Raw genomic sequence first — 45,194 nt, 5'->3', positions numbered from 1 at the left:
GGCATAAACTCCCAGCCGCCTATCAGCAGACTCGGTTTAACCGAGGACAACCTCCTGAGGCTCCACAGTTAGCCACCGTCGCCCTCAGGGATCATCATCCCCCAAGAGCTTGGCGCCAGCATCGGGGCGCCAGGACCACGCGATTTCACGTCCGCAACCTGCCGTTCGTCGGCGCGCTTCCGCACGCTGCGGCACGATCGCGGCCACCGCATCCCGCACTCGACGTTCGTGACGACCGCGAAGCGCCCCTCTTGTGAGGCGGGACGGGGCTATACAATCACGATTTCTGGAAAAAAGAAAGAAGAATCTTACGGCTCGACGACCTGGATCGGGTGATGTCCTCGAGCTGGCTTGCAAGACAAACTTTCCCCGCAAGTCGATCGCTCCAGCACTGACAAATGCGGGTGGTCGGACCGCAGAATGTCGTCTCCGTTTCAAACGTTCGCCGCGACCCCGACTTGATGACTTCGTCATTCCGGGGCAGTCGCGCGCAAAATGGCGCAGCCGTTTTGAAGCAGCGCGAGTGAGCCCTGAATCCATAGCCACGAGCCGATGTAGGAGGCGAGGTGCCAACGACGAGCGTGCCTCACGGAATCCTGTGGTTATGGGTTCCGGGCTCGCGCTTTGCGCGCCCCGGAACGACACGAGCGAAATGGCTTGGCCATATCAACACAGATCGTCCTCGCGAGCGTTGCTATTCTTCGGTTCAGTCGCCGACCACACAGGGCACCCTCGCAAACCCCCGAAACCGCACCCGTCCGCCGCGCACCGGGGCGCCGTCGAGCTGATAGTTCGGAAACCGCGCCAGGAACCGCGAGATCGCCACCGCGCCCTCCAGCCGCGCCAGCGCCATTCCGGCGCATTGATGCGCGCCGGTGCCGAAGGCGAGGTGGCGGTTGGCGAGGCGGGTGATGTCGAAGCGTTCGGGATCGTCGAACTGGGCGGGATCGCGGTTGGCAGCGCCGATGCACAGCGTAACGGAGGTGCCGGGCTCGAGCGTGATGTCGCCGAGCGTGACCGGCTCGGTGGTCATGCGGTTGCCGAGCTGGTTCGAGCTCTCATAGCGCAGGATCTCCTCGACGGCGGTGCGGATCAGGCCGGGGGCCTCGATCAGCCTCTCGCGCTCGGCCGGATGCTGGCACAGCAGGACGAGGCCGTTGCCGATCAAATTGGTGGTGGTCTCGTGTCCGGCATTGAGCAGGAAGATGCAATTGTGCAGGAGCTCCTTCTCGCTGAGCCGCTCGCCGTCGGCCTCGCCCTGGATCAGGCGCGTCAGCACGTCGCGCTCCGGATTGCCGGGTGCCGCGCGGCGGCGTGCGACCAGCGTTTCCAGATAGGCGAGGAAATCGCCGACCGCCTGGTTGCCGCGGGCAAGCTGCTCGCGCGTCAGCACCGGCTCCAGCGCGCCGAGGATGGCAAGCGACCAGTCGCGCAAGGGGCCGCGCTCCTCGTGCGGCACGCCGAGCAGATTGCCGATGACCTCGATCGGGATCGCCGCGGCGAAATCCTCGATCAGCTCGAATCTGTCCTTCGCTGCAATCCGGTCCAGGAGCCCATCGACGAGCGCAATCAGAGCGGGCTCCATCTCGGCGATCGCCCGCGGCGACAGCGCGCCCATGATCAGGCGGCGCACCCGCGTGTGCGCCGGGGGATCGTTGAACACGAGGCTCGTCGTGTGATGCTCGTAGAGCAGCGTGTCGCCATATTTCGGCGCGAACTCGCGCTTCTTGTCGGACGAGAACGTCTTCGTGGCCTTGTAGGCGGTGACGAGATCGTCGTAGCGGGTGAGGAAATAGGAGCCGCTGCGGAGGCGCTTGACCGGCGCATGCTGGCGCAGCGCGCGGTAGGTCGGGTAGGGATCGGCGTAGAACTCAGGCGTCAGGCGCTCGAGATCGAACTGGCTGGCGAGCGCTGCGTCGTCGGTCATCGATGGTCCTCCCGTCCGAGTCTCGTTTGTTGCTGCGACCGTCGCACGGCCGGCAGCAGAAGAAAATGTGCCACCCGGCAGCGCCGGGCACCGCGGGCAGGATCGGACCGCCCGCCCTGCCGCAGATCCGCCGCTTTCAGAGGTATAGAATTGCCTTTGGCAACGGTGAAATCCCGCCAGCGATTTCAGGGACTTGGCCGCCAAACCCTGCTGCGCCGCGGCATCTTTCTTGACATAGATCAAGTGAGTATTTACTCACGGCCGATGTCCACTTTGCGCATGACAAGCGATCTCCGCAGGCAGCTGATCCTCGGTGCAGCCAAGCGCTGCTTCGCGCGTCATGGCTATGCCGGCACCACGACCAAGAGCGTGGCTGCCGCAGCGGCGATCTCGGAAGCGCTGCTGTTCAAGCATTTCCCCTCCAAGGCGGCGCTGTATGCGGAGATCCTCACCGAGGAGTGCGAGACCGATCCGGATTTCGAGGTGCTGCTCAGCCAGGAACCTTCGACCGCGACGCTGGTCATGCTGATGGCCGGGATGGTCCGGCATTTCCTCGGCATTGCCGACGGCCCCAATGAGGAAGAAGAGCAGCGGCTGCGGCTGATGGCGTCGAGCCATCTCGATGATGGCGAATTCGCAAGGCTGCTGTATGCGAAGATCGATGATCTGATCGGCGCCAAGTTCGTTGACTCGCTGGTGACAGCCGTTGCCTCCGGTGACGCCGTGCGCTTAGTCGCCGCGCCCCGCGACCTGTTCTGGTTCGCGCATCACACCGTGTTGATGGCGGCACTGACGCGGCTTCCATCCGTTCCATGTGTGCCGTATGGAACTGCGGCGAGCCTGGAGCGCCAGCTCAGCGAATTCATCCTGCGCGGCATCGGACTGACCGACGCCGCCATTGCGTGCTACCTCGATCACGAATTGTCGCAACCTCCGGCCCGGCCGGCGACGGCAGAAAGTGCATGACATGAACATTGCGACCGAACCCAAGCTCTCCGGAAAGCCGGTCGACGACAAGCCGCGCAAGCGCACCCGCCCGGTGCTGTGGTTCATTGTGATCGGCGGCCTGCTCGCGGCGCTGGTCGGCGGCCTCGTGTGGTTCAACATGTTCCGCGACAAGATGATCGCGCAGTTCTTCGCCAACATGAAGCCGCCGCCGATCAGCGTCACCGTCGCGACCGCGAGCCCGGAGACCGTGCCGAACCTGCTGACGGCCGTCGGCGATCTCGCCGCCGTGCACCAGGTCAATGTGACCTCGGACGTCAGCGGCCGCATCACCGACATCATGTTCACCCCGGGCTCCACGGTGAAGCAGGGCGCGCCGCTGGTGCAGCTCTATGACGCGCCGGATCAGGGCGATCTCGCCAACTACAAGGCCCAGGTGACCGTGGCGCAATTGTCGCTCGATCGCGCCAAGCAACTGGCGTCGCGCCAGTTCGGGCCGCAGGCGACCGTCGACCAGGCCCAGGCCGCCTACGACCAGGCCCAGGCCGGCATCGCCAAGACCGAGGCGCTGATCGCGCAGAAGCTGGTGCGCGCGCCGTTCGACGGCGATCTCGGCGTCCGCAAGGTCGAGGTCGGCCAGTATCTCAGCGCCGGCACGCAGATCGTGTCGCTGACCGATCTGTCGGAGCTTTGGGTGAACTTCACCGTGACGGAGAAGGACAGCGGCCAGCTCAAGGTCGGCCAGACCGTCCGCATCGGCGTCGATGCCTATCCGGGCCGGACCTTCGAAGGCAAGATCACCACGATCGAGCCGCAGATCGCGACCGACACCCGCAACATCCGCGTGCAGGCGACGATCGCCAATCCGGAGCGCATCCTGAAGCCGGGCATGTTCGCCACCGCCACCGTGGTGCTGCCGGAGAAGCCGCCGGTGCTGACGGTGCCGGAGACCGCGGTCGACTACACGCTCTATGGCGACTCGGTGTTCGTGATCAACGAGAAGAAGACCGATGACGGCAAGACCGCGCTGACGGCCGACCGGATCTATGTGCAGACCGGAGATCGCATCAATGGCCGCGCGGTGATCCTGAAGGGCCTGAAGGAGGGCGATCGCGTCGTCGCCGTCGGCCAGCTCAAGATCCAGTCCGGCGCTGCCGTCGCGATCTCGACCGATCCGCCGCCGCCGGTGCCGGCGAAGCCGCCGCGCTACTGAGCGAGCCTCTGAGCCAATGCCGGGCCGCCGCCATGAGGCGGCCCGTTCCGACCTCACCCGCCTCCTGCTGACGAGATTGCCGCGATGCGTTTCACCGATATCTTCATCAAGCGCCCGGTGCTGTCGGTCGTCGTCAGCCTGCTCATCCTGCTGCTCGGCCTGCGCGCGGCGTTCGAGCTGCCGATCCGGCAATATCCGAAGCTGTCCAACACGGTCGTCAACGTCACGACCGTCTATCCCGGCGCATCCGCCGACCTCATCCAGGGCTTCATCACCACGCCGCTGGAGCAGGCGGTCGCGTCCGCCGAGGGCGTCGACTACATCACCTCGTCCTCGGTGCAGGGCACCAGCACGATCCAGGTCTTCATCAAGCTCAACTTCGATCCGAACCAGGCGCTCACCGAGGTGCTCGCCAAGGTCAACTCGGTCCGCTACCTCATCCCGAAGGAATCCAACGACCCGATCGTGACCAAGACCACGGGGCAGACGACGTCGGTGATGTATCTCGGCTTCTCCAGCGAGGAGCTGTCGGGATCGGCGATCTCGGACTATCTGACGCGCGTGGTGCAGCCGGTGCTGTCGACGGTCGACGGCGTCGCTGCGGCCAACATTCTCGGCGGCCAGACCTTCGCGATGCGGATCTGGCTGAACCCCGAGAAGATGGCCGGCCGCAACGTGTCGCCGACGGATGTCGCGGCGGCGATCGCGGCCAACAACTTCCAGTCCGCGGCCGGCCAGGCCAAGGGCTACTTCATCGTCTCCAACATCACGACGAATACCGGCCTGACCGACGTCAACCAGTTCAAGCGGATGATCGTCAAGGCCAAGGACGGCGGCTTCGTCCGCATGGAGGACATCGCCACCGTCGAGCTCGCGGCGCAGAGCACCGATGCCAGTGTCGCCTTCAGCGGCGAGCGCGCGATCTTCATCGGCGTCGACGCGACGCCGCAGGGCAACCCGCTCAACATCGTCAAGGGTGTGCGCGCGCTGTTCCCCGACCTCGAGCGCAACCTGCCGCCATCGATGAAGATGAAGGTGGCCTATGATTCCACCAAATTCATCCAGTCCTCGATCGACGAGGTCGAGCATACGCTCGGCGAAGCCGTGCTGATCGTCATCGTCGTGATCTTTTTGTTCCTGGCGTCGCTGCGCTCGGTCATCATCCCCGTGGTGACCATCCCGCTGTCGCTGATCGGCGTCTGCACGATGATGCTGGCGTTCGGCTTCAGCATCAATCTGCTGACGCTGCTGGCGATGGTGCTGGCGATCGGCCTCGTCGTCGACGACGCCATCGTCGTGGTGGAGAACATCCACCGCCATCTGGAGGAGGGCAAGGCGCCGGTGCAGGCTGCATTGCAGGGCGCGCGCGAGATCGTCGGTCCGGTCATCTCGATGACCATCACGCTGGCGGCGGTGTATGCGCCGATCGGCTTCCTCGGCGGTCTGACCGGCTCGCTATTCCGTGAGTTCGCCTTCACGCTCGCCGGCTCCGTCATCGTGTCGGGAGTCATTGCTTTGACGCTGTCGCCGATGATGTGCTCGGTGCTGCTGAAGAGCGCCGATGAGGGCCGCTTCGCGCGCCTCGTCAACCGGGTGTTCGGCGCGATGACGCGCTGGTACGGCCGCCGGCTCGACCGCTCGCTCGACTACCGGCCGGTGACCGCGCTGTTCGCGCTGACGATCCTCGGCCTGGTCGGCTTCCTCTACATGCACACCTCGAAGGAGCTGGCGCCGGAGGAGGATCAGGGCATCGTGTTCTCGATCACCAAGGCGCCGAAATACGCCAACATCGACTACATCAACTTCTACACCGACAAGGTCGACAAGGCGTTCGCGAAGTTCCCCGAGACCGACCTTCGCTTCGTTCTGAACGGCATCCTCGGCCCGCAGGGCGGCTTTGCCGGCATGCTGCTCAAGCCCTGGGACGAGCGCACGCGCTCCTCGATCAAGCTGAAGCCGCTGGTGCAGGCGGAGCTGTCGAAGATCGAGGGCATCAACGCCTTCGCCTTCAACCTGCCGGCGCTGCCGGGCGGCCCCGGCGGTCTGCCGGTGCAGATGGTGATCAGCTCGACCAGCGGCTTCCAGGCGGTCTATGAGCAGATGGCCAAGCTGAAGGACGCCGCGCGCAAGAGCGGAATGTTCATCGTCTCCGACAGCGACCTCGAGTTCAACCAGCCGGTGGTCAAGGTCTGGATCAATCGAAGCAAGGCGAGCGATCTCGGCATCACCATGCAGTCGATCGGCAACACGCTCGCGGTGCTGCTCGGCGGCAACTACATCAACCGCTTCAACCTCGAAGGCCGCTCCTATCAGGTGATCCCGCAGGTGCCGCGCGACAAGCGGCTGTCGCCGGAATCGCTGTCGGGCTACTATGTCGCGACCGCCGCCGGCCAGCAGGTGCCGCTGTCGACGGTGGTCAACATCGAGACCGCGACCGACCCGAACTCGCTGACGCATTTCAACCAGCTCAACTCGGCGACCTTCTCCGCCGTGCCGATGCCGGGCGTCACGGTCGGGCAGGCCGTCGACTTCCTGGAGAAGCAGGCCAAGAACCTGCCGTCCGGCTTCAGCCACGATTATCTCGCCGACGCCCGTCAATACGTCCAGGAAGGCAACCAGCTCGCCATCACCTTCGGCTTCGCGCTGATCATCATCTTCCTGGTGCTGGCGGCGCAGTTCGAGAGCCTGCGCGATCCGTTCGTCATCATGATCAGCGTGCCCATGGCGATCGTCGGTGCCTTGATCCCGCTGTTCTTTGGCCTCGCGACCATGAACATCTACACCCAGGTCGGCCTGCTGACGCTGGTCGGCCTGATCACCAAGCACGGCATCCTGATGGTGGAGTTCGCCAACGAGCTGCAGCTCAACGAGGGGATGGACCGCCGCACCGCCATCGAGACGTCCGCGCGCATCCGCCTGCGGCCGATCCTGATGACGACGGCGGCGATGGTCACCGGCTTGATCCCGCTCTTGACCGCGACCGGTGCCGGCGCCGCCAGCCGCTTCTCGATCGGCCTCGTCGTCGTCGCCGGCATGTCGATCGGCACGCTGTTCACGCTGTTCGTGCTGCCGGCCGTCTACACCGTCATCGCCACCGACCACCAGGCCGCCGCCAAGTCGCAGCGCGCCCGGCAGATCGCCCAGTTCGACGCCGAGCCGGAGCACGCGCTGAAGGCGAGCTGAGCGGTTGCTGTGACACCCTGAGATCAACGGCGGCTGCATTGGCAGCCGCCGTTTTGTTTGGGGCGGTCTCTCGACGCCCCCCGCTGTCGTCCCGGCTCAAGGCCGGGACGACAGCGGAGGATGAAGCGCCGGCGATGGCCTACGGCTTGCTCCTAAGCGAGATGGCTCACTGCTCCTGCTGCGGATCGAGCGCGTCGCGCAGGCCGTCGCCGAGGAGGTTGAGCGACAGCACGACGAGGAAGATCGCAAGCCCCGGCCAGATCGCCATCCATGGCGCGTTGGTGAGGAAGCGCTGGGCGGCGTTGAGCATGCTGCCCCAGGACGGCGCCGGCGGCTGCTGGCCCAACCCCAGGAACGAGAGCGCGGCCTCGGCGATGATGGCGGCGGCGACCGACAGCGTCGCCTGCACCAGCAGCGCCGGCATGATGTTCGGCAGGATGTGCCTGACCGCGATCTGCAGGTCGGTGTCGCCGACGCTGCGCGCGGCTTCGACATATTCCTCGACCTTGACGCTCATCACCTCGCCGCGGGTCAGCCGGACGAAGATCGGTGTTGCCGAGATGCCGATCGCGATCATGGCATTGCCGAGGCTCGGCCCCAGGAACGCTGCCAGTGCGATCGCCAGGATCAGGAACGGGCAGGCCAGCATCGCGTCGGTGATGCGGCTGATCAGGGCATCGATGAAGCCGCCGCGGTAGCCTGCGAGCATGCCGATGGGGACGCCGATCGCCAGCGCGATGGCGACGGAGATCGCTCCGGCCAGCAGCGAGGCCCGCGCGCCGTAGATGACGCGGGCCAGCACGTCGCGGCCGAGATCGTCGGTGCCGAACCAATGCGCCGCCGACGGCGCCTTGCGCACCAGCGCCCAGCTCGTCTTGATGGGATCGGCGGGCGCCACCAGCGGCGCAAGCACGGCGAGCAGGATGAAGACCGTGATCAGGCCGAGCCCGACCATGGCACCCTTGCGCTTGACGAGGCGGCGCAGGGTGCGCTGCATCGGCCGTTCGAGCGGGGCGAGGGCGCGGGCTCCGTGCGGAGCTGACAGCGTCGTCTCGACCATGTCAGCTCCTCAGCCGCGGGTTGACGAGGACATAGGCGAGATCGGCGATCAGGTTCAGCATGATGTAGACGGTGGCGGTGACCAGCACGACACCCTGCACCACCGCGTAGTCGCGATTGAACACGGCATCGACGATCAGCTTGCCGAAGCCGGGGATCGAGAAGATCTGCTCGGTCAGCACCGCGCCGGACAACAGCGTGCCGAGTTCGAGCGCGCCCAGCGTGATGACCGGCGTCAAGGCGTTGCGCAGCGCATGGCCGAGGATGACTTGGCGTTCGGAGATGCCCTTGGCGCGCGCGGTGCGGATGTAGTCGCTGCTCAGAACCTGCAGCATCGCGCTGCGGGTGTGGCGCATCAGGATCGCGGCGATGGCATTGCCGAGCACGAAGGCCGGCATGATGGTGGCGGCGAGGCTGGCCCGCCAGTCCTCGGCGGGCGAGACGTAACCGGAGGCGGGGAGCCAGCCGAGCTGGATCGAGAACAGGAAGATCAGCATGATGCCGAGCCAGAAGTTCGGCGTCGAGATGCCCCACAGCGCAAACAGGTTTGCGGCATAGTCCCAGGCCGTCCCGCGCTTCACGGCGGAAATGATGCCGGCTGGAATGCCGATCAGGAACGCGATCACGATCGCCATCGACGCGAGCTGCAGGGTCACCGGCAGCTTCTGCAGGATGAGATCGCGCACCGGCATCTTGATGCGCAGCGACTCGCCGAAATCGCCCGAGAGCACGCCCTTGATCCAGTAGCCGTACTGAACCGGAAGCGGCTGGTCGAGGCGATACTGCTTGCGGATCTGCTCGATCACCGCGGGATCGCGCTCCTCGCCGGCCATCACCAGCGCGGGATCGCCGGGCAGGAGTTGCTGCAGCGAGAAGATGAGGATCGAGACGAAGATCAGCGTCGGGATAATCTGGGCGAGGCGGCGGGCGAGGAAGGTCAGCATGATGAGGATCCCGCGCGCCAACCAGCATGCTCGCGATCTAGAGCCGGTCGCGCCTCCAGCGTTCCCTCCCCCCTTGTGGGGGAGGGATAGGGAGGGGGGTGCCCCAAGCGGGATCGGAGTGCGTGGCACTCCCCACCCCAGCCCTCCCCCACAAGGGGGGAGGGAGTAGAGGGAGTTCGCCGCGTCGGCTGCGCGTCCCGGCGAACAGAGGCCACCTGACCGCTCATTTCAGCTTCAGCCCGACCACGCGCACCAGGCCGTCCGGCATCTGCTTGTAGCCTTCGAGCTTCTTTGTGTGGGCGATCAGGATACGGCGGTGATAGAGGTAGAGGATCGGCTCATCCTCGATCTCGAGCTTCGTCAGCTTCTCGTAGAGCGCCTTGCGCTGGGCCATGTCGGTCACGAGCCGCGCGTCGCTGAGCGCCTTGTCGGCCTCGGCGTTGGCCCAGACGCTGTAGTTCTGCGGCGCGTTGCCGTGCAGGAACACGTAACTGTTGCCGTCGGGATCGATGCGGCCGCTCCATGACAGCATGAAGGCCTGATAGTCGCCGGCCTCGGCCTGCTTCAGCGAGGTCGCCAACTCGGTGACCCGGATCTTCAGGTCAAAGCCGGCCTCGGCAGCCATCGACTGCACGACCTGGGCGGCGGCCTCGGTCTCGGCGCCCTTCGGCACCATGAAATCGACCGCGACAGGCGGCGTGACGCCGGCCTCCTTCAGCAGCGCCTTTGCCTTCTCGACATCGCGAGCACGGACCGGGAAGGCCTTCTGATAGTAGGGATGCGAGGGATTGACCCACTGGTTACCCGGCATGAACTCGCCGTTGAAGACGACTTGGTTGAGCGCCTCGCGATCGATCGAGAGGTCGAGCGCCTGCCGCACCTTGGCGGACTGGCTGAGCGGACCCTTGGCCTTGTCCTTGCCGATGTTGAGTGTGATGCCCTGATAGCCGAGCTCGATCGCGGTCGACAGCGCGAGCCTGGAATCGGCGCGCACGTCCTTGATGTCGGTGGCGAGCACGCGCTCGATCAGGTCGAGCGCGCCGGATTTCAGGTTCGCCAGCCGCACCGTGGCGTCGACGATCGGCTGGTAGACGATCCTGTCGATGAAGACGTTGTCCTTGTTCCAGTAGTCGGTGAACTTCTCGAATACGATCTTGTCCTGCTGGACACGTTCGACGAACTTGTACGGACCGGCGCACACCGGATGCAGGCCGAACTTGTCGCCGGCCTCTTTCGCGGCCTTCGGCGACACCATCATGCCGGCGCGGTCGGTGAGCTGGGCGATCAGCGGCGAGAATGGCGCCTTCAGGACGAGCTTGATCGTCAAGGGATCGACGACGTCGACATGATCGAGCGACGCCAGCTCGGGCTTGCGGAACGAGCCGGGCAGGGTGAGGTGGCGGTCGAGTGAGAATTTGGCGGCCTCAGCGTCGAACGGCTCGCCGTCGTGGAATTTCACGCCGGGCCGCAGCTTGATGATGACCTCCTTGCCGTCGGCCGAGGTCTCCTGCGACAGCGCGAGCTGCGGCACGATGTTCAGCTTCTCGTCGATGTCGAACAGCTTGTCGCAGGTCGCGGCGAAGACGATGCGGCCGACATAGGTGCGAGCCATGGTCGGATCGAGAACGTCGGGGTCCTCGGCAAGGCCGATGCGCAAGGTGGTCTGCGCCTGCGCGACCGGCCCCCAAGAGGCCACGACAACGGCCGCGACCGCGGCCAAGCACCAGTTCCTCATCATCCGATTTCCCTCACGCGAATGCAGCCTGCGTTGTTGCACTATCAATACCAACCCCGATCACGTGCCATCCTTCCGGCTTGGTCATGTCTGGTTCGCGAGCGCGGCGGCGATGCCGGCATCAATCGTGGCGCGATCCGTGATCCCTGCCGGATTGTCGCGCGTCGGCATGAACTGCCGGAACACGGCCCAATGCTTGCGGCTGACGCTCTCCAATCGTTCGAGCTCTGCCAGCGGATCGGGGTGATCATCGACACGCAGATCGAGCTCGGACCATTCCTCCTTGCCGTGGACCAGAAGGGCGGCCGACTGCTTGCCGCGCTTGTCACCGCCGGCGGCCTCGCCGGCCTTCATGGCCGCGATCAGGCGCAGGGCGAGGGGCAGGGCGCTGTTGGCGAGAAACGCGTTCGCGGTCTCGTTCAGCACCTGCGGGCCGGCCAGCATGTTGCCGGCAATTGAAAAGCCCCGGCCTTCGAGATGGCCGCACCAGTCGATGCAGTCGCGGCCGGTGTGGGCGGCAATCTGGCCGTTGCGATCGAGGATGTGGAGCTGGCGGCTCTCGCGGCCGGGATCGGCAGATGTCAGTAGTTGCACGATCTCGCGCGGATGCCGGCCGTCGCGCAGCAGCGTGACGCCGTCGATGCCGTAATAGGGGTTGACCAGCGCCTGTGTGGCGATGCCGCCGTGGCCGGCGACGATGAAGGGCACGCGCGCGCCGACGGCGAAGAAGCGGGTGGCGACGGCGATGCCGATCTGGCCGGTGAGATCGTCCTTGGCAATGATCGACCAGGTCATCGTCGCGTCGCTCTCTTATCGTCCGGCCGCGTAACCCTGCATGCCCCGCGGATTGGCCGCGGCGCGGCGGCGGCGGCCCACGCGGGAGGCCGCGGTGAGGCGGCCCTCCGACCAGTCGGGGCCGACTTCGACCACATGGCCGCGGCGGCGCAGCTCCTCGACGGTCGCCTTGGGCACGCGGCCCTCGACCACGAGCACGCCGGGGCGCGCGGTGCGCGGCCAGAACGAGATCGGGAAGTGCTCGGAGTGCCACGCCGGCGCGTCGATCGACTCTTGCAGGTTCATGCCGGCATGGACGTGGCGCAGGAAGAACTGCGTGTTCCACTGATCCTGCTGGTCGCCGCCGGGCGAGCCCCAGGCGACGTAGGGTTCGCCGTCGCGCAGCGCCATGGTCGGCGACAGCGTGGTGCGCGGACGCTTGCCCGGCACCAGCGCGGCCGGATGATCCTCCTCCAGCCAGAACATCTGCGCGCGCGTCCCCAGGCAGAAGCCGAGCTCGGGGATGACCGGCGATGATTGCAGCCAGCCGCCGGAGGGCGTCGCCGAGATCATGTTGCCTTGGGAATCGATGATGTCGAAATGCACGGTGTCGCCGCGCACCTCGCCGAAGCGGCCGACGGTCGGCTCGCCCGAGCCCATTGCGCCGACGGCCTCGCGGTGGCCTTGGGCCTCGCGCAGCTTCACCTTGGCGCCGTAGCCGTCGAGCGTGCCGGGACGCAGCTCGAGCGAGGCCTTGTCGGTGATCAGCTTGCGCCGCTCGTCGTTGTAGGCATCGGACAGCAGCGTGCCGATCGGGATGTCGGCAAACTTCGGATCGCCGTAGAACGCCTCGCGGTCGGCAAACGCAAGCTTCGCCGCTTCGATCTGCCAATGGATGAAGTCGGGTCCGGTCGGATCGAGGCCGTCGAGCGCAAAGCCCTTGAGCAGTGCGAGCTGCTGCAGCAGCACCGGGCCCTGGCTCCAGACGCCGGCCTTGCACACGGTGTAGCGGCCGTACTCGTAGGTGAGCGGCGCCTCGATGGTCGGCTGCCAGCGCGCCATGTCGTCGGCGGTCAGCACGCCCTTGTGGCGCGAACCCGAGACGTCCATCACTTCCTGCGTCCGGCAGAAGCGGTCGATCGCCTCGGCGACGAAGCCCTGCGACCAGGCCTTGCGCGCGCGCTCGATCTGCGCGTCGCGATCACCACCCGCGCTTTCGCCTTCACTCAGGATGCGCGCGTAGGTTTCCGCGAGCTGTGGATTGGTGAACAGCGTGCCTGGCCTCGGTACCTCGCCATTGGGCAGATAGAGCGCGGCCGAGGTCGGCCAATGGGTCTTGAACAGCTGCTCGACGGTCTGGATCGTCGCGGAGACGCGCTCGACCAGCGGATAGCCGTCGCGCGCGTACGAAATTGCCGACTCCAGCACGTCGCGCAGCCGCATCGTGCCATAGTCGCGCAGCAGCAGCATCCAGGACTCGAAGGTGCCGGGGACGCAGGCCGCGAGCAGGCCGGTGCCGGGCACCATGTCGAGGCCTTCGCGCTTGTAGTGCGCAATGGTGGCGCCTGATGGCGCCGGGCCCTGGCCGCAGATGACCTCGGTGCGTCCGCGTCTGACGTCGTGCAGGATGATCGGCACGTCGCCGCCGGGACCGTTCAGATGCGGCTCCACCACCTGCAGGGTGAAGGCCGCCGCGACGCCGGCATCGAAGGCGTTGCCGCCGCGCTCCAGCATCGCCATGCCGACGGCGGTGGCCAGCCAGTGCGTCGAGGTGACGACGCCGAAGGTGCCGTCGATCTCGGGGCGGGTCGTGAAGGGATCGGGGTTGATGAAGCTCATTGCCGGCTTTGCCTATCCTATCGAGTCGCCGTCATTGCGAGCGAAAGCGAAGCAATCCAGGACCGTGGACGACGCCCTGGATTGCTTCGTCGCTTCGCTCCTCGCAATGACGACCCATTCAAATTTCGCCTCATCGCTCATCACAACTCAGGCCGGCACAGCGGCCGCAGCCGGCTGGTTCACCGCATGGCAGGCAACGCCGCCGATCAGCTCGGGCGCCTGCTGCCGGCACAGATCGAACGCGAGGGGACAGCGTGGGTTGAAGGTGCAGCCCGGAGGCGGGTTGATCGGGTTCGGGATCTCGCCTTTGACCGGAATGCGCTGGCGGCCGGACATCGACAGGTCCGGCACTGCGCCGAGCAGCATCTTGGTGTAGGGCATACGCGGATCGCTGAACAGCGTGCGGCCGTCCGCGATCTCGACGATGCGGCCGAGATACATCACGCCGATGCGGCTCGCCATGTGGCGCACGACCGCGAGATTGTGGCTGATGAACAGATAGGTCAGGCCGAACTTGTCCTGCAGGTCGCGCATCAGATTGAGGATCTGCGCCTGCACGGAGACGTCGAGCGCCGAGGTCGGCTCGTCGCAAACGATGAACTCGGCCTCCGAGGCGAGCGCGCGCGCGATGGCGATGCGCTGGCGCTGGCCGCCGGAGAATTCGTGCGGAAACTTCTGGCCGTCGTCGGGATGCAGGCCGACCAGCGTCAGCAGCTCGCCGACGCGGTCCTTGATCTGGCGCTCACCCTCGATGATGTCAAAGGCGCGGATCGGCTCGGCGATGATGCTGTCGACGCGGAAGCGCGGATTGAGGCTCGCGTAAGGATCCTGAAACACCATCTGGATGCGGCGGCGCAGCGTGCGCCGCACCTGGGCCTGGCGCGCATCGCTCATCGACACGCCGTCGATGATGACCTCTCCCGACGTCGGCGCCAGCAGCCCGACCACCATGCGCGCGACCGTGGTCTTGCCCGAGCCGGATTCGCCGACCAGCGCGAAGGTCTCGCCCTTCCTGATCCCGAAGCTGACGCCGTCGACCGCCTTCAGGAACTCCTGCGGCTGACGCTCGATCACGCGGTTGAGCCAGGGCTTCGAGACGTCGAACACCCGGCGCAGATTCCTGACCTCGACGAAATCGGTCATGCCGCGGTCTCCGTCGCGCGATCATAGAGGTGACAGGCGACCGCCTGCGTGCCTTGGCGCAGCGGCTCGGGCCGATCGACGCGGCAGCGGTCGAAGGCGAAGCTGCAGCGCGGATTGAACGAGCAGCCGGGCGGGATCGCGGACAGCTGCGGCATCGAGCCTGGGATCTGCACCAGCCGTTTCTCCTCGCCCGCGAGCGTCGGGATCGCACCCATCAGGCCCTTGGCGTAGGGGTGCAGCGGGTTCTGGATCACCTCCTGCACCGGGCCGATCTCGGCGACGCGGCCGGCATACATCACCGCGACGCGGTCGCAGGTCTCGGCGATCACGCCCATGTCGTGGGTCACCAGCATCACGGCGGTGCCGTGGTCGCGGCCGAGCCGCTTGATCAGCGAGATGATCTGCGCCTGCACCGAGACGTCGAGCGCGGTGGTCGGCTCGTCGGCGATGATCAGCTCCGGCTCGGCGCACAGCGCGAGCGCGATCACGACGCGCTGGCGCATGCCGCCGGAGAATTCGTGCGGATAGCCGTCGATGCGCTTCTCGGGCGCCGATATGCCGACCTCGGCGAGCAGGTCGATGGCGCGCTTGCGCGCCTGCTGGTCAGTGAGGTTGGTGTGGGTCTTGATGGTCTCGATGATCTGGTCGCCGACGCGATAGAGTGGATTGAGCGAGGTCAGCGGATCCTGGAAGATCATGCCGATGCGCTTGCCGCGCACCTTGCGCATCTCCTCCGGTGGCAGGTTGTCGACACGCAATCCTGAGAGCAGGATCTCGCCGCCGGAGATGCGGCCGGGAGGATCGATCAGCCCGATCACGGCAAGGCCGGTGACGGACTTTCCGGCGCCGGATTCGCCGACGACGCCGAGCACCTCGCCCTTGGCGATGTCGTAGGAGACGCCGTCGATCGCGCGCAGGGTGCCGCGCCGGGTCGCGAACTCGACCTGCAGGTTACGCACGGACAGAACGGGGGCGGTCATGAGCTCAAGCCTCGGAAGGACGCAATCACGCGGGTCATCGCAGTTTCGGGTTGAGGGCGTCGCGCAGCCAGTCGCCGAGCAGGTTGATGGCGAGGATCAGTCCGGCCAAAGCGATGCCGGGGAAGGCGACGATCCACCATTCGCCAGCGAACAGATAGTTGTTGCCGATCCGGATCAGGGTCCCGAGCGAGGGCATCGTTTCGGGCATGCCCGAGCCGAGGAACGACAAGGTCGCCTCGGTGATAATCGCCAGCGCCAGGTTGATGGTGGCGATGACCAGCACGGGACCGGTGGTGTTGGGCAGCACGTGGCGCAGCATGATGACGGGCGCGGGCAGGCCGATCAGCTGAGCTGCGGCGACGTAGTCCTTGTTCTTCTCGACCAGCACTGAGCTCCGCACCGTGCGCGCATATTGCACCCAGAAGGAGAGGCCGATCGCCAGCACGAGCACGACCAGCATGCTGAGCCAGTCCAGCCGGTTGCCGGACACCGACTTGGCGATGCCGTTGACCAGCAGAGCGATCAGGATCGGCGGAAAGGTGAGCTGGACGTCGGCGATGCGCATGATCACGGTGTCGACCCGGCCGCCGAAATAGCCGGCGATCAGGCCGAGGCCGATGCCAAGCGCGCCGGAAAAGGCGACGCCGAGAATGCCGACCAGGAGCGAGATCCGCAGGCCGTAGAGGATGGCCGAGAGCACGTCGCGACCCTGCTCGTCGGTGCCGAGCAAAAACGGGCTCTGTCCGTCGGCGGTCCATAGCGGCGAAATCCGCGAGTTCAACAGCTGCAATTGGGCCGGGTCGAACGGGTTCTGCGGCGACAGCAGCGGCGCGAAGATCGCCAGCAGGAAGAACAACAGCGTGATCACGGCCGCGGCGATCGTCAGCTTGGAGCGGCGGAAGGAATAGAACAGGTCGCTCGCAAGCGCACGCTTCAGCCGTCCGTCGGTGGCGCGCGGCGTCTCGACGGGAGTGGGATGAGGAAGGGCTGCGTCGCTCATGATCAGGCCGGCCGGCTGATGGTCGCGCGCAGGCGCGGATCGACCACGGTGTAGAGGATATCAACCACGAGATTGATGGTGACGAAGATCAGCGACACCATCATCAGGTAGGCCGCCATGATCGGGATGTCGACGTTCTGCACGGCCTGCACAAACAACAGGCCCATTCCCGGCCACTGGAACACCTGCTCGGTGATGATCGAGAACGCGATCACCGAGCCGAACTGCAGGCCGACCACGGTGATCACCGGCACCAGCGTGTTGCGCAGCGCGTGGCCGAAATGAATCGCGCGCGTGGTCAGCCCACGGGCGCGGGCGAAGCGGATGTAGTCGGTGCGCAGCACCTCGAGCATCTCGGCGCGGACCAGCCGCATGATCAAGGTCATCTGGAACAGGCCGAGCGTGATCGAGGGCATGATCAGCGCCTTCCAGCCTGAGACGGTGAACAGGCCTGATGTCCACCAGCCGAGCCTGACGGTGTCGCCGCGGCCGAACGACGGCAGCCAGCCCAGCGTGACCGAGAACAGATAGATCAGGAGGATGCCGATCAGGAAGGTCGGCAAGGAGATGCCGATCAGCGACACCATCTGGAACAGCTTGGCGAGCAGGGAGTCGCGGTGCAGCGCCGAGAACACGCCCATCAGGATGCCGAAGAACAGCGCCAGGATCGTCGCGCAGATCGCAAGCTCCAGCGTCGCCGGCATGCGCTCCTTGAGCAGATCGGAAACCGGCTGCCGGAACTGATAGGAGACGCCGAACTTGAACTGCGCTGCGTCGAACAGATAACGGCCGAATTGGACGATGAAGGGATCGTCGAGGCCGAGCGACTGGCGGATGCTGGCCCGTTCCGCGGCCGACGCGTCGATCGGCACGATCTGGCTCACCGGATCTCCGGCGAAACGGAACATGGCGAACGCGATGATTCCGACGGCGATCATGACGCCGATGGCCTGAATTGCTCGGCGAAGCGCGAAGGCGAGCATCTGATCCTTTCAGATCCTTCGAGATGCGGCGGCGCGTAGCACTTGCCGCAGGAAATGAAAAGTCCCGAAAAGCAGTTCTGCTTTCCGGGACTAGTCGTTGCGTGTGGACTACTCGGTCTTGGTGGCGAGGAACAGCAGCACGGCGTTGTCGGCGCGCAGCGGGATCTTCACCTTCTTCGAGACGCCCCAGGCCACCGCCTGCTGATGCAGCGGGATGTAGCCGTAATCCTTGATGCCGATCTCGAACGCCTGCTTGATCAACTGATCGCGCTTGGCGGTATCGGTCTCGACCAGGACCTTGTCGGTCAGGGCGTCGAACTCCTTGTTGCAGTAATTGCCGAGATTGGCTTCGCCGCGGGTGGCGTCCTTGGCGTCGTCACGGCAGCCCATGATGTCGTGCATCACGTTGTGGGCGTCCATCGACGACGGCGTCCAGCCGAGCAGGAAGAACGACGTGTTGTAGCCGCCGGGCTTCAGTACCTTGGCGAAGTACTGCGCCTTGGGCTGCGCATTGAGGTTCACCTTGACGCCAATGCGCGCGAGCATGCCGACGACGGCCTGGCAGATCGCGGCATCGTTGACGTAGCGATCGTTGGGGCAGTCCATCGTGACCTCGAAACCGTCGGGATAGCCGGCCTCGGTCAGCAGCTTCTTGGCGGCGTCGGGATCATATTTCGGCCGGGTGAAGTCCTTCGACAGCGCATAGAGCTGCGGCGCGATCATCAGCGCCGACGGCGTCGACAGGCCGCGCATGACGCGGGTCTTGATCAGCTCGATGTCGATGGCCTTGTAGAAGGCCTCGCGGACGCGGATGTCCTTGAACGGGTTCTTGCCCTTGACGTTGGAGTACAAGAGCTCGTCGCGCGTCTCGTCCATGCCAAGGAAGATCGTGCGCAGCTCCGGTCCCTTCAGGACTTGGGCGTTCGGGCTGGAATCGACGCGGCCGATGTCCTGCACCGGGACCGGCTCGATGATGTCGACCTCGCCGGACAGCAGCGCGGCGACGCGCGTGGCGTCGGAGGCGATGGTGGTGAACACGATCTCCTTCAGATTGTGCTCGGGCTTGCCCCACCAGTTCGGATTGACCTTGAACACGGTCTTCACACCGGGCTGATGGCTCTCGATGATGAAGGGGCCGGTGCCGTTCTCATGCAGCGCGGCGTAGCTCGGCGTGGTTGCCGACACCGGCGTCGGCGCGACCGAGTTGTTGTCCTCGCACCACTTCTTGCTCATGATGTACCACGTATCCCATTGCGAGATCAGGATGGGATTGGGGGCATCGAGCTTCACGTCGACGGTGTAGTCGTCGACCTTGATGAATTTTGCGTCCGGCGGAACGTTGGAGAGGAAGTTGGAGCCGGTGGCGCGGACGCGATCGGCGGAGAAGATCACGTCGTCGGCGGTGAAGGGTTCGCCATTGTGGAACTTGACGCCCTTGCGCAGATGGAAGCGCCAGCGGGTCGGCTCGGGCGTTTCCCAGCTCTCGGCCAGCGCGGGGATGATCTTCAGATCCTTGTCGCGCGCGGTCAGCCCCTCATAGACGTGAGCATGGTGCGCAATCGTGGTCGATTCCTTGAAGGTGTAGGGATCGAGCGATTTCAGGGTGCCCTGGTTGGCATAGCGCAGGGTCTGAGCCGAAGCCGGCATGACGGCGAGGCCGAATGCGACCGCTGCCGCGATGAGCAGGGATTTGCGTCCCGACATATGTCCAAATTCTCCGCGTTTGACGCTTGGTTTTTCGGCAGGCGCGATTGTGTCCGGCCTGTTTTGCTTCGAAGTTCGTGTTGTCTGCAGCGCCTCTTGCACGAACTTCAAGAAGCAACAAGACGCCGGGCGATATGCTTGCAAGTCTGATGCCGCGCCGGAATGAACTGATCCCGTTGGCTCTGGCCTGGCGGTGCGCCGTACGACCCGCGGCAGATCGATCCGAATATGTTGCCAGAGTTCAGCGGCGGCACACAAGTGCAGTTTGTTTAAGCCTAAACGATATGGTTATCCCCCCGCCGCCGCTGTGCAGCGCACGCGAGCGGCGGCTTCCGGGATGGGGCTGAGGGCTCGCCGGATTGACCATGTCCCGGGAATTGCGCACCTGCAGCAACGCGCCGCTTGCTAGAGGGGGGCCGGCGCGGTGATACTGGACAGCCCCTGCCGCGAGTCCGGGATGGTCTTCCTGGTGAAGGGAGCCCGGCCCGGGGCTGGCGTCGGGATGGTTCGAACAGCGGAGCGGACATGAAAGTCAATATCGAGATCGATTGCACACCGCTCGAAGCGCGGCAGTTTTTCGGACTTCCCGATGTCGGTCCGATGCAGGCCGCGGTCATGGACCGGCTGCAGAGCCAGATGACGAGCAACATCGACAAGCTGACGCCCGAAGCCATCATGCAGAGCTGGTTCACGTTCGATCCCCGCTTGGCCGAACGGTTTCAGGACCTGATGCTGACCATGACGGGCCTCGGCGGCAGCCGCTCGAACGACAAGAAGTCGGCCTGACGCGGCCGACGGCTGCACGGATTTCGCTTGCGCGGAACTCCGAAGAGAAGCGGCGTGACGTCACGGCATGGAGCAGGCTCCACGCCGACGCCGAAGACCGGTCGAAAAAGGCCGGCTGAACAGCTTCAGGGGAGGACGCATGACCGATCCGTCTTGGATGCCGGCGCTGCAGTTCGCGACGACCAACGGCATTCGCATGGGCTATTACGAGGCGGGCCCCGTCAGCGACCGGCCGCCGATGATCCTCTGTCACGGCTGGCCGGAACTGGCCTTTTCCTGGCGGCATCAGATCAAGGCGCTGGCCGAGGCCGGCATCCGCGTCATCGCACCCGATCAGCGCGGCTATGGCGCGACAGACCGGCCGGAGCCGGTCGAGGCCTATGATCTCGAGCATCTCACCGCCGACCTCGTCGGTCTGCTCGATCACCTGAAGATCGACAAGGCGATCTTCGTCGGTCACGACTGGGGCGGCTTCGTCGTCTGGCAGATGCCGCTGCGCTATCCGCAGCGTGTCGCCGGCGTCGTCGGCGTCAACACGCCGCATCTGCCACGCGCGCCCGCTGATCCCATTGCCATCATGCGCAAGCGGTTCGGCGACATGATGTACATCGTGCAGTTCCAGGATCCCGCACGCGAGCCGGACCGCATCTTCGGCAGCCGCGTCGGGGAGACCTTCGATGCCTTCATGCGCAAGCCGCTGCCGCGCAGCGATGCGCCGCCGACGGAGCCGCCGGCCGGCGGGATCGCAGCCTCGCCATCGCTCAACCTGGCGTTCCCGCAGATGATTGCGGCCTATGACGCCGCCAAGGACACGCGGCAGCCGATCCTGTCGGAGGCGGAGAAGCAGGTGTTCGTCGACACCTTCACACGCACCGGCTTCACCGGCGGCATCAACTGGTATCGCAACATGACGCGGAACTGGCGGCGCTCGGAAGGGCTCGATCATACGGTGCGGGTGCCGGCACTGATGATCATGGCGGAGAACGACGCCGTGCTGCCGCCCTCGGCCGCCGACGGCATGGAGAAGCTGGTGCCGGACCTGGAGAAACATCTCGTCCGCGACAGCGGCCATTGGACGCAGCAGGAGCAGCCCGCAGAGGTCAGCGCCAAGCTGATCGAATGGCGGCGGCGACGGTTCGGTTGAAGAACGGCCGAGGCAGATTGCACGTCCGAGTGAGAGGCTGCGGCCGAGCCAAACAACAACAAACAACAACAGGTGTCGTCAAGCCTGCCGACGCAGCGCGTCGGCTCTCCTAAGCCGCCTGCGCATTCGCGCCGTGCGCGTGCTCGGCGATTGCGTCGATGATCTGCGGCCACATCGGCCGCGGAGTGGCGTGACCCATGCCGTCGATCATCAGGAGCTTGGCATTCGGAATCGACTCCGCCGTGTCCTTGCCCGCGGTGGGATGGACCAGCGGGTCGACCTTGCCGTGGATCACGAGTGTCGGCGCCGTCACCAGATGCAGCCGCGGCTTGCGGCTGCCGGAGGCCAGAATCGCGCGCAACTGACGTCCGACGCCGGCGGGATTGATGCCGCGCGCGAAGCAGCGTTCGGCGAGCGCCACGTCACTTGCCTCGTCCTCGGGAAATGAGCCGACGCGCAGCGCCTTCCAGGTCTTCTGGAAGCGCTTGATGTACTCGTCCTTGGTCTTCGGCGGCGGCGCCATCAGCAGCATCGCGACCTCGCGCGTCGGCGGCGGGATGCGCGGATTGCCGGTCGTCGACATGATCGACGTCAGCGAGCGCACGCGATGCGGAAAGGAGATCGCGATCTCCTGTGCGATCATGCCGCCCATCGAGGCGCCGACCAGATGCGCCGACTTGATGTCGAGCGCGTCCATCAGGCCGACCGTGTCCTTGGCCATGTCGAGCAGCTTGTAGGGCGCGGAGACGGGAATGTTGAAGAAGCGCAGCTTGATCAGCTCGAACGGCGTCAACCGGCGACCGCCATGCAGCTTGCTCGATTGGCCGATGTCGCGGTTGTCGAAGCGGATCACGCGGAAGCCGCGGCTTGCGAGCTGTTCGCAGAACTCATCATACCAGATGATCATCTGCCCGCCGAGGCCCATGATCAACACGAGGGGAGGGGCAGCCGGGTCGCCGAAGATCTCATAGCAGATGTCGATACCGTTGGCGCGCACAGTCTGCGGCAGCTGATGAGCAGTTGCAGTCACTTGATCCCTCGTTCAAAGCCTTGGAACCCTCTATGGCATGGGTCTGTTGCTTGAGAGAAGCAAGCTACAAGTTCTCCCGCACCGCAACGAAGGCATGCTATGATAGGTTGTGTTTGAGTCTTGTGTTGGTCTGAAGGAGCGTGCCGATGGCGAACAAATCCGGCGACCCGATCGCATTCTGGCAGCAGATGGTCGGTGAGATGCAGAGGAGCTTCAGCGCCTTCACGCGGCTGCGCCCGATGGGCGTGACGCCCCGTCCATCCTCCAATGATCCCGCAACTGGTTCAGGAAACGGACAGAAGCCCATGGTCGATCTGATGGAAAACTACTTCGCCGGCATGAACGTGCCGAGCCGTGGTCAGCTCACCGCCTTGAATGAGCGGCTCGCCTCCATCGAGGGTGAGCTGGCGGAGACACGGGCGCTGTTGAAGGAGCTGCTGGCTTCCACACAGGTGCCTGCGAAGGCGCCCGCCGATCCCGCTCCGCAGTTGAACGAGATCAAGAGCATGCTCGATTCGCTTCTCTCCGCGTCCAAGGCGGCCGCGCCAGTCGTGGCGCCGCCGCGCGACGTCACGCCGGACTTGAAGGGGATCAAGGACTTGCTCAACGAGCTTCTTGCCGCAACCAAGGCTCCGCAACCGGCGGCGAAACCCGCCGTCGACGTCACGCCTCAGTTGAGCGAGATCAAAGCATTGCTCGACCAGACGCTGAACGCTGCCAAAACACCCGATCCGTCACCGACAGTCGCGATCGAGGCAGAGTTGCGCGAGATCCGGGCCATGCTCGACACGATGAAGCCGTCGCAGCCGGTCGACGCCGCGCCCAAGGCTGATGAGGCGGCTCCAAAGCCGGCCGAGGCGGCCCGGCCGGGGAAGAACCGCAACAAAAAGCACGGCGGCGCCCCTGCCGAGCACTGAGGTTCGGTCCGAACGTTCCGACGTGCGGCGGGTCGCTCTGAGGTGGCGAGTCCTTTTGTCCCAGCCCAGAATGGTGCATTGCAACATTTATGTTGCGGCGCACCATTCGGAATGATATAGCTGAGTCACTCCGGTTTCATAAGGGACGGAGTGAGCCCATAGCTCAGAACCATTGAGGATGGAGACAGCCATGACCACCGAGACCAATACCGTGTTCGACACCGTCAAGGATGCCTTTGCACCGGTGACCGACGCGTTCAAGAACCTGCAGACGATGGAAGTGCCGGAGTCCGCGCGGGAGTTCGTCAAGAAGACCGCGTCGACCGCCAAGGAGCGCGCTGCGGAGGCCCTCGCTGGCTCCGAGAAGGTGACGTCGGCGATCGAGACCGCTGTGTTCGACGGCGTGACCGAGGCCGGCAAGATCAGCCGCAACATTCAGCAGGCGCTGTATCAGGACACCGAGGCCTTCTTCGACGGCATCGACCGGCTGGCGTCCGCCAAGTCGATCAGCGAGGCTGTCCAGATCCAGGGTGAGCTGGCCCGTGCCCGTGGCGAGGCGCTGGTCGCCCGAGCCAAGTCGACCAGCGAGTATGTCGGCAAGCTCGTCACCGAGGGTGCCAAGCTCGCCCAGGAGAACATGGCCAAGGCCTACAACAAGACCGCCTGAGCGCGTCTCGCGCGTCAGACGATCAACCTGCAAGGCCCGCATCGTGCGGGCCTTTTCTTTTGCGATCGGGTGAAACCGGCTAAAGCCTTCGCCATGCCGCAGACGCTGTCCCGGATCGTCCATCAGCTCAAGAGCGAGCCGTCGCGTACGGGGTCGCTGATCATCACCGTGTTCGGCGACGCCATCGTACCGCGGGGCGGCAGCGTTTGGCTCGGCACCTTGCTCGCCTTCTTCGAAGGGCTGGCCATCGACGGCAGCGTGGTGCGCACGGCGATGTCGCGGCTGACGGCGGAAGGCTGGTTCGAGCGCACCAGAATAGGCCGCAACAGCTTCTATCGCCTGACCCGGCGCGGCGAGCAGACCTTCGCCGGTGCCACCCGCCACATCTACGATTCGCCGCCGGCGGAATGGAACGGCAGCTTCGAACTGCTGCTCATCGGCAGCGCCGATGATCGCGAGCAGGCGCGCGCCGCCCTGCGCGAGGCCGGTTTCGGCAGCCCGCTGCCCGGCGTGTTCGTGGCCCCCGCGAGCATCGCCGTCCCTGACGCTGTGGAGGGGGCCATCCGCCTGCAGGCGTCGGCCGGCTCCGACATGGCACGGCGGCTGGTGGCCGAGAGTTGGGCGCTGGAGCGGACGGCGGAGGCGTACCGCAAGTTCACCGCCTCCTTTGCGCCGCTCAAGGACAGCATCGCGCGCGGCGAGGCGCTCTCCGCCGGCCAGGCCTTCACCGCGCGGATTCTGCTGATCCACCACTACCGGCGCATCGTGCTGCGCGATCCGCTGCTGCCGGCCGAGTTGCTGCCGGGGAATTGGCCGGGACGGCAGGCCCGGGCGCTGTGTGGCGAGATCTATCGGTTGCTGCTGCCGGGTTCCGAGCGCTGGCTCGACGCCCATGCAACCAACGATCAGGGCCCGCTGCCGGAGGCCGGCGCGGCGCTGCAGCGGCGTTTCGCCGACGTGCATGAGGCACCCTGATATATTACAGAATTCGATTGCACGGATAAAATATCGTTATATATTGGCAGCAACCAAGTCCTGGGAGGACGCCGCCGCATGTACACGCAGGCGCTCAATTCGCCCGAGGAGGGCAGCTTCGCCGAGGACGCTGGACGCGCCTCGCGCTTTCAGGCCCGCATCGATGCCGAGGAGCGCATCGAGCCCAATGACTGGATGCCGTCGGCCTATCGCAAGACGCTGATCCGGCAGATCTCCCAACACGCCCATTCCGAAATCGTCGGCATGCTGCCCGAGGGCAACTGGATCACGCGCGCGCCGAGCCTGCGCCGCAAGGCGGCGTTGCTCGCCAAGGTCCAGGACGAATGCGGCCATGGGCTGTATCTCTACGCCGCCGCCGAAACGCTCGGCGCCTCGCGCGAAGAGCTGGTCGATGCGATGCTGGCCGGCAAGGCGAAGTACTCCTCGATCTTCAACTATCCCACCCTGACCTGGGCGGATATCGGCGTGATCGGCTGGCTGGTCGACGGCGCCGCGATCATGAACCAGATTCCGTTGTGCCGCTGCTCCTATGGTCCCTATGCGCGCGCGATGATCCGCGTCTGCAAGGAGGAATCGTTCCATCAGCGGCAGGGCTACGAGATCATGCTGACGCTCTGCCGCGGCACCGCCGAGCAGAAGGCGATGGCGCAGGATGCGCTGAACAGGTGGTGGTGGCCGGTGCTGATGATGTTCGGCCCGCCCGACCAGGCCAGCCAGCACAGCGACACCTCGACGAAGTGGAAGATCAAGCGCTTCTCGAATGACGAGCTGCGCCAGAAGTTCATCGATGCCACCGTGCCGCAGGCGCAGTATCTCGGCCTGACGATTCCTGATCCTGTCATGAAGCAGGACGAGCAGGGCCATTGGCGGCACGGCCCGATCGACTGGAACGAGTTCAAGCAGGTGCTGGCCGGCAACGGCCCGTGCAACCGCGATCGGCTGGCGGCGCGCCGCAAGGCGCATGCCGACGGCGTCTGGGTGCGTGAGGCCGCCGCGGCCTATGCAGAGAAGCGCGCGCGGCGCCAGATGGCGCAAGCGGCCGAATAGCAGGGAGGTCAGTCATGGCGACGCCGAACACGCCGTTGTGGGAGGTCTTCATCCGCAGCCGCAACGGGCTCGCGCACAAGCATTGCGGCTCGCTGCATGCGCCGGATGCGACCATGGCGCTGCAGGCCGCGCGCGACATCTACACCCGCCGCGGCGAGGGCCTGTCGATCTGGGTGGTGCCGTCGAGCGCGATCACCGCGTCCGATCCCGCCGACAAGGGCATGATGTTCGAGCCGGCGGAGTCGAAGATCTATCGGCATCCGACGTTCTACGAGGTGCCCGAGGAAGTCGGGCATATGTGATCGGCTGAGGATCTCAGCCGTCGTCATTGCGAGCGCAGCGAAGCAATCCAGACTGCGTGCTCGGATGAATCCCTGGATTGCTTCGCTGCGCCCGCAATGACGGAGTTCGTGGCGGGCTTATCGGATCACAACCATGACCGCACCCTCGATCACCGTCTCCGAAACGCCGCTGGTGCTCTACACCTTGCGCCGCGCCGACGATGCGCTGATCCTCGGCCATCGCCTCTCCGAATGGTGCGGCCATGCGCCGATGCTGGAAGAGGACATGGCGCTGTCCAACATGGCGCTCGACCTGATCGGCCAGGCGCGCGAGCTGTATGGCTACGCCGCCAAGGTGGAGGGTCGCGACAATGACGAGGACAAGCTCGCCTATCTTCGTGATATCAGGCAGTACCGCAACCTGCTGCTGGTCGAGCGTCCCAATGGCGATTTCGCGCATACGATGGTGCGCCAGCTCTTCTACGCGGCGTTCGCCGATCTGTATTGGCGGGGCATGATGGGCTCCACCGATGCGACCCTGGCGGCGATCGCGGCCAAGTCTGAGAAGGAATGCGCCTATCATCTGCGCCATGCCAGCGAATGGGTGATCCGGCTCGGTGACGGCACCGACGAAAGCCACCGCCGCGGGCAGGCTGCGATCGACGATCTCTGGGCCTATACGGGAGAGATGTTCAGTGTCGACGATGCGGAGCGCGGCCTGATCGATGCCGGCATCGCGATCGATCCGACGATGCTGCTGCCGGAATGGCTGTCGATCGTCTCGCATGTCGCGCGTGAGGCGACATTGGTGCTGCCGGAGAACGACTGGATGCAGCAGGGCGGCCGCGACGGGCGTCACAGCGAGCATCTCGGCCATCTCCTCAGCGAGCTGCAATACATGCAGCGCAGCTTCCCCGGTGCGTCGTGGTAGTCGCCGAATTGAGCCCGGCTGAGCTGCGCCAGCGTGCCTGGGAGGCGGCGGCGTCGGTGGTCGATCCGGAAATCCCGGTGCTGACGATCGACGATCTCGGCGTGCTGCGCGAGGTCGAGGTGGCCGGGGAACGGGTCGACGTCGCGATCACGCCGACCTATTCCGGTTGCCCGGCGATGAACATGATCGCGCTCGAGATCGAGCTGGCGCTGGAGCGCGCCGGCTTCCGCGAGGCCAGCGTGCGTACTGTGCTGTCGCCGGCCTGGACCACGGACTGGATGAGCGAGGAGGGGCGCCGCAAGTTGCGGGAGTACGGCATCGCGCCGCCGCAGCCGTCGAGCGGCCGGCGCGCGCTGTTCGGCGTGGCCGAGGTTGCGTGTCCGCAATGCGGATCCGTCGACACCGAGCAACTCGCCGAGTTCGGCTCGACCTCGTGCAAGGCGCTGTGGCGCTGCAGATCGTGCCGCGAGCCGTTCGATTATTTCAAGTGCCACTGATGCCGCCACATCCGTCATTGCGAGTGAAGCGGAGCAATCCAGAGTCGAGTGCGCAGCCCTGCTTCCGCCTACGCCCTTCGGGCTTCGGCGGACAAGTCGCTTCGCTCGCAATGACGTGGAGATAGGTTCGATGTCGACAACGCCACGCTTCCATCGTCTCGCCGTCCGTGACCTGCGCCGGGAGGCGCCCGATGCAGTGTCGCTGACCTTTGCGATTCCGAACGAGCTTGCCGATGACTATCGCTTCGCGCCCGGGCAATACCTCACGCTCAAGACCACGCTCGGCGGCGAGGAGGTCCGGCGCTCCTATTCGATCTGCTCCGGTCCCGATGACGACGAGATCCGGATCGCCGTGAAGCGTGTCGATGGCGGCGCATTCTCCAGCTTCGTCACCGACGAAATGAAGCGCGGCGACGAGATCGACGTCATGACGCCGACCGGCCGTTTTGGCGTGGCACTGCAGCCTGAGGCCGCGCGTACTCATGTCGGCCTTGCCGCCGGCTCCGGAATCACGCCGATCCTCTCGATCGTGAAGGCCGTGCTGGCGCGGGAGCCGCGCAGCCGCTTCTTCCTGTTCTACGGCAACCGCACCACCGCAGGCATGCTGTTCCGCGAACAGCTCGAGGAGCTGAAGGATCGCTTCCTCGACCGCTTCTCGCTGTTCCACGTCATCTCCGGCGAGGAGCAGGATCTGCCGATCCTGCACGGCCGGCTCGACGGCGAGAAGGTGCGCGTGCTGCTGCGCTCGCTGGTGCCGGCCGAGAGCATCGATCACGTCTTCATCTGCGGTCCCACCGGGATGAGCGAGGATATCGAGGCCGCCTGCCGCGCGCTCGGGATCTCCGACGACCGCGTCCATGTCGAGCGCTTCGTCTCCGGCGCCGGCGGCAAGCCGCGGCCCAAGATGGTCGTGCCTGATACGGCGCCCCCCAAGGCGATCGCCGCGCTGATCATCGACGGCAAGCGCCGCGAGGTCCCGGTCGCCGACGGCGAGGCCATTCTCGACGCCGCGCTTCGCGCCGGTGTGGACTTGCCCTTCGCCTGCAAGGGCGGCATGTGCTCGACCTGCCGCGCCAAGCTGGTGGAGGGGAGAGCGGAGATGGAGCTGAACTACTCGCTGGAGCCATGGGAGCTGCAGGCTGGCTTTGTGCTCACGTGTCAGGCCAGGCCGGTGACGGAGCGCGTGGTGGTGGACTACGATCATGTGTGAGGTAGTGGCCGCGAAATTTCGACTGCTGATCGAGGCTGATGTGAGCATGCTCGCTCGGCTCGCTCGCTGCACCTCGCCCCGCTTGCGGGGCGAGGTCGGATTGCATCGTTAGATGCAATCCGGGTGAGGGGGACTCTCCGCGAGTTCGGTGCGTGGAGAGTCCCCCTCACCCCAACCCTCGCCCCGCAGGCGGGGCGAGGGAGCTCACTGTCATCGGCGCTCAATCTCGATTCATCTCTGAACGGCTACCCCACCGGCCGCTTGTCCTTGATCCGTTTCGCCTTGCCGGCCGAGCGCTCCAGCGTGTCGGGCGGGACGACTTTCACCTTTGCCGTGAGGCCGATGGTGTTCTTGATGTGGATGGAGATGCGCTCGGCGTGCGCGCCGAGGCCGGTCTCGTCCCAATGCTCCGGTCGCGACTCCGCGTAGATCGTCAGCTCGTCCATGCGGCCCTCGCGCGTCAGCTCCAGCATGAAATGGCCGCCGCACCATTCGGTCGACAGCAGGATCTCCTCGATCTGTGACGGGAACAGGTTGACGCCGCGCAGGATGATCATGTCGTCGGAGCGGCCCGTGACCTTCTCCATCCGCCGCATGCCCGGCCGCGCGGTGCCCGGCAGCAGGCGCGTCAGATCGCGGGTGCGATAGCGGATGACGGGAAAGGCCTCCTTGGTCAACGAGGTGAACACCAGTTCGCCCATCTCGCCGTCGGGGAGCACCTTGCCGGTGTCGGGATCGACGATCTCCGGATAGAAATGATCCTCCCAGATGTGCAGCCCGTCCTTGGTCTCCAGGCATTCCTGCGCCACACCAGGGCCGATCACCTCGGACAGGCCGTAGATGTCGGTGGCGTCCATCGCGAACGCATCCTCGATCTCGGCGCGCATCGCATTGGTCCACGGCTCGGCGCCGAAGATGCCGATCCTGAGCGAGCTCTGCCGCGGATCGAGGCCCTGACGCTTGAACTCGTCGAGGATTGCCAGCATGTAGCTTGGCGTCACGGTGATGATGTCAGGGCGGAAATCATTGATCAGCTGCACCTGCCGCTCGGTCATGCCGCCGGAGATGGGCACCACCGTGCAGCCGAGCTGCTCGGCGCCGTAATGGACGCCGAGGCCGCCGGTGAACAGGCCATAGCCGTAGGCGTTGTGGATGATCATGCCGCTCCGGCCGCCGGCGGCGCGGATCGAGCGGGCCATCACGGCCGACCAAGTCGCGATGTCGTTCCTGGTATAGCCGACCACGATCGGCTTGCCGGTCGTGCCCGAGGAGGCGTGTACCCTTACCAGTTGCTCGCGCGGCACGGCGAACATGTTGAACGGGTAATTGTCGCGCAGGTCGGTCTTCACCGTGAACGGAAACTTGGCGAGGTCGGCGAGCTCGCGGAAGTCGGAGGGATGCACCCCCGCCTTGTCGAAGGCGCGGCGGTAATGGGCGACGTTGTCATAGGCGTGCTTCAGCGACCAGGCGAGCCGGCTCGTCTGCAGCGCCATGATCTCGTCGCGCGAGGCTCGCTCGGCTGCGTCCATCTCGGGAACGTAGCTGCCGGTCGATTGAAGCTTGGTCGATGTCATGGTCAGGTCCTCCGGCAGGGGCGCGGGGCGATAGGGAAGCGGATCAGCTCGCGGCGGCCGGGACCAGCGTGCCGCCGATGCTGCGGGAATGGCCGCGGAATTCGGCGATCACCGTGTCGCCTGCCGTAACGCGGACATCATAGATGCCGGAGCGCCCGCTGCGCGACACCTCGTGCGCGCGGGCAAGCAGAACGTCGCCGAGCTTGCCGGGGCGGATGAAGCTGATGCTGCCCTGTGCGGCCACGGTGCGGTCGTTGTGCGAGTTGCAGGCGAATGCGAAGGCGGAATCGGCCAGCGTGAAGATGAAGCCGCCATGGGCGATGCCATGGCCGTTGACCATGTGAGGCTGCACTTGCATCTGCAGGGTGGCGCGTCCGGGGCCGATCTCGACGATGTGCATGCCGAGCCCCTGGCTGGCGCGATCATCCTGCCACATCGCGTCGGCGCAGGCGCGGGCGAGGGCGTCGGGGGAAAGTGTCGCCACGCCGCTCACCGTGCGGCCTCCATGCATGCGCAATGCGTCGGCCACCCCTGAGGATGCGTTTCTGAAATCACGGCGTTCTCTCCCGTCGATGCTTGTTGGAACAAGCATTCTCATCTAGTTAGGTGCGACATCGTGGCAAATATTCTGCGCGCGTCAAGCGAAAGCGCTGCCTGCGCAACGCGCGTGTTGTCCGCAACCGGAAGGATTCCTGAACGTGCCCGAAGCCGCCAATCTGGCCGTGATGGCCGGTCTCATGATCGGCCTGATCTATGGCGTGGTCGGGCTGCTCAGCGGCTTCTGCATGATGAGCAGCCTGCGCGGCTGGTGGGCCGACGGCGACGGCCGTCTGGTGCGGACCTATGCGCTGGCGATGGGCGTCGCGGTCGTCGCGACGCAGGTGTTCGCCGCCAACGCCGTCGTCGATCTCGGCAAATCGATCTATCTGCAGCCGACCTTCTCGGTGCCGCTGATGTTTGCCGGCGGTGTCCTGTTCGGCTACGGCATGGTGCTCGCCAACGGTTGCGGCTCGCGCGCGCTGGTGCTGCTCGGTCGCGGCAATCTGCGCTCCTTCGTCGTGGTGACGGTGCTGGCGATCGCAGCGGAGATGACGTTGAAGGGCCTGATCGCGCCGTTGCGCATCGCGCTGATGCAGGCCTCGCAGACCACGGCCGCGGCGACATCGCTTCCTGCGCTGCTGTCGGCCGGCGGCCTGCACGGTGCGCCAGCGCGCCTCTTGCCGGCGCTCGCGCTCGGCGGCGTCTTGATCGCGTTCGCCTTCGCGCATGCGCCGTTCCGGCGCGCGCCCGGGCAGATGTTCGCCGGTCTCGTCGTCGGCCTGCTGATCGCGGCCGGATGGTTTGCGACCGGCTATCTCGGCGCCGATGAGTTCAATCCGGTGCCGGTGGGCTCGCTCACTTTCGTCGCGCCGATCGCCGACGGCCTGCAATATGTGATGCTGTCGACCGGCTCGACGGTGAACTTCGGCATCGCAACGGTCGCCGGCGTGCTGGCGGGGAGTCTCGTGGCGGCACTGGTCACGCGCCGCTTCAAGCTCGAAGGTTTTCACTCGCCGAATCACATGCTGCGCTCGGTTGGCGGCGCCGCGCTGATGGGCATCGGCGGCGTGATGGCGCTGGGCTGCTCGGTCGGGCAGGGTCTGACGGGACTGTCGACCCTGGCGCTGCCGTCCTTCGTCGCCATCGCGGGAATCTTCATCGGCACGGCGGCCGGCCTGCGCGGAGCGTTGCGCGTCAGGCCGCTGAAGATCGAGCCGCAGGCGGCGCGTTAGTCTCATTGTGTCACGACCACCGTCATTCCGGGGCAATCTTCGATGCGCGCGTCGGCGATTGAACCCGGAATCTCGACATTGCCGGAAATGGACGCAAGACAATCTCGGGACTCCGGGTTCAAGGCCTGCGGCCTTGCCCCGGAATGACGGTGGTTGTGACTCAGTCGAATGAGCTCACTCCGTCGCGCGCGTGACGATGCGGATCTCCGACGTCAGCGTCCGGTGCACCGGGCACTTGTCGGCGATCTCCATCAGCTTCCTGCGCTGCTCCTCATCGAGCGCGCCGTCCATGTGGATCTCGCGCTCGAGCTGATCGATCAGCCCGACCTTGGTCTCGCACGCCGCGCAGTCCTCCGCATGGATCTTGTTGTGACGCAGGGTCACGGTGATCAGGTCGAGCGGCAGCAATTTGCGATCGGCATAGAGCCGCATCGTCATCGAGGTGCAGGCGCCGAGCGCCGCGAGCAGAAGGTCGTAGGGGCCCGGGCCGGTGTCCTGGCCGCCGACGGAGAGCGGCTCGTCTGCGGTGAGATGGTGGGGCCCGAGCGCGATGCTCTGCTGCAGCTTGCTCGCCCGCGTCTCGCGCACGACGACGTCGCGCGGGCCATCGGTGGCCGCCGGCTCGACCGGCGCCGGTGCGACGTAGCGGCCGGCCCAGCTCGCGATCACCTCGGCGATGTAGGCGGCGTCGGCTTTGCTGCTGATGAGATGATCGGCGTGATCGAGCGAGATGAAGCTCTTCGGATGCTTGGCAGCGACGAAGATGTGGGTCGCGTTGTCGATGCCGACGGTCTCGTCGACAGGCGAGTGCATCACCAGCAGTGCCTTGTGCAGATGCTTGACCTTGTCGAGCAGACGCTGCTCGGCGATGTCGTCGAGGAAGGAGCTGCTGATCCGGAACGGGCGCCCCGCGAGCGAGACCTCGGCCGAGCCGTCGCGGCGGATCGCCTCGAGGCCGTCCTTGAACATGTTGGTGACATGGCCCGGATCCGAAGGCGCGGCGATCGTCACGACGGCTTTCGCATCGGGAATGTCGCCGGCGGCCGCCAGCACGGCGGCGCCGCCGAGGCTGTGGCCGATCAGGATCGCCGGCGCCTGTCGGGTCTCGCGCAGATGATTGGCGGCGCGGACAAGATCGGCGACGTTGGAGGAGAACGTCGTGTTGGCGAAGTCGCCTTCGCTGGAGCCGAGGCCGGTGAAGTCGAACCGCAGCACGGCGATGCCATGCGCCGTCAGCGCCATGGCGATGCGCCGCGCCGCATGCGTGTCCTTGCCGCAGGAGAAGCAATGCGCGAACAGCGCGTAAGCGCGCGGCGAACCGTTGGGCAGGTCGAGCGCAGCGGCAAGCTGCTCGCCGCTTGCGCCTTCAAACTGGAAACGTTCGGTCGGCATATTGTGCCCCATTCGTTGCGTCTTCATTACCGCTCGAGGCGATGACACCGCATCGTCTCACATCGTCATACAACAGATAAGGCCATTCCAGCAGACATGATGGCGCATTCTCGCGGCCCTGCAACGGCCCGAGCTTTGCGGATCTTTGCCCCTCTGCAATCGAGAGGGCGCAGGGAAGGTCGGGAGCCTGCCGCCCCCATGGCCCGCCTGCGGAAAAGAATGCAGGCGGCAGAACCACAGGTTCGGCTGAGGACATCCCGGCCTTCCCTGCGCAATGGTTGGAACGGCTTATACGTGCTCTCTCCGGGGAACGGCTGTCTTGCCCCCGTCATCGCGATGCGCGTCATCCGCACCACGACTTGACGCCAGCACCGCGGCGCCGAGACCACACGATTTCGCCGTGCGCACCGGATCGTTCGTCCGCATGGAAGACCACGCTGCAACCCGTTGCGCCCACCGCATCCCGCGCTCCACGTCCGTGACGATCGCGATACGCCCCTCTGCAACGAGGCGGGATGGCGGTGAATAAATCACGATTTTCAGAAATATGCAAGGAGGATATTTCTGGGCCGGGGGGCCGGGCAAGCATCGATCGCGCACGCGACGCAGCAATGATCAGTCCCGCGGAGGCAGAAGCTCGATCTCCTGTTCGCCGTGCCGGATCGCTGTCGGCAGGTCTTGCGCGACGAGGTCGGAAATCCATTGGACGAGCGCGGGCAGGGCTTCGTCCTTCGCGCGTCGACGAAGTTCAGGCAAGTCCCGCTCGTGCGCGGTGCCGACTTTGATGTTGAGACGCTCATAAGGAATGCCGCCGTCCGGCGGCCGATATCGCGCATCGAACAGACGCCTGCCGTGGCTGCGAACGAGGTGGATGCGAATGCCGCCGAGATCTCTTGCGGTCAGTGCGGCGAGGATGACGCTCGGCTTGAGAAGATACCCGTAGCCCTTGGGGATCTTGCCGGTTTCTGAGGTGAACTCCATGCGATATCTCTGGCACGTTCGGAAACTGAGCCCGTAGGGTGGGCAAAGCGTAGCGTGCCCACCATTCTTTTCTTTTCAGCTTCAATTCAGCTTCATTTCAGCGGCGACCGCGGCGGGCACGACGCTTCGCGTCTTTGCCCACCCTACGGTCCTGTCAGCCCGTCAGTCCGAATAGCGCTGCTCGGCCCAGGGATCGCCGCGGTTGTGATAGCCGCGCACCTCCCAATAGCCGGGCGCATCCTTGTCCAGGAATTCGATCGCCTTCAGCCATTTCGCGCTCTTCCAGAAATACAGATGCGGCACCACGACGCGGACCGGGCCGCCATGCTCCTGGCTGAGCGGCGCGCCGGACCAACTGTGTGCGAGCAGTGCATCCTCGGCGGCGAAATCTTCCAGCGTCAAGTTGGTGGTGTAGCCGTCATTGGAATGCAGCACGACGAAATCGGCTGTGTCGCGCGGCCGGCAGGCGGCAAGCAGGTCGCGCGTCGCAAGCCCTTCCCATTGATTGTCGTAGCGCGACCAGGTCGTCACGCAATGAATGTCGGATGTGAACTGGCGCTGCTCCTGGGCGAGGAAGGCGGAGAAATCCCAGAACAGAGGATTTTCCACCGCGCCATAGACGTCGAGCCGCCAGCGCTCTGATGTGACCGAGGGCGTCAGGCCGAGATCGAGCACCGGCCAGTCGCGGGTCAGATGCTGGCCCGGCGGCAGGCGCTGGTCCTCGGGCCGCACGATCCGGCCGGTCAGGAATTTGCCCTCGTGAGCCCAGCGCTCCTTGCTGCGGGTCAGCTTGCTCTCGGGCGGCAGCCCGGACTCGTCAGCCATGACGGCACCTCGTCGGTTGGTTCTGCTCACGCCTGCCGGTGCATCGTCGACGTATGCTTGGTATCGCGCATGGCATGATCGGCACGACCGAGATCATAGGAGAGCGAGGCTCCGGCCCAATGCTTTTCAAGCATCATGTGGCCGCTGGGGAACTCAGCCTGGCCCAGCAAGCTGGACCAGGCTGTCGATACTTAGCCCTTCGGCGCGCGCGGATCGATCGGGGTCGAGCCGGCAACGCCGAGGACGTCCTCCAGCGCCTTGGCGCCTGCGAGCAGCTGGGCGTCGGCGTGCGGTGCCGCGACCATTTGCAGTCCGACCGGAAGACCCGACGCCGTGAAGCCGCAGGGCAGCGACAGGGCTGGGCAGCAGGCCAGCGTGATCGCGTAGACGATGCCGAGCCATTGCACGTAGTTGTCGAACTTATGCCCGGCGCATTCGGCGACGTAGCGGTTCTCGACCGGGAAGGGCGGTACGATGGTGGCCGGCGCCAGCAGCAGATCATAGGTCTCGAAGAACTTGACGGCGCGCGCGGTGATCGCCACGCGCTGGGCTTCGGCGCGCGCGATCTGCGCGACCGTCAGCTTCAGCCCTTCCTCGATGTTCCAGATCACTTCCGGCTTCAACAGGTCGCGCTTGGTGCGCAACAGCTCGGCCTTGCTCATCGCGAAGTCGAGCGCGCGCAGCACGTGGAAGCATTCGTGCGCTTCGCTGAAATCGGGATGCGCCTCCTCGACGATCACGCCCAACTCGGCGAAGCGCTGTGCCGCCTTGCGCGTGACCGCCGCGACTTCCGGATCGACGGGCGTGATGCCAAGATCCGGAGAGTAGGCAACGCGAACCGGCCTCTTGCCGGAGCGTGCCGCGGCCAAGAACGACGTCGCAGGCGAGGGCAGCGAGATCGGATCGGCGGCGTGCTCGCCGCTCATCGCGTCGAGCAGCAGCGCGAGATCCTCGACGTTGCGGGCCATCGGGCCCTGGACACCGAGATTGCGGTCGACGGCCACGGCCGGTGTATGCGCGACGCGGCCGAAGCTCGGGCGCAGGCCGACGATGCCACAGAAGCTCGCGGGATTGCGCAGCGAGCCGCCCATGTCGGAGCCATGCGCGAGCCAGGCCATGCCGGTCGCGAGCGCGACTGCAGCGCCGCCCGAGGAGCCTGCCGCCGAGCGGGACGTGTCCCAGGGATTGAGCGTCGCGCCGAACACCTCGTTGAACGTGTTGGCGCCGGCGCCGAACTCCGGCGTGTTCGACTTGGCATAGATCACGCCGCCATTGGCTTCGAGATGATCGACCAAGAGATCGGAGCGTTCCGGAATCCGGTCCTTGAAGATCGGCGACCCTTGCGTGGTGAGCACGCCGGCGACATCCGTGAGGTCCTTGATCGGGACGGGCAGCCCGGCGAGCACCCCGCGCTCGGCAACCGGCTTCTGCATCAGCGCCTTGGCGTGCTTGCGGGCGCGGTCGAAGCACAGGGTCGGCAGCGCGTTGACCTTGTCGTCGACGGCTTTGATGCGCGCTTCCAGTGCGTCGAGGCAATCGAGCGGCGTGACCTCGCCGGCCTTCAACCTGTCGACGACGGCGCAGGCGGTCTCACGGATCAGTCCCTGGTCGGCCAAAGTGCAGTTCTCCTGATGGCAAGCGTCCCGGCGCTTCGCTGTAGATCACGTTTCGCCTGGGCTGGAAAGGTTGCAGCCGTAAGCCCCACTGCTTCACAAGAGCCGAACGGTTGCGGTTTCCACCGTCATTCCGCGGGGCAATCGTCAAGGCGAAGGCGCGAAGCGGCTGCGCGTTGACGATTGAACCCGGAATCCCGAGATTGCTTAGGAACGGACGCAAGACAATCTCGAGATTCCGGGTTCAAGGCCTCCGGCCTCGCCCCGGAATGGCGGTGGTTGTGACGCAGTAGGATTAACCCCACCCTGCGCTGATGCCGCCATCGACGGTATAGATCACGCCGGAGGTGTAGCCCGCACGGTCCGAGGCGAGGAACACCATGAGGTCGGCGATCTCCCTGACATGCGCGGGGCGGCCGAGCGGCAGGCTCTTCTGGAATTCGGTGTAGCGGCTCTCGTCGCCGAACTGATGCTTGGCGCGGGTCTTGAGCAGAGTGATGTGGCGATCGGTGCCGACCGGCCCGGGATTGAGGCCGACGACGCGGATGTTGTCGGCGAGGCTCTTGGAGCCGAGCGCGCGGGTGAAGGCCATCAGCGCCGCATTGCCGGCGCTGCCGCAGATGTAGTTGGCGTCGAACTTCTCGCCGGCCGCGCCGATGTCGTTGATGATGACGCCGGCCCCGCGCGCCTTCATCTGCGCATAGACCAGGCGCGTCAGATTGATGAAGCCGAACACCTTCAGGTCCCAGGCATGCCGCCAGGCCGCCTCGTCGATCTTGTCGATCGCGCCGCCCGGGATGTCGCCGGCATTGTTGACGAGGATGTCGATATCGGAAGCGGCTTCGGCCAGCCGCGCGACGTCCTCGCTCTTGCGCAGGTCCACGACATGCGCGGCCGCATCGATCTGATGCTTCGATCGCAGCTGCTCGACCAGCGCCGCGAGCCGGTCGCCACTGCGCGCTGCAAGCCTGACGTGACAGCCTTCCTCGGCGAAGGCTTCGGCGGCTGCGGCACCGATCCCCTTGGACGCGCCGGTGATGAGAACGCGCTTGCCGCGCAGATGAAGGTCCATGGACGTGCTCGCTGGGATGGGTGAGGAGATAGGATTGTCTGGCGCGTCAGCCATGCGGTCAATCTTGCACCGCAGCGTTGCGCTTGGGCGTGGTTTGGTTCATTCAGGCATTCGCCATTTCAGCCGGGCGTACCGGCGTAAACGACCAAGGATCCGCTCGATGAGCAAGAAGCCCTATCGCATCGCAGTCATTCCCGGCGACGGCATCGGCAAGGAGGTCATGCCCGAGGGCATTCGCGTGATCGAGGCGGCGGCCAAGAAGCACGGCGTCGCGGTGCAGTTCGATCATTTCGACTTCTCGAGCTACGACTATTACGAGAAGCACGGCCAGATGATGCCGGACGATTGGAAGGCGCAGATCGGCGGCCATGACGCGATCTATTTCGGCGCCGTCGGCTGGCCCGCCAAGATCGCAGACCATGTGTCGCTGTGGGGCTCGCTCATCAAGTTCCGCCGCGAGTTCGATCAGTACGTCAATCTGCGTCCCGTGCGGCTGATGCCCGGCGTGCCGTCGCCGCTGGCGGGTCGCAAGCCCGGCGACATCGATTTCTGGGTGGTGCGCGAGAATACCGAAGGCGAGTATTCCTCCGTCGGCGGCCGCATGTTTCCGGACACCGACCGCGAGTTCGTCACCCAGCAGACGGTGATGACGCGCACCGGCGTCGATCGCATCCTGAAGTTCGCCTTCGAACTGGCGCAGTCGCGGCCGAAGAAGCACCTGACCTCGGCGACGAAGTCCAACGGCATCTCGATCACGATGCCTTACTGGGACGAGCGCGTCGAGGCGATGGCGAAGAACTATCCGGGCGTGAAGTGGGACAAGTACCACATCGACATCCTCACCGCGAACTTTGTGCTGCACCCGGACTGGTTCGACGTTGTCGTCGGCTCCAACCTGTTCGGCGACATCCTGTCGGATCTCGGCCCGGCCTGCACCGGCACCATCGGCATCGCGCCGTCGGGCAACATCAATCCCGAGCGCAATTTCCCGTCGGTGTTCGAGCCCGTGCACGGCTCGGCGCCCGACATCGCGGGGCAGGGCATCGCCAACCCGATCGGCATGATCTGGTCGGGCGCGATGATGCTGGAGCATCTCGGCGAGAAGACCGCGGCGCAGTCGATCGTCGGCGCGATCGAGCGGACGCTGGCCGAACGCACGCTGCGCACGCGGGATCTCGGCGGCAATGCGGATACGACCGCGTGCGGCAAGGCCGTCGCGGACATGGTGGACTAGTCGGTAAAAGTCGTCCCGACCAACGGTCGAAGCTTGTCGCCAGCGTCATGGCCATAGAAGCGAGACACGTCGAGATCGGGACGACTGGGCAATGACGACGTGGACGGCCGCGATCCTGGTCTGGGGCTCATTTTTCCTGTTCTGCGCAGCCCTGCTGGGCTTCTGGGGATACGCCTTCTACATCGAATGGCAGCACTCCATAGGGCCGCAGGGGTTGAAGACCCTGGCGGACATGCGAAGGGCATTCCGCAGAGGCAGCAAGACCAGCCTCTTCGATCGGCGGAGGTCGTCGGCGATTTATGCAATGCAACAGTTCGCGGAGCAGGAGGCCGATGCTACCCAGCGCGATGCCATCGCCATCCTCATGCGCGATGAGATCGCGACAGCGCTGCACAAGACGGACAACGGCACCGCCAACGACGTCCGGCGCATGCTCGACACGCTGAAGGCGGCGGCTCCGTCCTGGGAAGCCGATTTCCTCGAGCGTGTCGCGCGCTCGAAACTGGAAGGATGGGTCCGTGGCCACGCTCTCGATCGTCTCGTTGGCCTGCGTGGGCCGGGAGCGCTGGGAGTCCTGCTCGAACTGATCGACGATACGTCCGTTACCCACGCCGTCGCTTTGGCCATTGCCCGGCTCGGTCGGCGCGCTGCGACGCCCGAGGTGCTTGCCGCACTGGAGCGCACGCTGACCGACAGTCAGAACGGCTGGGCTCCATCCGCAGCGGCGCAAGCTCTGATCTCGCTTGGTCAGGCGACGACCCCGATCCTCGCAAGGCACCTCGATCGGTTCGATCCATGGACTGCCTTCACCGTCCGGGTCACGATCGCCGCGTTGGACGCGGGCGCCCTCATCGAAAGGCTGATCACCAGCGGCGTCGTGGCCGAGGACCGCCGCAAGCTGATCAAGCCGGCTGTCATCAACAAGATGCAAAAGGCTTTGAACCGTGGCGACGGATTCAAGGCCGTCACGACATTGCTGCAGCGCTTGCGTGCGATCTACATCTTTGACACCGAGTGGGGCCCCGTGCCCGATTACGAGGCGTTATTGCAGGAGCTGGCACGTATCGGCGGGCCGCGCGTGACGATCACGGACATCGCGCTGCAGATGGACGGCGAGGCGTGCCGTGAGGTGAGTTGCCTGGTTGCCGGGCAGCCCGCGCGCTTCTCTCCGGAATTCATGGGTGATTGGACAGACCTGTCAGCAGTGCTGAACGGCCTCAATGCCGCGCTGGCCGCGGCGGATCGGCCGGAGCGGTTCGCCAACCTTTTCAGCGGTGACCAGAACGCTTGTGTCATTGTCGGGCACCGCGACGGCCTCGTTGACCTTGAAAACGGGCTCGGCCTCCCGATCGATCCCGGCGCGAAAGCGGCGATTTCCATCGGTGTGGCCGCTGAAGATCATGTCGCTGCTCAGCTCGCGGCTTCCGGTCTCAAGGTCATCCGCGGCTGATCGCAGCGGCCATGACGACACCGAGGCGTGCGGTGAGATCGTGGCAGACGCGGCGATCGCGTTCGCTGCGATGACAGTGGTGCCAGGTCGGGCAACAACGTCGTTGCGACGAACGCAGCGATGAAGCGATCCGGGGGCGTCGCGGGACTCTGGATTGCTTCACTGCGCTCGCAATGACGCAGGAGAGAGCCGTAGGGTGGGCAAAGGCGCGGCCTTGCTGCATCCTGCTACGAGATCGTTGTGGCGCCGTGCCCACCGTCTCGCTTCAGACTGTGCTGATCGATGGTGGGCACGCTGCCGCCTAGCGGCGGCCGCTTTGCCCACCCTACGCGTCAACAACTACTTCTTCGCCACCCTGCGGCAGTGCTCCCACGCCGCGTGAATCAGGTTCTCGCTGGCTTCCGGGGTGCGGAACGCCGAATGCGCCGACAGCGTCACGTTCGGGATCGTGGTCAGCACGTGGCCGGCCGGCAGCGGCTCGGTGTTGAAGACGTCGAGGCCGGCGTGGCGGATGTGGCCGGAGCGCAGGGCGTCGATCATCGCTGCTTCGTCGACGATGGCCGCGCGGGCGGTGTTCACGAAGATCACGCCCGGCCGCATCTGCGCGATGCGGTCGCGGGACAGGAAGCCGCGGGTCTCGTCGTTGAGCAGGAGATGCAGCGAGACGACGTGGCTCTCCTTGAGCAGCGTGTCGAGATCGACGAACTCCACGCCCGGATGGCTCTTCGGCGAGCGGTTCCAGGCGATCACCTTCATGCCGCTGCCGGACGCGATGCGCGCGACCTCCGCGGCGATGCCGCCGAAGCCGATCAGGCCGAGGGTCTTGCCGGTCAACTGCATGCCGTCATCGCGCAGCCAGTTGCCGGCGCGCATCTCGCGGTCCATCTGCGCGATGCCGCGGGCCGAGGCCCACATCAGTGCGATCGCTGCTTCTGCCACCGCCGTATCGCCATAGCCCTTGATCAGGTGCACGGTGATGCCGAGATCGGCCAGCTCCTCCGGATTCATGTAGCTGCGCGCGCCGGTGCCGAGGAACACGACGTGCTTGAGCCCCTTGCACTGCTTCGCGACCTCGGTGGGCAGGGCGGTGTGATCGACCACGCCGATCTCGGCGCCATCGAGAATGGCGGGCCAGTCGTCCGGCTTGATGTCCGGATCGAGATGCACGCGCATCTCGGGATCGCCCGATTTGCGCTGCCGCTCGAAGATCTCGGCAAGCGACTCGTTGGCGTCGATGAAAACTCCGCGCACGTGAGGATCTCCTCTAGGAAGTAGGCAAAATGGTCGCGCAGGACGAGGTCTGCTCCCTCCCCCCTTGTGGGGGAGGGCTGGGGAGGGGGGCCCCCGGGCGACACCGCCGCTGTGGACCCCCACCCCCCTACCCCTCCCCGCAAGGGGGAGGGGTTCCTAGCGTGCCTGCGCGATGAAGATCTGGAATCGATTGCTGATAGTCGCTGACGTCGCAACTACGACGCCACGCCCGCCAGCGACAGCACGGTGTGCAGCAGCACGTTGGCGCCGGCGGCGCAGTCGGATTGCGTGGCATCCTCGAGCTCGTTGTGGCTGATGCCATCCTTGCAGGGCACGAACACCATCGCGGCCGGCATGATCGTGTTGAGATTGCAGGCATCGTGGCCCGCTCCCGACGTGATGCGCCGGTGCGAATAGCCGAGCGTGCCGGCAGCGCGCTCGACGGCATCGACCAGCTTGGGATCGAAGTGCGTCGGCGGCTTGCGCCAGACCTGGTCGATCGCGATCTCGACTTTGCGCTTCTTGGAAATCTCGCTCGCCGCCGCACGCAGGCTGGCATCGAGCGCGTCCAGCGTATCGGCGTTGGCGCTGCGGCAGTCGATGGTGAAGGCGATCTCGCCGGGGATCACGTTGCGCGAGGGATTGGCGATCACGGCCTCGCCGATGGTCGCGACCGCGTTCGGTCCGAGCTTGAGCGCGATCTGCTCCAGGGTGAGCGCGAACTCCGACAGCGCCAGCAGCGCGTCGCGGCGCAGCGGCATCGGTGTCGAGCCGGCATGGCTCTCGAAGCCGGTGACCTTGCCGTCGTACCAGAACACGCCCTGGCCGTGATCGACCACGCCGATGGTCTTGTTTTCGGCCTCCAGAATCGGACCCTGCTCGATGTGCAGCTCGACGAAGCCTGAGAATTTCTGCGTGCCGACCTTGGTCTCGCCGCGATAGCCGATCTCGTCCAGCGCCGCGCCCACGGTCATGCCTGCGGCATCTGTCCGCGACAAAATGTCCTCGACCGTGAAGTCGCCGACATAGGCGGCCGACGCCATCATCGCCGGCGCGAAGCGCGAGCCTTCCTCGTTGGTCCAGTTGACGATGCAGAGCGGCGCGTCGGTCTCGATGCCGGCATCGTTGAGCGTGCGGATCACCTCCAGCGCGCCGAGCGTGCCGAGAATGCCGTCGAACTTGCCGCCCGTGGGCTGGGTGTCGAGATGCGAGCCGAGCCCGACCGGCGGCTTCGACATGTCGCGGCCCTTGCGAAGTGCGAACATCGAGCCGAGCGTGTCGACGTGCACGTCGAGCCCGGCATCCTCGCAGGCTTTGCGGAACCAGTCGCGGACCTGCTTGTCCTCCTGGCTCAAGGTCAGCCGCCGCACGCCGCCCTTCGGCGTCGCGCCGAACCTGGCGGTCTCGTGAATGCTGTCCCAGAGGCGGGCGGAATCGATCTGCAGATTGGTGACGGCGCGGCTCATGCTTGAAATCCCTGTACTCCGGCATCCTGTCCATCGCGCGCCGCGACGATGGCGTCAACCGATGCCGCCGGATGGCTGGCCGTCTGCGCCGTCCTGGCTGCGAGCTCGGCGACGCGCTCGATCGCGACCATCTCGGGGGACGACAGCCAGCTCGCCGTGAAGGTCAGCGGCGGAATCCGCAAATCCGTCTTGAGCTCCTGCAGGCGTCCGCGCTCGATCTCGTTGGCGACGATCGCCGCGGGAATGACGGCGACACCGAGGCCCTCGACGGCCATGTGGATCACGGTCGCCAGCGAGGCGCTGGCGTGCAGACGCATCGGCGGCAGATGCGGGCGATTGAAGAGCGAGCGCACATTGTCGTAGGGCTGGGTGTTGCGCGGGAAGGTGATGATTGGAAACCGTGCCATCTGCTCCGCCGTGATCAGGCCTTTGCCGAAACCCAAAGAGGGGCTGGCCAGGAAGCTGATCGGATAGTCGCACAGCACGCGGCTGCGGATGCCCGACGCGGACGGCGAGCCGAGCGCGAAGGCGAGCTCGATCTCCTGCGCCAGCAGCCGCGCATGCAGGTTCGGCGTGACGTCGACCTCGATCTCCAGCGAGAGGTTCGGATAGCTCTCGTTGACGCTCTTGATCAGCCGCGGCAGCCAGTCGTGCACGATGGTCTCGGCGACGCCGAGCCGAAGCACGCCGCGCATCGCGGAGCGGTCGCCGACCTCGGCCAGCATCTCCGCGCGCAGGCCGATCAGCTTCTCGGCATACACCAGCATCTGCCGTCCGCTCGCAGTCGGCGACGCCACGCGGTGGTCGCGGTTGAGCAGCTTGACGCCGAGCTCGCGCTCGAGCTGGGCGATCCGCTGGGAAATGGCCGGCTGAGTGGTGTTCAGGCGCTGCGCTGCGCCGCGAAAGCTGCCAAGCTTCACCACCCAGAGGAAGGTCTCGATGGAACGGAAATCCAACATCGCGCCCCGCTCGGATCAATTTGTCTTATCGATCCCGATTAAAAACGAAGATTAGACTTTATAGCATGGCTGATGTTCAGTGAGTTTGTCGAGATATTAGGCAAGTGGCACAAATGACTGTTTCTGCGGCACTGCAGCAATCAGCGGGTGGGAGTGAACTTCTCCCGAGCCATCAAGCCCGCCTGGATTATCGCACCGGCAGGGGCTGGAGCACGGCGGGGGTCGCAAACGGCTTCGTCCAGGGCAATCTGGCGATTATCCCCGAGGCGTACGCTGGCGCCTTCCACCGCTTCTGCCAGCTCAATCCAAAACCGTGTCCGATCATCGGCATGTCCGAACCGGGCAATCCTTTCATTCCGGCGCTCGGCGCCGACCTCGACATCCGCACCGACGTGCCGCGCTATCGCGTCTGGCGCGATGGCGAGATGGTCGAGGAGCCGACCGATTTGCGCTCGCACTGGCGCGACGACCTCGTCACCTTCGTGCTCGGCTGCTCGTTCTCGTTCGAGGAGGCGCTGATGGCGGACGGTCTGCCGATCCGCCACATCGAGCAGGGCTGTCGCGTGCCGATGTACCGCACCAACATCGCCTGCACGCCGTCGGGGCCGTTCGCGGGACCGATGGTGGTGTCGATGCGCCCGTTCAAGCCGGCGCAGGCGATCCGCGCCGT

39 protein-coding genes (1 of these 39 only partly in view) are annotated in these 45,194 nt (G+C 65.6%); 17 read left to right on the top strand and 22 right to left on the bottom strand.

The features are described 5' to 3' along the window. Positions 1 to 706: 706 nt before the first annotated feature. The gene (locus QW881_RS13280; RefSeq protein ID WP_315757812.1) at positions 707 to 1,927 is read right to left on the bottom strand and encodes a cytochrome P450; all 1,221 of its coding nucleotides are present in this window, start codon (positions 1,925 to 1,927) and stop codon (positions 707 to 709) included. Positions 1,928 to 2,206: 279 nt separating this feature from the next. Between QW881_RS13280 and QW881_RS13275 the strand changes: the two genes are divergently transcribed. The 3 genes from QW881_RS13275 (at position 2,207) to QW881_RS13265 (ending at position 7,268) form a co-directional block, all read left to right on the top strand. Continuing rightward, positions 2,207 to 2,893, top strand: a complete 687-nt coding sequence (locus QW881_RS13275) for a helix-turn-helix domain-containing protein (protein ID WP_315757819.1) — start codon at positions 2,207 to 2,209, stop codon at positions 2,891 to 2,893. Position 2,894: 1 nt separating this feature from the next. Beyond that, positions 2,895 to 4,085 (top strand): efflux RND transporter periplasmic adaptor subunit, encoded by a 1,191-nt coding sequence (locus QW881_RS13270; protein ID WP_315737192.1) that lies wholly within the window; start codon positions 2,895 to 2,897, stop codon positions 4,083 to 4,085. A gap of 84 nt (positions 4,086 to 4,169) precedes the next feature. Continuing rightward, complete coding sequence (locus tag QW881_RS13265; RefSeq protein ID WP_315757811.1) at positions 4,170 to 7,268, top strand: MexW/MexI family multidrug efflux RND transporter permease subunit; 3,099 nt, start codon at positions 4,170 to 4,172, stop codon at positions 7,266 to 7,268. A gap of 166 nt (positions 7,269 to 7,434) precedes the next feature. On the opposite strand, the gene QW881_RS13260 is transcribed toward QW881_RS13265, so the two are convergent. From QW881_RS13260 to QW881_RS13215, 10 genes are all read right to left on the bottom strand, one after another. Continuing rightward, positions 7,435 to 8,265, bottom strand: a complete 831-nt coding sequence (locus QW881_RS13260) for an ABC transporter permease (protein ID WP_315757818.1) — start codon at positions 8,263 to 8,265, stop codon at positions 7,435 to 7,437. 64 nt (positions 8,266 to 8,329) lie between these two features. Then, positions 8,330 to 9,271: an ABC transporter permease gene (locus QW881_RS13255; protein WP_315757810.1), complete on the bottom strand. Its 942-nt coding sequence runs from the start codon at positions 9,269 to 9,271 to the stop codon at positions 8,330 to 8,332. 223 nt (positions 9,272 to 9,494) lie between these two features. Further along, positions 9,495 to 11,006, bottom strand: a complete 1,512-nt coding sequence (locus QW881_RS13250; protein ID WP_315757817.1) for an ABC transporter substrate-binding protein — start codon at positions 11,004 to 11,006, stop codon at positions 9,495 to 9,497. Between the two features lie 84 nt (positions 11,007 to 11,090). Beyond that, positions 11,091 to 11,801: a DUF1028 domain-containing protein gene (locus QW881_RS13245; RefSeq protein WP_315737197.1), complete on the bottom strand. Its 711-nt coding sequence runs from the start codon at positions 11,799 to 11,801 to the stop codon at positions 11,091 to 11,093. 15 nt (positions 11,802 to 11,816) lie between these two features. Next, positions 11,817 to 13,619 (bottom strand): gamma-glutamyltransferase family protein, encoded by a 1,803-nt coding sequence (locus tag QW881_RS13240; RefSeq protein WP_315757809.1) that lies wholly within the window; start codon positions 13,617 to 13,619, stop codon positions 11,817 to 11,819. 147 nt (positions 13,620 to 13,766) lie between these two features. Further along, the gene (locus QW881_RS13235) at positions 13,767 to 14,762 is read right to left on the bottom strand and encodes an oligopeptide/dipeptide ABC transporter ATP-binding protein (protein ID WP_315737199.1); all 996 of its coding nucleotides are present in this window, start codon (positions 14,760 to 14,762) and stop codon (positions 13,767 to 13,769) included. Further along, positions 14,759 to 15,742: an ABC transporter ATP-binding protein gene (locus tag QW881_RS13230; RefSeq protein ID WP_316158372.1), complete on the bottom strand. Its 984-nt coding sequence runs from the start codon at positions 15,740 to 15,742 to the stop codon at positions 14,759 to 14,761. The genes QW881_RS13235 and QW881_RS13230 overlap by 4 nt, the downstream gene beginning before the upstream one ends. A 34-nt stretch (positions 15,743 to 15,776) precedes the next feature. Then, positions 15,777 to 16,742, bottom strand: coding sequence for an ABC transporter permease (locus QW881_RS13225; RefSeq protein ID WP_315757807.1), 966 nt, complete (start codon positions 16,740 to 16,742; stop codon positions 15,777 to 15,779). Positions 16,743 to 16,744: 2 nt separating this feature from the next. After that, positions 16,745 to 17,725 (bottom strand): ABC transporter permease, encoded by a 981-nt coding sequence (locus tag QW881_RS13220; RefSeq protein WP_315737202.1) that lies wholly within the window; start codon positions 17,723 to 17,725, stop codon positions 16,745 to 16,747. Positions 17,726 to 17,833: 108 nt separating this feature from the next. Then, positions 17,834 to 19,429: an ABC transporter substrate-binding protein gene (locus tag QW881_RS13215; protein WP_315757806.1), complete on the bottom strand. Its 1,596-nt coding sequence runs from the start codon at positions 19,427 to 19,429 to the stop codon at positions 17,834 to 17,836. 525 nt (positions 19,430 to 19,954) lie between these two features. Between QW881_RS13215 and QW881_RS13210 the strand changes: the two genes are divergently transcribed. Continuing rightward, positions 19,955 to 20,215, top strand: a complete 261-nt coding sequence (locus tag QW881_RS13210; RefSeq protein ID WP_315757805.1) for a DUF6489 family protein — start codon at positions 19,955 to 19,957, stop codon at positions 20,213 to 20,215. Positions 20,216 to 20,354: 139 nt separating this feature from the next. Continuing rightward, on the top strand, positions 20,355 to 21,359 hold the full coding sequence (locus QW881_RS13205) for an alpha/beta hydrolase (protein ID WP_315757804.1): 1,005 nt from the start codon (positions 20,355 to 20,357) through the stop codon (positions 21,357 to 21,359). A 109-nt stretch (positions 21,360 to 21,468) separates the two neighbouring features. Here the strand turns inward: QW881_RS13205 and QW881_RS13200 are convergent, their stop codons facing one another. Beyond that, positions 21,469 to 22,389 (bottom strand): alpha/beta hydrolase, encoded by a 921-nt coding sequence (locus tag QW881_RS13200; RefSeq protein ID WP_315757803.1) that lies wholly within the window; start codon positions 22,387 to 22,389, stop codon positions 21,469 to 21,471. Between the two features lie 146 nt (positions 22,390 to 22,535). Between QW881_RS13200 and QW881_RS13195 the strand changes: the two genes are divergently transcribed. The 8 genes from QW881_RS13195 to paaE all read left to right on the top strand — a co-directional run bounded on the left by QW881_RS13195 (position 22,536) and on the right by paaE (position 28,935). After that, a complete protein-coding gene (locus QW881_RS13195) occupies positions 22,536 to 23,306 on the top strand; it encodes a hypothetical protein (RefSeq protein WP_315757802.1) in 771 nt (256 codons plus the stop codon). 190 nt (positions 23,307 to 23,496) lie between these two features. After that, positions 23,497 to 23,973: a phasin gene (locus QW881_RS13190; RefSeq protein ID WP_315715766.1), complete on the top strand. Its 477-nt coding sequence runs from the start codon at positions 23,497 to 23,499 to the stop codon at positions 23,971 to 23,973. A gap of 93 nt (positions 23,974 to 24,066) precedes the next feature. Further along, positions 24,067 to 24,948 (top strand): phenylacetic acid degradation operon negative regulatory protein PaaX, encoded by an 882-nt coding sequence (paaX, locus tag QW881_RS13185; protein ID WP_315757801.1) that lies wholly within the window; start codon positions 24,067 to 24,069, stop codon positions 24,946 to 24,948. 78 nt (positions 24,949 to 25,026) lie between these two features. After that, positions 25,027 to 26,016: a 1,2-phenylacetyl-CoA epoxidase subunit PaaA gene (gene paaA / locus QW881_RS13180; RefSeq protein ID WP_315757800.1), complete on the top strand. Its 990-nt coding sequence runs from the start codon at positions 25,027 to 25,029 to the stop codon at positions 26,014 to 26,016. A gap of 14 nt (positions 26,017 to 26,030) precedes the next feature. Next, positions 26,031 to 26,318, top strand: coding sequence for a 1,2-phenylacetyl-CoA epoxidase subunit PaaB (paaB, locus tag QW881_RS13175; RefSeq protein ID WP_315737209.1), 288 nt, complete (start codon positions 26,031 to 26,033; stop codon positions 26,316 to 26,318). A 133-nt stretch (positions 26,319 to 26,451) separates the two neighbouring features. Beyond that, positions 26,452 to 27,228 (top strand): 1,2-phenylacetyl-CoA epoxidase subunit PaaC, encoded by a 777-nt coding sequence (gene paaC / locus QW881_RS13170; RefSeq protein ID WP_315757799.1) that lies wholly within the window; start codon positions 26,452 to 26,454, stop codon positions 27,226 to 27,228. Then, positions 27,222 to 27,725, top strand: a complete 504-nt coding sequence (paaD, locus tag QW881_RS13165) for a 1,2-phenylacetyl-CoA epoxidase subunit PaaD (protein WP_315757798.1) — start codon at positions 27,222 to 27,224, stop codon at positions 27,723 to 27,725. The genes paaC and paaD overlap by 7 nt, the downstream gene beginning before the upstream one ends. A 130-nt stretch (positions 27,726 to 27,855) precedes the next feature. Beyond that, positions 27,856 to 28,935 carry a 1,2-phenylacetyl-CoA epoxidase subunit PaaE gene (gene paaE, locus QW881_RS13160; RefSeq protein WP_315757797.1) on the top strand — a complete coding sequence of 360 codons (1,080 nt, stop codon included), beginning with the start codon at positions 27,856 to 27,858 and terminating at the stop codon, positions 28,933 to 28,935. A 245-nt stretch (positions 28,936 to 29,180) separates the two neighbouring features. Here paaE and paaK read toward each other — a convergent pair whose 3' ends face one another. Together paaK and paaI are read right to left on the bottom strand one after the other, a co-directional pair. Further along, complete coding sequence (gene paaK / locus QW881_RS13155) at positions 29,181 to 30,509, bottom strand: phenylacetate--CoA ligase PaaK (protein WP_315757796.1); 1,329 nt, start codon at positions 30,507 to 30,509, stop codon at positions 29,181 to 29,183. Between the two features lie 43 nt (positions 30,510 to 30,552). Then, positions 30,553 to 31,020 carry a hydroxyphenylacetyl-CoA thioesterase PaaI gene (paaI, locus tag QW881_RS13150; RefSeq protein ID WP_409998887.1) on the bottom strand — a complete coding sequence of 156 codons (468 nt, stop codon included), beginning with the start codon at positions 31,018 to 31,020 and terminating at the stop codon, positions 30,553 to 30,555. Positions 31,021 to 31,234: 214 nt separating this feature from the next. Between paaI and QW881_RS13145 the strand changes: the two genes are divergently transcribed. Next, a complete protein-coding gene (locus QW881_RS13145; protein ID WP_315757816.1) occupies positions 31,235 to 32,281 on the top strand; it encodes a YeeE/YedE family protein in 1,047 nt (348 codons plus the stop codon). A 174-nt stretch (positions 32,282 to 32,455) separates the two neighbouring features. Here the strand turns inward: QW881_RS13145 and QW881_RS13140 are convergent, their stop codons facing one another. The 5 genes from QW881_RS13140 to QW881_RS13120 all read right to left on the bottom strand — a co-directional run bounded on the left by QW881_RS13140 (position 32,456) and on the right by QW881_RS13120 (position 38,164). Continuing rightward, positions 32,456 to 33,673 carry a bifunctional alpha/beta hydrolase/OsmC family protein gene (locus tag QW881_RS13140; RefSeq protein ID WP_315757795.1) on the bottom strand — a complete coding sequence of 406 codons (1,218 nt, stop codon included), beginning with the start codon at positions 33,671 to 33,673 and terminating at the stop codon, positions 32,456 to 32,458. Between the two features lie 615 nt (positions 33,674 to 34,288). Further along, positions 34,289 to 34,654 (bottom strand): hypothetical protein, encoded by a 366-nt coding sequence (locus tag QW881_RS13135; protein WP_315757794.1) that lies wholly within the window; start codon positions 34,652 to 34,654, stop codon positions 34,289 to 34,291. A gap of 162 nt (positions 34,655 to 34,816) precedes the next feature. After that, on the bottom strand, positions 34,817 to 35,479 hold the full coding sequence (locus QW881_RS13130) for a sulfite oxidase-like oxidoreductase (protein ID WP_315757793.1): 663 nt from the start codon (positions 35,477 to 35,479) through the stop codon (positions 34,817 to 34,819). A 191-nt stretch (positions 35,480 to 35,670) separates the two neighbouring features. Continuing rightward, positions 35,671 to 37,095 carry an amidase gene (locus QW881_RS13125; RefSeq protein ID WP_315757792.1) on the bottom strand — a complete coding sequence of 475 codons (1,425 nt, stop codon included), beginning with the start codon at positions 37,093 to 37,095 and terminating at the stop codon, positions 35,671 to 35,673. 292 nt (positions 37,096 to 37,387) lie between these two features. Beyond that, on the bottom strand, positions 37,388 to 38,164 hold the full coding sequence (locus QW881_RS13120; protein ID WP_315757791.1) for an SDR family oxidoreductase: 777 nt from the start codon (positions 38,162 to 38,164) through the stop codon (positions 37,388 to 37,390). Positions 38,165 to 38,324: 160 nt separating this feature from the next. Here QW881_RS13120 and QW881_RS13115 point away from each other — a divergent pair, with 160 nt between their 5' ends. Together QW881_RS13115 and QW881_RS13110 are read left to right on the top strand one after the other, a co-directional pair. After that, complete coding sequence (locus tag QW881_RS13115) at positions 38,325 to 39,398, top strand: tartrate dehydrogenase (protein WP_315757790.1); 1,074 nt, start codon at positions 38,325 to 38,327, stop codon at positions 39,396 to 39,398. A 91-nt stretch (positions 39,399 to 39,489) separates the two neighbouring features. Next, positions 39,490 to 40,848, top strand: a complete 1,359-nt coding sequence (locus QW881_RS13110) for a HEAT repeat domain-containing protein (protein WP_315757789.1) — start codon at positions 39,490 to 39,492, stop codon at positions 40,846 to 40,848. Positions 40,849 to 41,187: 339 nt separating this feature from the next. On the opposite strand, the gene QW881_RS13105 is transcribed toward QW881_RS13110, so the two are convergent. From QW881_RS13105 to QW881_RS13095, 3 genes are all read right to left on the bottom strand, one after another. Next, on the bottom strand, positions 41,188 to 42,099 hold the full coding sequence (locus tag QW881_RS13105; RefSeq protein ID WP_315757788.1) for an NAD(P)-dependent oxidoreductase: 912 nt from the start codon (positions 42,097 to 42,099) through the stop codon (positions 41,188 to 41,190). Positions 42,100 to 42,314: 215 nt separating this feature from the next. Then, entirely contained in the window at positions 42,315 to 43,565 is a 1,251-nt protein-coding gene (locus QW881_RS13100) for a Zn-dependent hydrolase (protein ID WP_315757787.1), read from the bottom strand. Continuing rightward, on the bottom strand, positions 43,562 to 44,524 hold the full coding sequence (locus tag QW881_RS13095; RefSeq protein WP_315737224.1) for a LysR family transcriptional regulator: 963 nt from the start codon (positions 44,522 to 44,524) through the stop codon (positions 43,562 to 43,564). Before QW881_RS13095 ends, QW881_RS13100 begins: the two co-directional genes overlap by 4 nt. 113 nt (positions 44,525 to 44,637) lie before the next feature. On the opposite strand from QW881_RS13095, the gene QW881_RS13090 reads away from it, so the two are divergent. Beyond that, positions 44,638 to 45,194 carry the 5' portion of a putative hydro-lyase gene (locus QW881_RS13090; protein ID WP_315757786.1) on the top strand. The gene runs 262 nt beyond the window's last position, so only the first 557 of its 819 coding nucleotides appear in the window; it begins with the start codon at positions 44,638 to 44,640; its stop codon lies off the right edge, out of view.

Source organism: Bradyrhizobium sp. SZCCHNS3016 (genome assembly GCF_032484535.1).
Taxonomy (GTDB): domain Bacteria; phylum Pseudomonadota; class Alphaproteobacteria; order Rhizobiales; family Xanthobacteraceae; genus Bradyrhizobium.
Note: the sequence above shows the minus strand (reverse complement) of the source record. Positions and strands in the feature narration are given on the sequence as shown.

What these genes read in the sequence shown, in the direction of transcription:
- QW881_RS13280 (WP_315757812.1), bottom strand. Translation starts at nt 1,927, where the DNA reads ATGACCGACGACGCAGCGCTCGCCAGCCAGTTCGATCTCGAGCGCCTG.
- QW881_RS13275 (WP_315757819.1), top strand. Translation starts at nt 2,207, where the DNA reads ATGACAAGCGATCTCCGCAGGCAGCTGATCCTCGGTGCAGCCAAGCGC.
- QW881_RS13270 (WP_315737192.1), top strand. Translation starts at nt 2,895, where the DNA reads ATGAACATTGCGACCGAACCCAAGCTCTCCGGAAAGCCGGTCGACGAC.
- QW881_RS13265 (WP_315757811.1), top strand. Translation starts at nt 4,170, where the DNA reads ATGCGTTTCACCGATATCTTCATCAAGCGCCCGGTGCTGTCGGTCGTC.
- QW881_RS13260 (WP_315757818.1), bottom strand. Translation starts at nt 8,265, where the DNA reads ATGCAGCGCACCCTGCGCCGCCTCGTCAAGCGCAAGGGTGCCATGGTC.
- QW881_RS13255 (WP_315757810.1), bottom strand. Translation starts at nt 9,271, where the DNA reads ATGCTGACCTTCCTCGCCCGCCGCCTCGCCCAGATTATCCCGACGCTG.
- QW881_RS13250 (WP_315757817.1), bottom strand. Translation starts at nt 11,006, where the DNA reads ATGAGGAACTGGTGCTTGGCCGCGGTCGCGGCCGTTGTCGTGGCCTCT.
- QW881_RS13245 (WP_315737197.1), bottom strand. Translation starts at nt 11,801, where the DNA reads ATGACCTGGTCGATCATTGCCAAGGACGATCTCACCGGCCAGATCGGC.
- QW881_RS13240 (WP_315757809.1), bottom strand. Translation starts at nt 13,619, where the DNA reads ATGAGCTTCATCAACCCCGATCCCTTCACGACCCGCCCCGAGATCGAC.
- QW881_RS13235 (WP_315737199.1), bottom strand. Translation starts at nt 14,762, where the DNA reads ATGACCGATTTCGTCGAGGTCAGGAATCTGCGCCGGGTGTTCGACGTC.
- QW881_RS13230 (WP_316158372.1), bottom strand. Translation starts at nt 15,742, where the DNA reads ATGACCGCCCCCGTTCTGTCCGTGCGTAACCTGCAGGTCGAGTTCGCG.
- QW881_RS13225 (WP_315757807.1), bottom strand. Translation starts at nt 16,742, where the DNA reads ATGAGCGACGCAGCCCTTCCTCATCCCACTCCCGTCGAGACGCCGCGC.
- QW881_RS13220 (WP_315737202.1), bottom strand. Translation starts at nt 17,725, where the DNA reads ATGCTCGCCTTCGCGCTTCGCCGAGCAATTCAGGCCATCGGCGTCATG.
- QW881_RS13215 (WP_315757806.1), bottom strand. Translation starts at nt 19,429, where the DNA reads ATGTCGGGACGCAAATCCCTGCTCATCGCGGCAGCGGTCGCATTCGGC.
- QW881_RS13210 (WP_315757805.1), top strand. Translation starts at nt 19,955, where the DNA reads ATGAAAGTCAATATCGAGATCGATTGCACACCGCTCGAAGCGCGGCAG.
- QW881_RS13205 (WP_315757804.1), top strand. Translation starts at nt 20,355, where the DNA reads ATGACCGATCCGTCTTGGATGCCGGCGCTGCAGTTCGCGACGACCAAC.
- QW881_RS13195 (WP_315757802.1), top strand. Translation starts at nt 22,536, where the DNA reads ATGGCGAACAAATCCGGCGACCCGATCGCATTCTGGCAGCAGATGGTC.
- QW881_RS13190 (WP_315715766.1), top strand. Translation starts at nt 23,497, where the DNA reads ATGACCACCGAGACCAATACCGTGTTCGACACCGTCAAGGATGCCTTT.
- paaX (WP_315757801.1), top strand. Translation starts at nt 24,067, where the DNA reads ATGCCGCAGACGCTGTCCCGGATCGTCCATCAGCTCAAGAGCGAGCCG.
- paaA (WP_315757800.1), top strand. Translation starts at nt 25,027, where the DNA reads ATGTACACGCAGGCGCTCAATTCGCCCGAGGAGGGCAGCTTCGCCGAG.
- paaB (WP_315737209.1), top strand. Translation starts at nt 26,031, where the DNA reads ATGGCGACGCCGAACACGCCGTTGTGGGAGGTCTTCATCCGCAGCCGC.
- paaC (WP_315757799.1), top strand. Translation starts at nt 26,452, where the DNA reads ATGACCGCACCCTCGATCACCGTCTCCGAAACGCCGCTGGTGCTCTAC.
- paaE (WP_315757797.1), top strand. Translation starts at nt 27,856, where the DNA reads ATGTCGACAACGCCACGCTTCCATCGTCTCGCCGTCCGTGACCTGCGC.
- paaK (WP_315757796.1), bottom strand. Translation starts at nt 30,509, where the DNA reads ATGACATCGACCAAGCTTCAATCGACCGGCAGCTACGTTCCCGAGATG.
- paaI (WP_409998887.1), bottom strand. Translation starts at nt 31,020, where the DNA reads ATGCATGGAGGCCGCACGGTGAGCGGCGTGGCGACACTTTCCCCCGAC.
- QW881_RS13145 (WP_315757816.1), top strand. Translation starts at nt 31,235, where the DNA reads ATGGCCGGTCTCATGATCGGCCTGATCTATGGCGTGGTCGGGCTGCTC.
- QW881_RS13140 (WP_315757795.1), bottom strand. Translation starts at nt 33,673, where the DNA reads ATGCCGACCGAACGTTTCCAGTTTGAAGGCGCAAGCGGCGAGCAGCTT.
- QW881_RS13135 (WP_315757794.1), bottom strand. Translation starts at nt 34,654, where the DNA reads ATGGAGTTCACCTCAGAAACCGGCAAGATCCCCAAGGGCTACGGGTAT.
- QW881_RS13130 (WP_315757793.1), bottom strand. Translation starts at nt 35,479, where the DNA reads ATGGCTGACGAGTCCGGGCTGCCGCCCGAGAGCAAGCTGACCCGCAGC.
- QW881_RS13120 (WP_315757791.1), bottom strand. Translation starts at nt 38,164, where the DNA reads ATGGACCTTCATCTGCGCGGCAAGCGCGTTCTCATCACCGGCGCGTCC.
- QW881_RS13115 (WP_315757790.1), top strand. Translation starts at nt 38,325, where the DNA reads ATGAGCAAGAAGCCCTATCGCATCGCAGTCATTCCCGGCGACGGCATC.
- QW881_RS13110 (WP_315757789.1), top strand. Translation starts at nt 39,490, where the DNA reads ATGACGACGTGGACGGCCGCGATCCTGGTCTGGGGCTCATTTTTCCTG.
- QW881_RS13100 (WP_315757787.1), bottom strand. Translation starts at nt 43,565, where the DNA reads ATGAGCCGCGCCGTCACCAATCTGCAGATCGATTCCGCCCGCCTCTGG.
- QW881_RS13095 (WP_315737224.1), bottom strand. Translation starts at nt 44,524, where the DNA reads ATGTTGGATTTCCGTTCCATCGAGACCTTCCTCTGGGTGGTGAAGCTT.